This window comes from Noviherbaspirillum soli, from assembly GCF_015352955.1.
Lineage (GTDB): Bacteria > Pseudomonadota > Gammaproteobacteria > Burkholderiales > Burkholderiaceae_D > Noviherbaspirillum_A > Noviherbaspirillum_A soli.
Map to the genome: position 1 here is coordinate 1 of NZ_JACYOX010000031.1, position 57,671 is coordinate 57,671.

The window sequence follows — 57,671 nt, forward strand, 5'->3', positions numbered from 1 at the left end:
ATCGGCGGCGAGAAGACCCAGGCCACGCTGCCCAAGGAAAAGCCCATCAAGCTGACCTATGTGAACGGCGACATCATCGGCACCTGGGCCAACGGCACCACCATGTCCATCCCGATGCTGTGACGCGGCAATGCCGCGGCGTGAAGACGGATCGCTGCCAGGCGGAGATGGCGTAATGCCCTTCGGGTATTGCGCCCTGCGATCGGGGCGGCACTTCACCACCATGTCGCGCCGGTATTGAGCGATATCACGCGAGCCGCATGCGCAAGTCATAGACTTGCGGGAACCGGCCTGCGATGTTCGCCCCGATGCCGGCGCCAACCCGCATTTCGCCCTCAGGAGAGGATGCCATGGCGACGATCGTGCGTATCGACGACGAAATTATCAGCACCGAAGAATTCATCCGTACCTTGAAGCTCACAGGCCAGTTCGAAGGCCTGCTGGACCAGCTGGTCCGCGACAAGGTGGCCGCGCTGTCGGCCAGGCAGCAGGATGTCACGGTCACCCAGGAAGAAATCCAGGAGCGCGCGGACCAGTACCGGCGCGTGCGCGGCCTGCACCGCGCCGCCGACATGAACCGCTATCTGGATGCGATCAACGTCAGCCTCGATGAATTCGAGAAATTCATCACGGACAGTCTGTACCAGGACAAGGCGCTGGCCAGGGTGTGCAGCGAACGCGCGGTGGAAGACTATTTCAAGCTCAATTCGCCACGCTTCGATGCGATGGAGATCGGCCATATCGTGGTCGACAGCGAAGGCAAGGCGCGCGAGCTGATGGCCTACCTGGCCGACGACCCGGACAGCTTCGCCGAGATGGCGGCGGAACACTCGGTGGCCGACAGCCGGGAGCGTGGCGGCGTGATCGGCCGCGTGCTGCGCGGCTCGCTGCGCAGCGACATCGAAGCCAAGGTGTTCAATGCCGCGCCGGGCGATCTGCTGGGGCCGTTCCCTTCGGCCGACCGCGGCAGCCATGAAATCTTCAAGGTATGCGCCCGCCATCCGGCGCGGCTGGACGCGGACACCGCCACCGAGATCAGGCGGCTGCTGCGCGAGCAGTGGCTGCTGGCGCGGGCGCAGGAACACATGATCGAAGTGCAGTAACCCGGCGGCGGCGCGCCGGGAGGGTTCGGCCAGAAAATCTCGGAAAGGCAGGCGCGTATTGAACACCCCTTCCGTCCAGCAGTCCCTTGCAGGCGTTCTGGCGTCAGCCGAGATACTGACGCCGCTTGCGCCTGCCGAACTGGAAGCGCTGGCTGCGCAGGCGGAAATACGCACCTATGGCTTCGGCGACACGGTCTGCAGCGCCGGCGATGCCGCGCCCGGCCTGATGCTGGTGAAATCCGGCTCTGTGCGGGTGTTCACCGTCGAGGCCGGCAAGGAAATCAGCATGGGAGTGAAGAAGCAGGGCGACTTCTTTGCCGAGCTTGCCATGCTGAGGGAATACCGGCACGAGTCGTCGGTGCGCGCTTCGGGCAAGACCGAACTGCTGGTGATACCGCGCGCGGCAATCGCGCCCGTGATTGCCGGCAACCTGCCTGCGCGCGACTTCATCACCAGCTATGTCGCCATCAGCTCCGCCGGTGGCTTTGTCACGCGTCTGTTCGACCTGCGCGGCAAGGTCGGCAAGGAAGAAATGGAAGAACTGGTGCGCAGCGTCGGCGTCAAGCGCATTGCGGCCGGCCGCGAGATCCTGAAGCAGGACAGCCGCGAGGACCGCCGGCTGTATGTGATCCGCAGCGGCGAAGTGCGGCTGGTGCGCAGCGACGGCGGCAGCGAGTATCCGCTGGCGGTGCTGGGGCAGGGCGAGCTGTTCGGCGAGAAGGCCTGCCTGATGCGCCAGGAACAGATGGCCTCCGCCATCGCCGTGACGGATACGACCTTGCTGGTGATTCCGGAAAAGACCATCCACCAGGTGCTGGAACGCAACCCCAGGCTGCGCGAGGTGCTGGAAGAGCGCATGCGCCACATCGAGCGCGAACTGGAACGGCAGAAGCGCCTGGCCGAGCGCCGCAAGCGGCCGGTGGTGCTGGACCTGCAGTCGCGCGCTGGCCTGAATGAGCGGCTGATCCGGCGTTTCGCGCTGGTGGAACAGGCCGAGGAGATGGACTGCGGCGCCGCCTGCCTGGCCATGCTGTGCCGGCATTACGGTATTGCGATCACGCTCGGCAAGCTGCGCGAGCTGGCCAACGTCACCACCGAAGGCGCCACGCTGGACAGCCTGGCGCGGGTCGGCGAGACCCTGGGCTTCACCACCCGCGGCATGCAGTGCACCTACGATTCGCTGCTCGGCTTCGAGCTGCCCTTCATCGTGCACTGGGAGGGTTATCACTACGTGGTGGTGTACGGCATTTCCAGCGAGCGGGTGTGGGTGGCCGATCCGGCGCTGGGCTTTCGCAAGATGAGCGTCAGGGAGTTCGAGCGCGGCTGGAGCGGCACCTGCCTGGTCTTCACGCCGGGACAGGACCAGGCGCAACTGGCCGCCACCCGTTCCCCATGGATACGTTTCGTCGGCTACCTGAAGCCCTACAAGAAAATTTTGCTGCAGGTGTTCATCGCCACCTTCGTGATCCAGATGCTGGGCATCGTGCCTCCCCTGATCATCCAGAACATCCTTGATGGCGTGATCGTGCACCAGAACCTGAGCCTGCTGCACCTGCTGATCGTCGGCCTGATCATCTCCAACGTGTTTACCCAGATCATGGCGACGATCCGCGCCTACCTTGCCAACTTCATGGTGCGCAACATGGATTTCGCGATGATGTCGCAGTTCTTCAAGCACACGATGTCGCTGCCCTTTTCCTTCTTCGCCAAGCGCAAGACCGGCGACATCCTGGCGCGCTTCCAGGAGAACCATACGATACGGTCCTTCCTGACCGAGTCCACCGTCACCACGCTGCTGAACCTGCTGATGGTGTTCATCTACTTCAGCATCATGTTCGTCTACAACGTCAAGTTGACGCTGCTCTTGATCGGCTTCGTCATTCCCATCGTGGCCCTGACCGTGATCGCCACGCCGCGCATCAAGGCCTATGCGCGGGAGGTGTTTACCGCGTCGACCGATGCGCAGGCATTCCTGATGGAAGCGCTGGGCGGCGTGGAAACCATCAAGGGCATGGGCATGGAGCGGCCGGTGCGGCTGAAGTGGGAGAAGAAATATGTGAAGGCGCTCGAGACCCAGTACCGCGCGCAGGCCTTTCATATCTGGGTCGGGCTTGCCAGCCAGCTGCTCAATGCGGCAGTCACCATTTCCATCCTCTGGGTCGGCGCCAACCTGGTGCTGGCGCGCGAGCTGACGATCGGGCAGCTGATTGCGTTCAATGCGCTGATGGGCAGCGTGCTGGCGCCGCTGATGGGCCTGGTGGGCTTGTGGAACCTGCTCAACGATGCCGGCGTGGCGATGGAGCGGCTGGGCGACGTGCTGGACATGGAGCCGGAACAGAAAGCCGGGGATGTCGCCTCGCGGGTCGTGCTGCCCGACCTGAAAGGCCAGATACGGCTGGAAAACCTGTATTTCCGCTATGGCGGCAACGAGACCGCCTATGTGCTGGAAAACATCAGCCTGGACATCAACCCCGGCGAGCTGGTGGCCGTGGTCGGCCGCAGCGGTTCGGGCAAGACCACGCTGGCCAAGCTGCTGGTGGGCTTCTATCCGCCCAGCGAAGGCAAGCTGGTGGTGGACGGCTACGACATGAGCGTGATCGACAAGGACAGCTACCGCGCCCAGGTCGGCTATGTCATGCAGAGCAACCTGCTGTTTTCCGGCACCATCGCCGCCAATATCGCCAGCGGCGAGGAAAGCCCGGACCGCAGGCGCATCGAGGAAGTGGCGAAGATGGCCGACGCCCATCCCTTCATCGCCAAGCTGCCGCTGGGCTATGAGCAGGTGGTGGGCGAGCGCGGCATGGGCCTGTCGGGCGGGCAGGTGCAGCGGCTGTGCATTGCGCGCGCTCTGTACCACGACCCGCGCCTGCTGGTGTTCGACGAGGCGACGTCGGCGCTGGATACCCAGTCCGAAAGCAACATCATGAGCAACATGAACGAAATACTGAAAGGCCGCACGGCCGTCATCATCGCGCACCGGCTCAGCACCATCATGCGGGCCGACAAGATCCTGGTGCTGTATGAAGGCGCCGTGGTGGAGCAGGGCCGGCACGAGGAGCTGGTGGAGCGGCGCGGCATGTATTACCAGCTGGTGCAGAAGCAACTGGGAAGCCAATGACCCTACGCAACGACGACCTCCCCGGCGCCGCGGCGCTGTCCCACGCGGGCGTGATGGAAAAGATCGAGATCCTGCGCTCGGCGCTGCGCTGGGCGAGCCGTCTGGAGCGCGCCGACATCGAGAAGCTGCTGCGCCAGGTCACCGCGCTGCGCGACGAGGTGATGCAGCTGTCGACCACCGAGCGCTTCGTGACCGCAGCGGCCGGCGGCGCGCCGCGCAAGCAGGCCGCGGGCGAGCGCCGCCGCGCGCTGCTGGAGCGCAGCTTCGTGTTCGAGGGCACCTTTGGCGACAATCCGCAGCTGCTGGATGCGCTGGAGGTGGCGGAAAAGGCGGCCCCGACCGACTTGCCGGTATTGATCGACGGCGAAAGCGGCACCGGCAAGGAACTGATGGCCAAGGTGATCCATGCCAACGGCGCGCGCTCGGAGCGACCTTATATCTCGGTCAACTGCGGCGCCATCCCGGAGAACCTGCTGGAGTCGGAGCTGTTCGGCCACAAGAAGGGCGCCTTCACCGGCGCCGCCGGCGACCGCAAGGGCAAGTTCGAGAGCGCCCACCACGGCACCATCTTCCTCGACGAGATCGGCGAGCTGCCGCTGCCGGGGCAGGTCAAGCTGCTGCGGGTGCTGCAGTCCCACGAGATACAGCGGGTAGGGTCGGATGAAACCATCTCGGTCGATGCCCGCATCGTCGCCGCCACCAACAAGAACCTGCGGCAGCTGATCGAGCAGGGAACCTTCCGTGAAGACCTGTTCTACCGGCTCAGCGTGATCCATGTCACGCTGCCGCCGCTGCGCGATCGCAGGGACGAGATACCGCTGCTGCTGGCGTACTTCGGCGCCGAGGCGGCCGAGAACCTGAAGCGGCAGCCGCTGCGGATGACACCCCGCCTGCGCGACTTCCTGCATGCCTACCGCTACCCCGGCAACATTCGCGAGTTGCGCAACCTGGTCTACCGCCTGTCCTGCCTGGCGGGCGACACCGCCGACCTGATCCATTTGCCGCATGACCTGCGGCCGCCCCTGCCGAGCACGCCGGAAGTCCCGCGGGAAACCCGCATCAGCATGGCGCCCGGCGTGCTGGGCGACGTCAAGCGCGCCGCCAGCGACCAGGCGGAACGGCTGTTCCTCGAACAGGGACTGCGCGAGGTCGGCGGCACGGTCGCCGAGCTGGCGCGCCGCTGCGACATCAATCGTCCCTATCTGCAAATGCTGCTGAAAAAGCATGGCCTGCATTCGCGCGACTTCCGCATCGGAAGGGGTGGCGGAAACGGCGCCGTGCAGGAGCCCTGACCGGTCAGGCCAGCGCCGGATTCAGCGCGGTGGCGTCATCATGCTCGGGCGATATGGCCCGCACGGTCACCACCGAGATGTTGTCGCGGCCGCCGTGCGCAAGAGCGCACCGCACCAGCTGCTGCGTTGCGGCCCGCACGTCGTGGGCGGCCAGCAGCGCCGCGATGTCCTCGTCCGCGGCTTCATTGCTGAGGCCGTCGCTGCAGAGCAGGAAGATGTCGCCATGCATCACCCCCAGTTCGACCTCGTCCATGTCGAACTGGTCGGCCACGCCGACCGCGCGGGTGATCAGGTTGCGCGCCGGATGGCGCCTTGCCTCTTCGGGCGACAGCAGGCCGCGCGACACCAGTTCTTCCACATGGCTGTGGTCGCGGGTGAGCTGCTGCAGGCTGCCGTCGCGGTAGAGATAGATGCGGCTGTCGCCGGCCCACAGGCAGATGCAGCGCGCATCGCCAGCCAGCAGCACCGCCGCCGTGCTGCCTATGGTTTGCACCTCGCGCATGGCCGCCTCCGTCATCAGCCGGCGGTTCACGTCGGCAAGGCAGGCACGGACCTCGGCGGCGCGCGCAGCCAGGTCGCCGTCGCCGCTCATGCGCGCCAGCGCATCGACCACCATGCGGCTGGCGACGTCGCCCAGCGTATGGCCGCCCATGCCATCGGCCACGGCCCAGAGGCCGCGCTCGGGCTGCTCCAGGCAGGCGTCTTCATTGACGCTGCGCACCCGGCCCACATCGGAAAGGGAAGCGGATTGCCAACGAAACAGGGATGCTTGCGCCATGGCGGTCTCCGGGGCGGGCATGGCCAGGCCGGGCGTGCCATGCAGCGGTGCGGAAGCACAGTATAAGGTCGCGCCATGCCGCTTCCACCGCGGCGCTGGCGAGCATTTTCAACCTGGCTCAATGTTTCGGCGCAGCGTGCCCGCGGGCGGATTCATTTTTGCGTCAGGCCCACCATGGTCGGCACCACGTTCACCGTGGAAGCCGGCGCCGACGGTCCGACCTCGACGTTGAGCGCCTGTATCGTCATCTGCTCGGCGGTATAGATATTGTTGGTCTGGAAGAAGTTGACGATGGCGCCGGGCGCCCTGGCCACCGACTCGAGGAAAGGCCGGAAGGAAAATACCCATGGCGCGCCATCGCCGCCGCGCACGGCGCGCATCGATGCGCTGTCCAGCGTGGTAAGGGTGGCAAGGTCATGGATCATGATGGTGGCCATGTCGGTCTCCTTGATTCGAATTCGTTGCGTGCAACAGGAAGCCGGGCGGCGGAACTGCGGATGCGTTGCCGCCGCGCCGGGCTTGTATCACTGCATCAGAACCATTTGGGCATCATCTTGCCGTAGCTGGTCGCGTGGCTGCTGGCATCCACATTGATGTCCAGATTGGTCTGCGTGACCACCGGGGTGAACACGCCGACCTGGGTGTTGGGGCTGCCCTTGCCGCCCAGGATGCCGGACTGGTTGAAGTCGCCTATTTTTGACAGGTTGGCATTGAAGCCGCCGGAGATGCAGGACATTGCCTTCGCATCCAGGGTTTGGGAAACGGCGAGGTCTTTGATGATCAACATGATGATGCTCCTTGAATCGGTTGGGTTGGTTGGGTGAGCTTTTGTTTGGGCTCGTCATCCCTATTGCATCGACCGTGCCAGCCCGCACAGCCGCTTCAAAACCGGTAAAAAGCCCCGTATTGTTGATTGACCGGAAAGGAAATCGGGCCTGTCGGGCCTGATCGGCAGCCCGCGCTGTAAGATGAATACAGACAGCCGGGGACAGGGTGTCGGATGCGGGGCGACATTACCTGCTTCATGGCCGGCAACGCGGGCTCGGGAGCCGGTGCGCTTGCCTGGCATGTTCCATGCGTCAAGTATTGGAAGCCGGACGGGCAGAAATGCAGGAGGATGCATGGGTACCGTGATATCGATCGACTTCAGGCAGCGACGCCGCAAGCATGCAAGCCCTGACCAGGGTGTCATGCCCGGTATGCACGGCCAGGCTGTGGCGGTGGCTGTTTGCGTTGCATGCCTGGCCTGTCTGCATGCGCCGCTGCTGATGTTATGGACGCCTTGGCTGCCATCGGTGCATCCGCAGGCAAGGCGCTGCGGCGAGGCCGCTGAAGAAAGCTGAGCGCTGCCTGCGCCGTAACACACTGAAACAGTAAAGGCCTTTCCTTGCAGCGGCCAGGCACTATCTTATGGTCAGGTACAACGACAAACCGGCGTTCATGGCAGTCCCGGACAGTCCGGCTTGCGTGGTGCTGCACCGATGGAGGTGTGAAATGGTCAATACGTCAAAACCAAGCAAGGAACAGGTCAGGGAGTACATGGCGCGCCGGCAGGCGCAGCACCAGCCGCCGCCGAGCTGCCAGGAAATCCGCCGCCAGCTGGGCTGGGAACTGGTGGAGGCGGAACGGGAGGAAAGAAGCAGGCGGCGCTGACGCGCCTGATGGCCTGCACCGGAAATCCCGCCCGCTCCCGCTTTGCGCTGCGTACAAGGAAGAAGCTAGGCCCGCAGGATTTCCTTCGCAATCGTATTGCGCTGGATCTCGCTGGTGCCCGTGACGATGCGGTACAGCCGCAGCCGGCGGAAGATGAATTCCACCGGATGGTTTTTCGTCACCCCCACATTGCCGTGGATCTGCATCGCCCGGTCGGCGATCTCGAAGCAGCGCTCCGAGACAAACAGCTTGCACATCGAGGCTTCCTTGCGGATGTCCCGTCCCTGGTCGGCCAGCGCAGCCGCGGCCATCACCATGCTGTCGCAGGCGAACAGCGCGGTGGCCATGTCGGCCAGCATGTGCTGGATCGCCTGGAAGCGGCTGATCGGGCCGCCGAACTGCTGGCGGTGCTGCGCATACTCGACCGACAGCCGGTAAGCCTGGCGCGCCAGCCCGGTCATGGTGGGGCAGTGCAGCAGCCGGTTGACGCTGATGCGGTCCATCGCGATCCTGAAGCCCGCGCCTTCGCTGCCGATCAGGTTGGCCGCCGGCACCCGGACCTGCTGCATGTCGATGTCGGCATCCACATGCTGGCCCGTCATCGGCAGATAGTCATAAGAAAGGGTCACGCCAGGCCGGTCGAGGTCCACCAGGATGGCGGAGATGCCGTCGGCGCCCTTGTCGGGGTCGGTGACGCACATCACGATGGCGAAGTCGGCAAAGGCCGACGCAGTGATGTAGTGCTTGCGCCCGGTGATCAGGTAGTCGTCGCCGTCGCGCACCGCGCGGGTCTGGATGCTGGCCGCATCCGAGCCGGAGCCGGCTTCGGTCATGGCGAAGCAGGCGCCCTTTTCGCCGCGTATGCAGGGCAGGATATAGTTTTCCACCTGGTAGGGCGTGGCATGCCTGACCAGGTTGCCGATGCGGGCCGGCCCGCCCCAGTCGCCCAATACATGGGGGAACAGCACGGCGCCGGAAGCGGCGACATCATCCTTGAGCAGGCACAGCTGCGACACCGACAGGCCGGCCCCGCCGAGCGACCGCGGCAACTGGGGGCCATACAGGCCGAGTTCGCGCGAGCGCTGCCACAGGCCGCGCACGGTGTCCCTGGGCAGGCGGTCTTCGTAGCCGATGCCATGCCGCTGTTCAAACGGCAGCAGTTCGTCCTGCAGATACGCATGGAGCCGCTGGCGCAGTGCGGCGAAGTCGGGCTGGGCGGTATCGTTCATTCGAAGCTCGCATGTATGGTTGGGATGACCCATGTTGACACTGCCAAAGCCAGCGTGTGATGATGGCCCGCGGCATTTCGATAACGGGCGGGAATGAAGTGAGACTGGAAGACCTGGATTATTTTCTTGCCGTTGCCCACGCCGGCCACGTCGGCCGCGCCTCGGAGGCGGTGGGCGCCACCCAGCCGGCCCTGACCAAGGGCATCCAGCGGCTGGAACGCGAACTGCAGGTTCCCCTGTTCGAGCGCACTGCCAAGGGCATGGTATTGACTGTCGCCGGGCAGGCGTTCTACGAGCGCGTCAGGACAGCCCGCTCGGGGCTGGATGAAGCCGTCAAGGAAGCCAATGACCTGTACTTGGGCAAGGTGGGCCTGATCAGGGCCGGCATCTCGCCCAACTATGCCGAGCATTTCTTTGCCGAGGCCTGCGCGGCGCTACTGCGGCAGCGGCCGGCGGCACGCATGCAGGTGACGGTAGGCCTGAACGACAAGCTGTTCGCCGCACTGCGCCTGGGCGACCTGGATTTCTGCATCAGCGCGCTGATGCATGTCGAAGACGGCGACTTCGAGCAGCAGCCGCTGTTCACCGACGATCTGCAGGTCGTAGGGCGCGAGGGCCATCCGGTGTTTTCGGCGCCGCATCTGCGCTTCGACGATCTGGCCAGGCAGTCGTGGATACTGGCGGGCCCCAATGTGATGGCGCGGCGCGCGGTGGAAGCCCGCTTTGCCGAGCACGGCCTGCCGCCGCCGAACGTGGTGATCGAGTCGAATTCATCGATCGCTTCGCTGATGAGCGTGGTCAGGGCAACCGATTTGCTGAGCGTGACGGGGGAATCGACCCTGAAGCAGCACTTTGGCGAGGGCCTGGCGAGCCTGTCGCTGAGCGAGGCGCGCTGGCCGCGCGTGGTGGGCATCACCACGCGGCGCGGCGCTTACCTGTCGCCGCTGACGGTGCGCTTCATTGAATTGCTGCGCCAGCACTGCGCCGCTGACCAATTGCCGGCGCTCTAGCCGGCGACCTGGTACTTGATGTCCGTGATGCTGCCGCGCCAGTAAGGCAGCGCGCCATCGGCCGTGAGCCACGACACTTCGCCTTCCAGCGGCACCAGCATGCCGGATCGCCTCCGGTAGTTCCAGAAGTGTCCCTGCCACGGCGTGGGAATGATGCGCTTGCCCACCATGCGCCCGCGCGCTTCGGCCCGCACGGTGTCGATCAGCCCTGCGGCATTGAAGCGGAACTGCAGGGTCACGCTCACCGGGCCGTCGGTCAGCGTTGCGCGCGCCTGCTCGGCATCGACCGCTTCCCAGCGCACGCCCTGGCCGGGCAGCAGCGCCGTCGGATACCAGGCGGCCTCGGCCAGGAAGCGCATCAGTTCGCCCTGGGCGATGCCGGCGCCGCCGCGCATGTCGGCCAGCGAAACAAGGCCGAGCAGGGCGGCATGCAGCACGCCTTCGCCGGCGGCATAGGCATCATGGACATGGACAGGCAGCCCCGGCATCATCATGATCCGCGCATTCCAGTCGAAGCCGGGACGGCGGGTGACAACCAGTTGATCCGACCGGAACGGTTTCCAGCTCGTTGCCTGGCCACCCATGTTGAACCTGCCGCGATGCTGCATCCGCACGCCGGCCACCATCGGCATGCCCTGCTGCAGCACCGTGCGGAAATAGCGCTGCACCGGCGCGGGCAGCGCATCGAGCGCATCGAGATCGACGGTGCCCGGCACAACAGGCAGGCGCGACGCTTCGATGCGCTCGCGCAGCGCACTCGTTCCTTCCCGCCAGCGGCGCTTGCCCAGCGCGATGCCCGCTAGCGAAACCGTGGCAAGCATGCCTGCCGCAATCAGAAGCTTTTCGCGCATTGCCGCATCCTCCTGGCCAGGGCGCTGTCACTGCGCCATGATCTTGTTCTCGCGGACGACCTTGCCATAGGCTTCGACCTCGCTTCGCAGCTGCTTGTCGAATTCCGCCGGCGTGTACGGCGAGAGCCTGAATGCCATCTCTTCCAGCTTGCGGCTGCTGCCGGGATCGGCCAGGAAAGCATGCACGATGCCGTTCCAGCGCTGCACGATCTCGGGCGGCAGGTTCTTCGGTCCGGCCAGGCCCATCCAGCTGCCGGCATCCAGGGCCGGATAGCCCAGCTCCGACAGCGAGGGCACATCCGGCAATGCCGGCGAGCGTGCCTTGCTGGTTACTGCCAGCGGGCGGATGCGGCCGGTGCTGATGAATTCCTTGGCGGGCGCCAGCGCGACGATGCCGGTCTTGATCTGGCCGGCGGCAAGGTCGGCCAGCATGTTGGCGCCGCCCTTGTAAGGCACATGCAGGATGTCCAGCCCGTAGTTGGCCTTGATCATCTCGAAGGTCAGGTGCATGGAGGTGCCGATGCCGGGGCTGCCGTAGCTCAGCGTGCCCGGACTTCGCCTGGCGAGGCTGACCAGTTCCGGGAAAGTGTTGACGGGCAGCGTGGCATTGACCAGCACCACATGCGGCGCCACCGTGACCATCGAGATCGGCGTGAAATCCGTCTCGATGCGATAGCCCGGCTTGGCATACAGCGCCTGGGCAATGGTGTGGTTGCCGCCCAGCGTAAGCAGGGTATAGCCATCGGCCGGCGCCGCGGCGACCTTGGCGGCGCCGATGTTGCCGCCGCCGCCGGGCACGTTTTCCACAATGACTGCCTGCCCGAGTTCCTTCGATGCAAACTGGGCCAGCATGCGGGCGGCAATGTCGAACTGGCCGCCCGCGGAAAAGGGCACCACCAGCTTCACCGGCCTGTCCGGATATTTTCCGGCGGCGCCGGCAAGCGCGGCGCATGACAGCATGGCGCCGGCGGCGAGCATGCGGCTGAGTCGTTTGAATCCGATCATCTTCAGTCTCCTTTGGAATCGTTGTGCCGGGATCAGCGTGTATTTTCCGCCAGCGATGGCGAAGCATCATTCCGCCATGCCGCCCGGCGATGCCGCGGCGTTATTGCGCCTTGGCGGCGGGCCATTCCGCAGAGTTATGAAAGCCACGCAAGGCATTATCAGCCGGCCGGCATGCCGCTCCTATCATCGTTTCCATCGATGACCAACAGGAGACTTTCATGAATCAAGGGCGCTTCATCACACGCTGTGCGCAATACTGGCCGGATAGTCCCGCCATCATCTTCAATGATGCCGTCACCACCTTCCGGCAGCTCGATGAGCGTTCAAGCCGCCTGGCCAACGCCCTGCTGGCATTGGGCGCCAACAGGGGCGACCGCATTGCGGTGCAATCGTGGAACCGGCCGGAACTGATCGAGCTGGAATGCGCGCTGTACAAGGCCGGCCTGGTAAAGGTGGCGCTCAATGCGCGGCTGTCGCGCCCGGAAGTGCTCGATACCGCCGGCAATGCCGAGCCGGTGCTGATGCTGGCCGGGCCGGCGCATGCCGCCGCCATCGCCGAGCTGGCGCCGTCGCTGCCCAGCGTACGCAGTTTCATCGCCTTTGGCGCGGCCTGCGACGGCTTCCTGGACTACGAGGCGCTGCTGGCGCAGTCCGGCACGACCAGCCCGGATGTCGACATGGCGCCGGACGAGCTGGCCGTGCTGCATTACACCTCGGGTTCGACCGGCAAGCTCAAGGCGGCGATGCAAACCGTGGGCAACCGCATGGCCTCGCTGCGCAAGGTCGTGATGAACCGCCTGCGTGCCGAACCGGGCGACGTGCTGGCCCTGGCCGGGCCGATCACCCATGCCAGCGGCATGTTCATCCAGCCCTACCTGTTCCAGGGCGGCGCGATCCTGCTGCATGAACGCTTCGAGCCCGACACCTTCCTGGCGTCTATCCAGCGTTACCGGGTGAGCGCCTGTTTCCTGGTGCCGACCATGATCAACATGCTGGTGGCCCATCCGCGCGTGAAGGACTATGACCTCGGTTCCCTGAAACAGGTGACCTATGGCTCGGCGCCGATGGCACCGTCGCGTATCCGCGAGGCCTGGCAGGTGTTCGGGCCGGTGCTGTCGCAGGGATATGGCGCCGGCGAGACCACCGGCGGGCTAGTGGCGTTGAGCACGCAGGACCATCGCATCGCGCTGGAACAGGGACGCGAGGCGCTGCTGTCCTCCTGCGGCCGCATCTTCAGCGAATCGGAACTGCGGCTGGTCGATGATGACGGCAAGCCGGTTGCGCAAGGGGAGGTTGGCGAGATCGTGATCCGCGGCCCGGATGTGTTCGCCGGCTACTGGCGCGAACCGGAACTGTCCGCCGCTGCGCTGAAGGATGGCTGGCTGCATACCGGCGACCTGGCGCACATGGACGCCCATGGCTATCTGTACATCGTCGACCGCAAGAAGGAGATGATCATCTCCGGCGGCTTCAATGTGTATCCGTCGGAAATCGAGCAGGCGTTGTACCGCCATGCCGCTGTCTACGAGACCTGCGTGGTCGGTGTGCCCGACCCGGTGTGGGGCGAGGCGGTGAAGGCGGTGGTGGTGCTGCGGCCCGGCCACGAGGCAAGCCAGGCTGACCTGATGGCGCATTGCCGCGACCTGCTGGCCGACTTCAAGAAGCCACGCTCGATCGATTTCGTCAGCGAGCTGCCGAAGAATGCGAACGGCAAGCTGTCGCGCAAGGAGGTCAGGGAGCGCTATTGGGTCGGACAGGAACGGCGCGTCGCCTAGCGCTGTCCTGGCCCGCTCAGGCGGGTGGCAGCGGCAGGCCTTCTGTCCGCGCCAGCCTTTCCATCGCTTCTTCCAGAATCGTCCGCGCCTGGCCGGCAGCCAGCTGCAGCGCCTGGTGCAGTTGCGCATCGGCCTCGTTGCGCGATGCGCACTGCGCGCTGTAGCGCTCGAAGCTTGCCACCGTCATCACGATGTCGGCGAGATGGCGCGGACACTCGCAGTCCACGCTGTTGGCGGCACCGGCCATGGCCAGCAGCGCCTCGTCGCTGAACCGGCGCGGACGCGGCGCTGCGGCGACAGGGCCGCGCTCGCGCAGCGGCGGCCGGGCATTTGCCAGCGCCGCCCTGCACAGCAGCAATAGCTCGCCAAGTTCCGGTGGCACCCGCGCCACCAGGCAGCCCTGCGCGCGCAACTGGCGTATCGTGGCGCTGGCGCAGAACCGGTACAACACCACGACGGCCACGGCGCCGCAGGCACGCCGGGCGGCGATGATCCGCGGCACGGCACTGTCATCGAGTTCGGACAGCTCCACCAGCAACAGGTCGGCATCCGCATCCTGCAATACCGATTCCGCCTGCGCCAGCTGGGCGCAACTGGCGCGCACCACCAGTCCCAGGCTGTCGCGGCCGCCGGCGGCGAGCCGCCGGATCAGGCTCTCCCCAAGCAGGGCGACCCGCATCAGCTGGTTCGTCGCAGCCGCGGGCAGTGCCTGCGATACCGTCATTTCCTCCAGCTGCCGCATCGGCAGGCCGGCCAGCACGCCGATCGGGTGTCCCTGGTCCACCAGCTGCTTGAGCAGGCCAAGCCGGCGCACCTGTTCCGCCGAATAAAGCCGCTGGCCATGCGCGGAGCGGTCGGTATCGGACAAGGCATAGCGGCGCTCCCAGACCCGCAAGGTTTCCACCGGCAAGCCGGCCAGCCGCGCCGCCACGCCCGTGCGATGCATGCCCTTGCGCTCGGATGGGTCCCCGGAAACTTCCTTGATCTGAATCGAATCCGACATGTTTGAACCGTTATTGAACCGTTTATGACGCGATTATAATGGGACAAAAGCTGGACAGCCAGGACTTTTCCGCCTAACTTGCAGGCTCAGCGGTTCAGCATGGCCAGCACGGCAATGCAGCAGGTGCAAGGCCAGTCTGGCAGGCAACGCTAATCCGCCGGCCCGAACCGGCGGGCGCCGGCTGATCCGCATGGTTCCGTTTCCAGCGCGCTCTTTTGCGCTGTCTCGTCGTCCACATGAAGGAGTAGAGAATGAAGAAAATCATCATCGCAGCTGCACTGACTGTCGCAACCGGCCTGGCCCAGGCGGCCGACATCGTCGATACCGCCAAGTCGGCGGGCTCGTTCAACACCCTGGTGACGGCGGTGCAGGCAGCCGGCCTGGTCGATACGCTCAAGGGGCCGGGACCATTCACCGTGTTCGCGCCGACCGATGCGGCCTTTGCCAAGATACCCAAGGATAAGCTCGACGCGCTGTTGAAGGACAAGGCGGCGCTGACCAAGGTGCTGACCTACCACGTGGTGCCGGGCAAGGTGATGGCCAGCGATGTGAAGGCCGGCAAGGTCAAGACGGTTGAGGGCAGCCCGATCACGGTGAGCATGAATGGCGGCAAGGTGGGCATCGACAATGCCACCGTCGTCAAGGCGGACGTCGCCGCCGACAATGGCGTGATCCACGCGATCGACTCGGTGATCATGCCGCAGTAAGCCTGCAGCAAGCCAGCGCGGGTGGGCGTCCCGGCCTCAAGGCCTGCCCGCGCTGGTCCCTGTGGCGCTGTTGTCCTGACTGGCTTGGCGACGCCGGCCGGATTGACCCCGGCACTGCGTTGCGGCGCTTCGCCGAACCCGCAACGGCGATCGGCGCACTTGGTCCGGGGCCTATATGCCCGGCCTCGTTCAAGCCAGTCAGGCCAACAGCGTCTCAACGCCTGCGCCAGCTGGCGCGAAGCTGCGGATAGCGGATGCAGAACGTCACTGCCTGCACCGCCAGAGCGCACACCAGCGCCAGCATGAAGCCAGGCACGATGCCCAGCAGCGGCAACGCCATCCCCACGGTAAAGCAGAAAGCGCTGAAGGCATACAGCCCGCCCACCACGCCGCCGAGCAGGCGGACTGCATGCGTCGGGCCGGCATGCAGATGCGAGAAAACCGCCAGCACCAGGCTCATCACCGGATAGACCGTCAAAATGCCGCTGACATGCGGCCCCAGGCGCTGGGCCAGGAAGGTGACCAGAGCCACCATGGCCGCGCCGGCCAGCATGCGCGCCAGCAGTTCGCCGCGCGCTGGCGCTGGCAGCGGCGTGTCGAGCTGCACGCGCGGGAAGGCGCGTGGCGCAAGCCACAGGCCGGCCAGCGTCAGCGCCAGCGCCGGCCACGGCGGCAGCGGATGCCACGACAGCGCCAGCGCGCCGGCGGCAAAGCCGATGCTGCCCGCCACCAGGCACAGCCACCAGGGCAGGCGCCTCGCCGCCCATGAATAGGCGATGCCGAAACAGACATTGGCCAGCACCACGGAGAGCGACCAGAGCGCGGCATGCGACGCGAATGCCGGCCCCTGTTCAAGCGCTATCAGCAGCAGGATCGGGCCGGCGACGATCGGAAAGCCGGTCAGCCACCCGGCTACCGCCGGACCCCAGCGGCGGCCGGCCAGCGTCAGCAGCACCACCAGCACGGGCACCAGCAGCAGCCTGATCAGCAGCATGCGCTGGCCTTCAGCTCAGGCATGCGGCTTGCGCCGGCATCATCCGCCGGCCCGCATCGAGCGCGGCAGGCCCAGCACCAGGTCGGGAAATGCGTAGATCAGCACCAGTGCGGCGACGATCAGAAGGAACATGGGCACGGTCACCCTGGCGATCCAGGGAATCTGCTTGCTGGTCATGCCCTGCAGCACAAACAGGTTGAAACCCACCGGCGGCGTGATCTGCGCCATTTCCACCACCAGCACGATGAAAATGCCGAACCAGATCAGGTCGATGCCGGCCTTTTCCACCGTGGGCAGGATCACGCCCATGGTCAGCACCACCATCGATATGCCATCGAGGAAGCAGCCGAGCACGATGAAGAACACAGTGAGCATGGCGATCAGCATCGCGGTGGACAGGCCCAGCGAGGCGATCCACTCTGCCAGGTGGCGCGGCAGGCCGAGATAGCCCATCGCCAGCGTGAGGAACTGCGCGCCGGACAGGATCAGCGCGATCATGCAGAACAGGCGGGTGGCGCCCATCAGGCTGTCGATGAAGGTTTGCCGGTTCAGCGACCCTTGCGCGGCCGACAGGATCAGCGCGCCCAGCACGCCCACCGCGGCCGCCTCGGTCGGCGTGACCCAGGGCGAATAGACCGCGCCCAGCACCAGCACGATCAGCAGGCCGACCTGCGCCAGGTGGCGCGATGCATGCAGCTTCTGCATGAACGTCAGCTTCTCGGTGGCAGGGGGTATCGCGTCCGGATGGCCCAGCGCCCACACCACGATGTAGCCGGAGAACAGCGCTGCCAGCAGCAGCCCGGGCACGATGCCGGCAATGAACAGCTGCGCGATCGAGACGTTGGCCGAGACGCCGTAGACGATCATGATGATGGACGGCGGTATCAAGAGGCCCAGCGTGCCGGCGCCGGCCAGCGTGCCGATGATCTTGTCCTCGGGGTAGCCGCGCCGGGTGAGCTCGGGAATGGTCATCTTGCCGATGGTGGCGCAGGTGGCGGCCGACGAGCCCGAGACCGCGGCGAAGATGGCGCAGCCGATCACGTTGGTGTGCAGCAGCCGGCCCGGCACGTTCTCCAGCCACGGCGCCAGGCCCTTGAACATGTCTTCCGACAGCCGGGTGCGAAACAGGATCTCGCCCATCCACACGAACAGCGGCAGCGCGGTCAGGGTCCAGGAAGAGGATGCGCCCCAGATGGTGACGGCCATGGCGTCGCCGGCGGGGCGGGCAGAGAACAGCGCCATCGCGATCCAGGCAACGCCCGACAGGGCCAGCCCGATCCAGACGCCGGAAGCGAGTATTGCGAACAGCACCGCGATCAGCAACGCGGTAATCAGGAGATCCATGGATGCCTTCCCTTCTTGGTTGCCAGCGTTTATTCGTTGCGCAATTGCTCGGCGCTTGCCCGCAGCACCCGCTTGCCGCGCAATTCCAGCAGCAGCTCGTCGAGCAGGGCAATCAGCAGCACCACGGCGCCCACCGCCATGCTTACCTGTGGAATCCACAGCGGCGTCGCATCGTTGCCGGTGGAGACGTCATGGAATTCCCAGGACTGCCAGGTCAGCTTGATGGAGTAGAAGCTCAGGGCGGCAGCCAGCAGGCTGGCCGCAAACAGCGACCAGATCTCCATGGCCCGCTGCATCCGCGGCGACGTCGCCTGCAGCAGCAGCGACACCCGGATGTGCTCGCCGCGCTTGAAGGTATGCGCCAGCGCCAGAAAGCCGCAGGCCGCCATCGCATAGCCTGCGTACATGTCGGTGCCGCGCCAGCCCAGCGCCAGCGCGCGGTCGGCGATGCCGGCGACCACCATCAGCAGCGTGGCCACCATGAAAAAGGCCGCGGCATAACCGGCGGCCATATAGAGTCTGTCGAGTAGAGCGCGCATGGTGGTCCGTGATCAGGCCGGTTTCAGGAAGATAAAAAGCCAGCAGGCGCCATGCCATGCATGGTGCCTGCTGGCCATCGGGCGCCGCTCAGTTCTTGCGGTAGGCGTCCATCACGGCCTGGCCTTCCGGCCCGGCTTTCTTCAGCCAGTCCGCCTGCATCACCTGGCCAACCTGCTTCATGTCGGCCTGCAGCTTGGCCGACGGCTTGTGTATCGTCATGCCTTTTTCCTTCAGCGCATTCAGGTACCACTCGTTCTTCTCGGCCGATACCTTCCAGCCGCGCGCCTCGGCCGTTTCGGCCGCCTTCAGCAGGGCGTCGCGGGTCGGCTGGTCCAGCGCATCGAATGCCTTCTTGTTGACGACCACCGCGTTCTTCGGCAGCCATGCCTGGGTGTCGTAGAAGTTCTTGACCTGCTCGTAGACCTTGGAGTCATAGCCGGTGGAGCCGGAGGTCATGAAGGACTCGACCACGCCCGTGGCCAGCGCCTGCGACAGCTCCGACGCCTGCACCGTGACCGGCTGCGCCCCGACCAGCTCGGCGATCTTGCTGGTGGACGGACTGTAGGCGCGCCATTTCAGGCCGCGCATGTCGGCCGCCGACTCGATCGGCTTCTTCGAGTAGATGCCCTGCGGCGGCCAGGCCACCGCATACAGCATCATCATGCCCTGCTTGCCCAGCAAGTCGTTCTGCGCCTTCTTCGACGCCTTGTACAGCTTCATCGATTCCTCGTAGGAGGTGGCCAGGAAGGGAATGCCGTCGACGCCATAGAGCGGATTCTCGTTCTCGAAATTGGCCAGCAGGATCTCGCCGATCTGGGCCTGGCCGCCCTGCACCGCGCGCTTGATCTCGGGCGCCTTGAACAGCGAGGCATTCGCATGCACCGTGATCTTGAGCTTGCCGCCGGTGGCCTTGTCGACATCGGCGGCGAACTGCTGCACGTTCTCGGTATGGAAGTTATTGGCGGGATAGGCGGTTGGCATGTCCCACTTGGTCTGGGACTGGGCCGCGGCGGAAAGGCCGATGAAGGAAAGGGCGACTGCAAGCTTGTTCAAACGCATGGGTGATCCCCTGGTGACTGGCATGTTAAGGAAAGAATCGCGCGGCAAGAGTAGCGCTAACGGCTGCTTTTCTCAAGGGCAAGCGTGTTCATGGAGCTTGTGCCACCGCAAGCCGCTTTCCAGTTCCGTGCGGCTGCCGCTATCATGGCCGGTGCCGGGCAAAAGATGAGGGCCTGCCCGCCAACCAAACTGAAAGGGTGGTTTCGCATGCAACGCTGGCAATTCTGGGTAGACAGGGGCGGCACCTTCACCGACATCGTCGCGAAGCGGCCGGATGGCAGCCTGACGACGCACAAGCTCCTCTCCGACAATCCGGAACAGTACCGGGATGCGGCGGTGGCCGGCATACGGCACCTGCTGGGGCTGGCCGCCGGCGACACCATTCCCTCCGACCTGGTGGAAGCCGTGAAGATGGGCACCACGGTGGCCACCAACGCACTGTTGGAGCGCAAGGGCGAACGCACCGTGCTGGCCATTACCCGGGGCTTCCGGGATGCGCTGCGCATCGCCTACCAGAACCGGCCGCGCCTGTTCGACCGCCATATCGTGCTGCCGGAACTGCTTTACAGCAGGGTCATCGAGATTGATGAGCGCATCGGCGCCCATGGCGAGACAGTGCTGGCGCTGGACGAGGCGGGTGCGGCGTCCGCATTGCGCGCAGCCTATGACGAAGGCTACCGGGCGCTGGCCATCGTCTTCATGCATGGCTACCGCTATACCGCGCATGAGGCCGCAGTCGAGCGGATGGCGCGCGAGATCGGCTATACCCAGGTGTCCGCCTCGCACCAGACCAGCCCGATGATGAAGCTGGTCTCGCGCGGCGACACCACCGTGGTCGATGCCTACCTGTCGCCCATCCTGCGGCGCTATGTCGACCAGGTGGCGCATGAGATGCCGGGCGTGCATCTGCAGTTCATGCAGTCCAGCGGCGGCCTGACCAATGCCCATGCCTTCCAGGGCAAGGACTCGATCCTGTCGGGGCCGGCAGGCGGCATCGTCGGCATGGCGCGCACCAGCGAACTGGCCGGCTTCGACAAGGTGATCGGCTTCGACATGGGCGGCACCTCGACCGACGTCTCCCATTACGCCGGCGAGTTCGAGCGGGTATTCGAGACGCAGGTCGCCGGCGTGCGCATGCGCGCGCCGATGATGAGCATCCACACGGTGGCCGCCGGCGGCGGCTCCATCCTGCATTTCGACGGCGTGCGCTACCGGGTCGGGCCCGACAGCGCCGGCGCCAATCCCGGCCCGGCAAGCTACCGCCGCGGCGGGCCGCTGACGGTGACCGACTGCAACGTCCTGCTGGGCAAGATCCAGCCTGCGCATTTTCCGACCGTGTTCGGCCCCAGCGGCGACCAGCCGCTGGACCTGGAAGCGGCGCGCACCGGCTTTGCCCGCATGGCGGCCGAGATCGGCCAGGCCACCGGCAGGACGCCCTTGCCCGAGCAGGTCGCCGAGGGCTGCATTGCGATTGCGGTGGCCAACATGGCCAATGCGATCAAGCAGATCTCGGTGCAGCGCGGCCATGATGTAACGGAATATGTGCTCGCCACTTTCGGCGGCGCCGGCGGCCAGCATGCCTGCCTGGTGGCCGACGCGCTCGGCATGACGCGGGTGTTCTGCCACCCCTTGGGCGGCGTGCTGTCGGCCTATGGCATGGGTCTGGCCGATCAGACCGCAATGCGCGAGGCCGCGGTCGAGACCAGGCTTTCCGACGACGCGATGGCTGCGGTGGAAGAGCAGCTGGCGCAGCTGGCTGACGCGGCAAGGCAGGAGCTGACGGCGCAGGGCGTGCCGTTACAGCGCATCATCGAACTGCGCCGGGTCCATCTGCGCTATGAAGGCACCGATTCGGCGCTGGTGGTGCCGTTCGGCACGCTGGCAGAGATGCAGTCCGGCTTCGAAGCAGCCTATCGCAAGCGCTTCTCCTTCCTGATGCAGGGCAAGGCCCTGATCGTCGAGGCGGTGTCGGTAGAGGCGGTCGGGCCATCGGACGCGCCGCGCGAGCGGCCGGCATCGCGGCCGGTGCGCCAGGGGCCGCTGCATGCGGCGCACGCGCTGAGCTTCTACTCCGGCGGCGCCTGGCATGAGGCCGGCATGTTCCGGCGCGACGACACCCGTCCCGGCGACCTGATCCGCGGTCCGGCCATCATTGCCGAAGCCAATGCCACCACGGTGGTGGAGCCGGGCTGGCAGGCTGAAGTCACCGTGCTGGACCATCTGGTGCTGACCCGCATCGAGGCGCGTCCGGAGCGGCGCGCGCTGGGCACCAGCGCCGACCCGGTGATGCTGGAGATCTTCAACAACCTGTTCATGTCGATCGCGGAGCAGATGGGGCTGCGGCTGCAGAACACCGCCTACTCGGTCAACATCAAGGAAAGGCTGGACTTTTCCTGCGCCATCTTCGACGCCGGCGGCCACCTGATCGCCAATGCGCCGCACATGCCGGTACACCTGGGCTCGATGGGCGAGAGCATCAAGACGGTGATGCAGGAGAACCGCGGCGCGATGCGGCCGGGCGACGTGTTCATGCTCAACGATCCCTATCACGGCGGAACCCATCTGCCGGACGTGACCGTGATCACACCGGTATTCGACGAGGCCGGCAGGGACATCCTGTTCTACGTCGGTTCACGCGGCCACCATGCCGACATCGGCGGCACCACGCCGGGTTCGATGCCGCCGGATTCCACGGTGATCGAGGAAGAGGGCGTGCTGATCAATAACTTCAAGCTGGTGGAAGCCGGCCGCCTGCGCGAAGCCGAGACCCGCGCGCTGCTCTGCGGCGCCCGCCATCCGGCCCGCAATCCCGAACAGAACATGGGCGACCTGCGGGCCCAGATCGCCGCCAACCAGAAGGGCGTGGAAGAGCTGGGCAAGATGGTGGCCCACTTCGGGCTCGACGTGGTCCAGGCCTACATGGGCCATGTGCAGGACAATGCCGAGGAAGCGGTGCGGCGCGTGATCACGGCGCTGCATGACGGCGCCTACACCTATGCACTGGACAACGGCGCGGTGATCAAGGTCGCAATCAGGGCGGACCAGACTACGCGCAGCGCCGATATCGATTTCACCGGCACCTCGGCCCAGCTTGCCAACAACTTCAATGCGCCTTCGGCGGTCTGCATGGCGGCGGTGCTGTATGTGTTTCGCACTTTGGTCAATGACGACATACCGCTCAACGCCGGCTGCCTCAAGCCGCTGAACGTGATCATCCCGGAAGGCTCGATGCTCAACCCGCGCTACCCGGCGTCCGTCGTGTCGGGTAATGTGGAAACCTCGACCTGCATCACCAATGCGCTCTATGGCGCACTGGGCGTGATGGCCGCTTCCCAGGGCACGATGAACAACTTCACCTTCGGCAATGACCGCTATCAGTACTACGAAACCATCTCCGGCGGCTCCGGCGCGGGGGAGGGCTTCGATGGCACGGACGTGGTGCAGACCAACATGACCAACTCGCGCCTGACCGACCCGGAAATCCTGGAATTCCGTTTTCCGGTCAGGCTGGAAAGCTACGAGATCAACGCCGGCACCGGCGGCCACGGGAAATGGCATGGCGGCAACGGCGGCATCCGCAAGGTGCGCTTCCTCGAGCCGATGACGGCCTCTATCCTGTCCAACAACCGGCTGCATGCGCCGTTCGGCATGGCCGGCGGCGAGCCGGGCGCGAAGGGCCGCAACTGTGTGCTGCGTGCCGATGGCAGCAGGGAGGAACTGCGGCATGTGGACAAGACCGAGATGCAGGCGGGCGATGTGTTCGTGATCGAGACGCCGGGGGGCGGGGGCTATGGGAAATAGCTGTCCTGTGTTTTGGGGTTAAATGGGGGATTGGTTGGGGCGCGAAGGTGCGGCTATGGAAGTTGCAGTTGCAGTTGCTTTTGAAGTGGCCGTTGCCGTTGCCGTGAAATCCCGTTGAGCGCGCCGTGACGTCGACGCTTGAAGCGGGAAAAGGTGCGGCGTCTGTCTGAGCCAAGCGCAGCTTGGCGAGTTTAGCCGCGCCCCGCTTCAAGCGTCGACGTCACGGGGACCCCGCGTTAGCGGGGCGCGATCACCGGGTCGCCTTTTTTTGCCTACTTTTTTTGGCGACCGCAAAAAAAGTAGGTCGCCTGCCGGGGCGAACTCCCGGCTTGGTCATGATGCGAGGACATGCGTGTCGGGTTATCAGGTGTAAAGACGTCACTGCGAAGCAGCAGTTGCTTTTGAAGTTACGCAGTGAGATTGCCTTCACTGCTAAAGGCTTAAAGGCTATGACGCTGCCTGTCGTTGCCAGGTGACGCAACACGCATGCACTGCCGTGGAGACAAGCCGGGAGTCCGTCCCGGCGGCCGGGTCACTTTTTTTGCGTCGCCAAAAAAAGTAACCAAAAAAAGGCGACCCGGTGATCGCGCCCCGCTGACGCGGGGTTCCCGTGCCAACGGCACTCGGAGCGGGGCGCGGCTAAACTCGCTCCGCTGCGCTCCACTCAGACAGACGCCGCACCTTTTCCCGCTCCGGGCACCGCTGACACGGCGCGCTCAACGGGATTTCACTGCAACGGCCACTTCAAAAGCAACGGCAACGGCAACGGCAACGGCAACGGCAACGGCAACCGCCATCGCCATCGCCATCGCCATCGCCATCGCCATCCTCACCCGCGTATGAACATCCTCATCATGGACATTGCACCAGCCTTCAAGGCCGGCAAAACCTGCATCCCTGCATTCCCCGCTGCAGCACGAGCCGCTGCCCGCCCCGAACGCCTTTCTATTTCACACGCATAAGGTCAATAGAAACCGTCCCGGTGCCTCGATCCTGCTGGATCGAAGTCCTGCAACCGCATCAGGCAGCCTCGGGCGACGCCTTGGCTTCCTGTGCCTCGCGCCCGGCATCCGGCGCCGCCAGCCCCTTGATCACCGCGTCCCGCTTTTCCAGCAGGTGCTGGCGCAGCAGCTGGCCCAGCCGCGCGCCATCGCGGGCTTCCAGGGCCTTGATCATTTCCTCGTGTTCCTGGATCGCGTTGTCCCATTTTCCTGGCTGGAAATTGGACTTGAAGCGCAGCGCCAGCAGGCGACGATTCATCGACAGGTACATCTGGCGAAGCACGGAATTGCGGGCGGCTTCATTGATCTTGTTGTGTATGGTCTGGTTGCGGCTGTAATAGCCGGGCAGGTCGTTCTGGGCGCGGCAGGCCAGCATCGCGTAATGCAGCGCCTTGATCTCGGCAATTTCCACCGGGGTGATGCGCGCAGCAGCCAGTTCGCCTGACATCGCTTCCAGGCCGCTCATCACCTCGAAGGTTTCCCAGATCTCGTTCTCCGACATGCGCGAGACGAAGGCGCCACGGTTCGGGAAGGTGTCGATCAGGCCCTCGGCCGCCAGCACCTTCATCGCCTCGCGCAGCGGAGTGCGGGAAATGCCCAGGGTTTCGCAGAGTTCGCGTTCGTTGAGCTTCATGCCGGGAGCCAGCGCGCCCTCGATGATCAGGTTGCGCAGGTGGTTGACTACCGTGTCGTGCAGCCGCTGGCGTTCCACCTTGGTGACAAGGACACGGCCCGTTTCCATCCCACTGTTATCTGTATTTTGCATACTAAACCTCCGATTGGCGGTATTTTAACCGAAGTACCTGCAAGTCAACTGCGGGCCCCGGTTTCCTTTGCCTGCCAAGTGGAAACAACAAGCACAGAAAATGGCTTGAGCCATCCGGCCGGTCCATGCAGCACGACGCGCACAAATTAGTTTACGTCAGCCACTCTCGCTGTTAAAGTATTTTGTATTCAAAATCCAAAAGAAGAGACAAAGGACTCCGATGCTGACCCTCGACTTCCATCCCGCCGGCCGCCACTTCCTGCAGATCCCCGGCCCGAGCCCGGTGCCCGACCGCATTCTGCGTGCGATGAGCTATCCCACCATCGACCACCGCGGTCCGGAATTTGGCGCGCTCGGTCTGAAGGTACTGGAAGGCATCAAGAAGATATTCAAGACCGAGCAGCCGGTCATCATCTATCCGGCTTCCGGCACCGGCGCATGGGAGGCGGCGCTGTCGAATGTGCTGAGCCCCGGCGACCATGTGCTGATGTACGAGACCGGCCACTTCGCCACGCTCTGGAAGAAGATGGCCGAGGCGCTCGGCCTGAAGCCCGAGTTCCTCGGCCTGCCGGGCATCGAGGGCTGGCGCCGCGGCGTGCAGGCCGACCAGATCGAGGCGCGTTTGAAAGCCGATCCGGATCATCGGATCAAGGCAGTCTGCGTGGTGCATAACGAAACCTCGACCGGCGTCACGTCCGACATCGCCGCGGTGCGCCGCGCCATCGATGCCGCCGGCCATCCGGCGCTGCTGCTGGTCGACACGATTTCCGGCCTGGCCGCGGCGGATTACCGGCATGATGAATGGGGCGTCGACGTCACGGTGTCAGGCTCGCAGAAGGGCCTGATGCTCCCGCCCGGCATCAGCTTCAACGCGGTGTCGAAGAAGGCCATCGCGGCCAGCAGGAACGCCAGGCTGCCGCGCGCCTTCTGGGACTGGACCGACATCATCGAGATGAACAAGACCGGCTACTGGCCCTATACCCCCAACACCAATCTGCTGTACGGCCTGCATGAAGCGCTGGAAATGATCCTCGGCGAAGGCCTGGACAATGTGTTTGCCCGCCACCAGCGCCTGGCCGCCGCCGCCCGCGCCGCGGTGCGCGCATGGGGCCTGGAGATCCAGTGCGCCGACCCGAATGTGTATTCGCCTATCCTGACCGGCGTGGTGATGCCGGAAGGCGTCGATGCCGACCAGGTGCGCCGCATCATCTACGACAACTTCGACATGTCGCTCGGCACCGGCCTGGGCAAGCTGAAGGGCCGCATGTTCCGCATCGGCCACCTCGGCGAAGCCAATGACCTGACGCTGATGGCAACGCTGTCGGGCTGCGAGATGGGCCTGAGGCTGGCCGGCGTGCAGCTGGCCGGCAGCGGCGTGAATGCGGCGATGGAACAGCTGATGAGCGGCAAGGACCAGGCGCGCAGGCAGGCGGCCTGATAGGCAGCCTGAACCGCCGCCGCAATGCATAGACCAGGAAACGCAGACATGCATACCAAGCCACTCCATTTCATGCCGCCCGGCGCCGCTGCTGCGGCCAGCCCGCTGGAAAGGCAGTTGCGGCAGGAACTGCGCGGCGACGTGCTGTTCGGCCGCGCCGACCGCGGCCGCTATGCCACCGATGCCTCGATCTACCAGATCATGCCGCTGGGCGTGGCGGTGCCGCGCGACCAGCAGGACCTGCTGCGCTGCCTGGACGTGGCGCGGCATCACGGGGCGGCGGTGCTGGCCCGCGGCGCGGGCACCAGCCAGTGCGGCCAGACCGTGGGCGAGGCGCTGGTGATCGACAACAGCAAGTGGCTCAACCAGGTGGTCGCGTTCGACCGCGAGGCGCGCACCGTGACCGTGGAGCCGGGCATGGTGCTGGACCACCTGAATGCATGGCTCAAGCCGCATGGACTGTGGTTCCCGGTGGACGTGTCGACCGCCGCGCAATGCACCATCGGCGGCATGGCCGGCAACAATTCCTGCGGCTCGCGGTCGATCGAATACGGCAACATGGTGCATAACGTGCTGGCGGTGGATGCGGTGCTGGCCGATGGCAGCCAGGGCTGGTTCGGTCCGCAGGCCGGCATGGCCCGCGATGGCCGCATCGGCGCCATCATGGCCGGCATCGAGCAGATCGCGCGCCGCGAGCGCGATGAAATCATCGAGCGTGTGCCCAAGGTGCTGCGCCGGGTGGCGGGCTACAACATCGATCTGTTCGACTGCCAGAATCCGCGCGCCTACACCGACGACGGCAGCGCCAACCTGGCCCATATCCTGGTGGGCTCGGAAGGCACGCTGGCCTACAGCCGGCAAATCACGCTGAAGCTGGCGCCGCTGCCCGCGCACAAGGTGCTGGGCGTGGTCAACTTCCCGACCTTCTACCAGGCCATGGACATGACCCGGCACATCGTGAAGCTGGGTCCGACCGCGGTCGAGCTGGTGGACCGCACCATGATCGACCTGTCGCTGACCAATCCCGCATTCGAGCCGGTGATAAGGCGCGCACTGGTGGGCCAGCCGCAGGCCATCCTGCTGGTGGAATTCGCCGGCGACGACCTGGCCGCGCTGGCTGTGAAGCTGGCGCAGCTCGACGAACTGATGGGCGACCTGAAGCTGCCGGGCTCGGTGGTGCAGATGCCGGACGCGAACCAGCAGAAGGCGCTGTGGGAAGTGCGCAAGGCCGGCCTGAACATCATGATGAGCATGAAGGGCGACGGCAAGCCGGTGTCCTTCATCGAGGACTGCGCGGTGCCGCTGGAGCACCTGGCCGAGTACACCAGCCAGCTCACCGAGGTGTTCCACAGCTATGGCACCGAGGGCACCTGGTATGCCCATGCCAGCGTCGGCACCCTGCATGTGCGGCCCATCCTCGACATGCGGCGCAACGGCGCGAAGGACATGCGCGAGATCGCCGAAAAAGCGTCGGCGCTGGTGCGCAGGTACAAGGGCGCCTATTCCGGCGAGCATGGCGACGGCCTGTGCCGCGGGGAATGGGTGGCATGGCAGTACGGCCCGCGCATCAACCAGGCCTTTTCCGAGATCAAGGCGCTGTTCGACCCAGACAACCGCTTCAACCCGGACAAGATCGTGCGGCCGCCGAAGATGGACGACGCCGTCAATTTCCGCTTTGCGCCGGGCTACCAGGAACAGGCGCTGGAAACCCGGCTGGACTGGTCGGCATGGAATGTCAGGCGCGACCCGCTGACCGGCGAGGAAAGCGCGCCCGGCACCGGTGGCGACCGCACCGGCGGCCTGGCCAAGCTGGTGGAGATGTGCAACAACAATGGCCACTGCCGCAAGTTCGACGCCGGCACCATGTGCCCGAGCTACCGCGTCACCCGCGATGAAAAGCACCTCACGCGCGGCCGCGCCAACACGCTGCGGCTGGCCATCTCCGGCCAGCTCGGCACTGAAGGCCTGGCCAGCCCGGAAGTCAAGGAGGTGATGGACCTGTGCGTGTCATGCAAGGGCTGCAAGCGCGACTGCCCGACCGGGGTCGACATGGCCAAGGTCAAGATCGAGGCGCGCGCCGCCTGGGCAGCGAAACACGGCACGACGCTGCGCGACAGGATGGTGGCAACCATGCCGCGCTATGCGCCGCTGGCCAGCCGCTTCGGCCGCCTGCTCGCCGCGGCCGATGGCGTTCCGGTGCTGTCAGGCTGGGTGAAAGGCAGGCTGGGCCTGGCCAGGCAACGGGCCTTCCCGCGCTTTAAAAAGTCCTTCCTGTCCGGCGCAATGTCACGCCCGGCGCAGGCCGGCGGCAGGGAAGTGCTGCTGTTCGTCGATACCTTCAACAACTACATGGAGCCGGAAAACGCGGCCGCCGCGCGCGACGTGCTGGAAGCGGCCGGCTACGCGGTGCACTTCAATGCCCGCGCCGGCGAACGGCCGCTGTGCTGCGGCCGCACCTACCTGGCGGCCGGCATGGTCGATGAGGCCAGGGCGGAGGCGCGCCGCAGCCTGGATGTGCTGCTGCCTTATGTCGAACGTGGCGTGGCCGTAGTGGGCCTGGAGCCGTCCTGCCTGCTGTCGCTGCGCGATGAATTCCTGAACTATGGCTATGGCGAGGAAGCGGAAAAGCTGGCTGCGGCCTCCTTCCTGTTCGAGGAATTCCTGGTGCGCGAGAAGGCGGCCGGCCGGCTTGCGCTAAACCTGAAGCCATTGGCCACCGGCAGCGCGCTGGTGCATGGCCACTGCCACCAGAAGGCATTCGACGCGGTGCGGCCGGTGCAGAGCGTGCTGGGCTGGATACCGCAACTGCAGGTGTCCATGATCGAGTCGTCCTGCTGCGGCATGGCCGGCAGCTTCGGTTACGAGGCCGAGCACTACGAGGCCTCGCAGGCCATGGGCGAGCTGGCGCTGTTCCCGGCGGTGCGCAAGGCCGGCGCGGATACGCTGCTGGTAGCCGATGGCACCAGCTGCCGGCACCAGATCGAGGACGGCACCAGCAGAAAGGCGGTCCATGTCGCCCGGGTGCTGGCCTCGGCCCTCGATGCGCGCCGTTCGTAACCGCGAGTTAATGCGGTAACTGAAAGTCTCCCTGTCGCGGCGTGTCGTTGCGGCGGCAGGGCGGTTGACCCTTCACGGCATTCGCCTTTTCAAACTGTCCAGGCTGCATTTCGCTTACCATGCGGGATGTTTTCCGGTAACGACGATCCAGCACGAGGGCGCACACGGCGCTGCCTGGCACACCATCTCCAGCAGCCTGCCGACAACAAGCCCGACCCTTCGCTCCAGCCGGCACTGGGGGGCCGGGCTGCGCGCGCGGCAATGTGGCTGCTGCTGGTGCTGATCGCAGTGCTTGCCGGCCCGGCGCGCATTGCGATCGCACGCGATGTCAGGCTGGGCGTGTATGACAATCCGCCCAAGATCTTCATGCAGCCGGAGAACAGGCCCGGCGGAATATTCATTGACCTGGTGCGGCAAATCGCGGCCGAGAAAGGCTGGCAGCTGCAATTCGTCCCATGCCAGTGGCAGCAGTGCCTCGCTGCGCTGGAAAGCGGCGAACTCGACCTGCTGCCGGATGTCGCCTATTCCAGCGAAAGGGCAGAGATGCTGGATTTCCATGCGACCCCGGCGCTGTTCAGCTGGTCGCTGATTTACCGCCGCCGCGACGTGACGATCAACTCGCTGTTCGACTTGAACGGCAAGCGCGTTGCCCTGCTGCGCGGCAGCGTGCAGCAGGCGTATTTCAACGAACTGCTGCGGCATTCCAGCATTCAGGTGACCTTCGTGCCTGCCGAGAACCTGGCCCAGGTCTTCCGCATGGCCGGCAGCGGTGAAGCGGATGCTGCCATCGCCAACAAGTATTTCGGCGACTTCGCCGCGCACGACAGCGGCCTGCGCGACACGCCCATCGTGTTCCAGCCGGTGCGGCTGTTCTATGCGACGGGCAAGGGCCGCAACGCTGATCTTCTGGACGCGATCAACAGCCGCCTAATCGAATGGCAGGCCGATCCGCAGTCCTTCTACTTCGACACGCTGCGCTACTGGCAGCAGGGCGGCGAGGCGCGCATCCCGCCCGCGCTCTGGTGGGCCATGGGCGGCGCGATGCTGCTGCTGCTTTGCGCATTTGGCGCAGCCGCCTATCTGCGCCGCGAGGTGGCGGCACGCACGCTGGCGCTGCGCAGGAGCGAGCAGTCGCTGCGCATCGCCGCGGCTGTATTCCAGTCGCAGGAAGCCATGTTCGTCATTGGCCCGGACCGCAAGGTCATCGAGGTCAACCAGGCCTACACCGACATGACCGGCTATGTTCCGGACACCCTGCCGGAGCGCACGATTCCGTCCTTCACGCTGGAAGACAGCGTGCTGGATCAGCGCGCCGCGATGTGGGAGACGGTTCAACGAAGCGGCCGCTGGCAATCCGAGATCTGGTCCAGAAAGCAGGGAGGCGAACATTTCGCGGCCTGGCTGACGGTGACAGCGGTGCCGGCGCCCGACGGCGCCATCAGCCATTATGTCGGCACCCAGACCGACATCACCGAGCGCAAGCTGGTGCAGGACCAGGCAATGCGGCTGGCCTTCTACGATCCGCTCACCGGGCTGCCCAACCGCCGCCTGCTGCTGGACCGGATCCAGCATGCGCTGGCGATGAATGCGCGCCATGGCCGCGTCGGCGCGCTGCTGTTCATCGACCTGGACAACTTCAAGGATCTCAACGACACGCTCGGGCATGAGGTCGGCGACCAATTCCTGCAGCAGATTGCCCAGCGTCTCTCCCATAGCAGCCGGGAAGCCGACACCATCGCCCGCCTCGGGGGGGACGAATTCGTGATCCTGATGGAAGACATGGGCGCGAGCGAGGAGGCGGCAACGCAGCAGAGCCATGTGGCCGCGCGCAAGGTGCTCGCCGCGGTGACCCAGTCCTATGCCTTGTCCGGCGGCAGCCACCATACCACCTGCAGCATCGGCATCGCGCTGTTTTCCGGCGCCGGCCTGTCTGCGCAGGACCTGCTGCGACGCGGCGATCTCGCGATGTACCAGGCCAAGAAGGCAGGCCGCAATACCCTGTGCTTCTTCCAGCCGGAAATGGAACGCGCGCTGACCCTGCGCACCTCGCTGGAACTGGACCTGCGGGAAGCGGTCGCTGGCAACCAGCTGATGCTGCATTACCAGCCGCAATTCGACGGCGAGAACCGCATGACAGGAGCGGAGGCCCTGCTGCGCTGGCATCATCCGGGGCGCGGCGCAGTGCCGCCCGGCCTCTTCATCCCGGTGGCCGAATCGTCCGGCCTGATCCTGCAGATCGGCGCATGGGTGCTGCGCCAGGCATGCCTGCAACTGGCCGAGTGGAGCGGCGACCCTGTGCTTTCGCAACTGCAGATATCGGTCAATGTCAGCGCCCGCCAGTTCCGCGATGCCACGTTTCCCCGGCAGGTAACCGATCTGCTCGGGCAGACCGGCGTCCGGCCGTCCAGGCTCAAGATCGAGTTGACCGAGACCATGATGATCGAGGACATCGAGGACACCATCGCCAAGATGCGCCTGCTGCGCGACCTTGGCGTGTGCTTTGCGCTGGATGACTTCGGCACCGGCTACTCGTCGCTGTCCTACCTGAAGCGGCTGCCGCTTGACCAGCTCAAGATCGATCAATCCTTCGTCGCCGACATCCTGACCGATCCGAACGACGCCGTGATCGCCAGAAGCGTCGTCGCCCTGGGCACCGCGCTGGGACTGGGCGTCATCGCGGAAGGCGTCGAGACTGCCGAACAGCGCGACTTCCTGGCGAGCATCGGCTGCCACCACTACCAGGGTTACCTGTATGCCCGGCCCGGGCCGGCATCCATGGTGGGCGAACTGGTCCGCGCCGATCGTACGGTCGTTGCCATAAAGAATGCCTGAATGTTGCCGTTACAGGAAGGATCGCCGCTGTCCGGGGACAGCGCCTTTTCCTCACGCATCAGACTTACTACAACAGAGACATGGCCATTCACGATTTATCCGTCGCCAGGCGCCTGGCGCTGGTCGCCGGCACCGGCATCGCAGCAAGCATGATCATCGGCGTCTTCGCCATCAGGCAACTGGCCAGCATCAATGCCGCCGAAGTCCAGCTCGCGCAAGGCACGCTGCCGGGGATGCAGATCATCAACGAACTCAATGACGGCCTGAACAACCTGCGCGAGCGCGAGCTGAGCTATGTGATCGCCCAGACGCCGGAACAGCTTGCCGAAGAAGAGAAATCGGCCGTCAAATTGCGCGCCCAGGTCGAGCGCAGCATCGCGGCCTACGCGGCGCGCGCTAAGGGGGCTGAGGAAGGCAAGGCGCTCGATGGCCTGCTGCAGCAGATCAGGCGCTACCAGGCCGACCATGACAAGACGCTCAACGCCACCAAGGGCAATCTGGGCGGACGCGATATCGACCTCGCCAGGCAGGTGCGCGTGGTGTCGGGCAAATCCTTCGATGCCGTGGCGGCGCAGAGCAGTGCGCTGCTGCGCTTGAACAGCGAGGCCGTGGCGGCCAGCCACAAGGAAGCAGAGCGCGTCTATGGGCAGGCGCGCAACTGGATCATGCTGCTGATCGCGGCGGCGCTGGCCACGGCCGGCGGCCTGACGGTGTGGATCGCGCGCGGCCTGCTGCGGCAGTTGGGCGGCGAGCCGGCGCAGGCGGCCGCGGTGGCGGCCAGCATCGCCCGCGGCGACCTGAGCGCGAGCGTCGCGGTGAAGACCGGCGACCGTTCCAGCCTGATGTACTCGATCGGCGAAATGCGCGACAGCCTGGTGCGCATCGTTGCCGAGGTGCGCGGCGGCACCGATGCCATCGCCGCCGAATCCGGCCAGATCTCGGTGGCCAGCAGCGACCTGTCCGCCCGCACCGAGCAGCAGGCCGGCTCGCTGGAGGAAACCGCTTCATCGATGGAAGAGCTGACTTCCACCGTCAGGCAAAACGCCGACAATGCGCGCCAGGCCAGCCAGTTCGCGGTGACGGCATCGGACGTGGCCGCCAGGGGCGGCGCGGTGGTGGCCGACGTGGTCGACACCATGGGCGCGATCGACCGGTCGGCCCGCAGGATCGTCGACATCATCTCGGTCATCGATGGCATTGCCTTCCAGACCAACATCCTGGCGCTGAACGCGGCGGTGGAAGCGGCGCGCGCCGGCGAGCAGGGCCGCGGCTTCGCCGTGGTGGCGACCGAGGTGCGCGGCCTGGCGCAGAAGAGCGCCGCCGCCGCCAGGGAGATCAAGGAACTGATCGGCGATTCGGTGGAAAAGGTCGACGCCGGCAGCAAGCTGGTGGCGCAGGCCGGCAGCACGATGCAGGAAGTGGTCGGCAGCGTCAGGAGGGTGACCGACATCATGGCCGAGATCAGCGCCGCCAGCAGCGAGCAGAGCGCCGGCATCGAGCAGGTCAACCACGCGATCAGCCAGATGGACCAGGTCACGCAGCAGAACGCAGCCCTGGTGGAGGAGACCGCCGCGGCGGCCGAGTCGCTGAAGATGCAGTCGGCCCGGCTGGCCGAGACGGTCAGCGTGTTCCGGTTGGACGGCAATGCAGCTGCGGTCGCGTTACCGGCGACTGCGGCGCCGCTGCGGCTGCAGTAATGGAGGCGCGCCTGGCATGGGCTGCCGTGCAATAACGTGCGGGAATATTGCGGCAAGGCCGATGAATGAAGTCGACCGGCAACGCCATTCCGGTTTGTGACCCACGGCGCAATGCCCTTCGGGTATTGCGCCCTACGCAGGCTACGCAAGCGGCAGTTGCAGCAGCATCCAACGTTGAGCATGCCGGCACTGCCGCGCCTGCGTGCCCCGATCGCCGTGGCTTCTCCGCCGCCAGTCAACCCACCGGCTGGCCGGCGTGGTATGTTCGCAGCACCTTGTCAATAAAGAACGATCCATGGCGCCCGAAAACATGCTCTGGCTGATTTCATCCATCTTCCTGGCCGTGATCTCGTTCCTGCGGGCGATCCAGGGGCCGCAGCGAATAGGCGCCTTCGTGGTCGGCGCCGCCATGTCGGCCCAGGCGCTGGCCATCGTCACCGGGCACGACAGCCTGGCGATGTGGTTCGGCGCGCTTGGCGTCGGCGTCGTGCTGCTGCTGTTCGTCGGCGAGCTGCTGTGGAGGAAGCGCCACGGCAAGGACCTGGAGTGATCCGGGTCGCTTAGCCTGCTATGTGCTGTCCCGCTGCACCAGCTCGAAACCCACGTCCACGCTTGTCTGCGTCACCGTCCGTCCTTCGATGCGGTCCACCAGCATGCGCGCTGCCAGCTTGCCGATCTGGGTGCCATCGATGCGCATGGTCGACAGCGGCGGGTCGGTGTGGCGGGCGAAGTTCTGGTCGCCATAGCCCAGCACCTTCAACTGGCCGGGCACGGCCAGGCCCCTGGCGCGCGCCTCGATCAGCGCGCCCAGCGCCAGGCTGTCGGCGCCGCAGAACACCGCATCCGTCTCCGGATGTTCCCGCAGCAGCAGCGCCAGCGCCTCGCGGCCATTGCCGAGGTGGGTCGGGGAGGGCATGGGATAGACCGGCACCGGCCGGCCGCACAGCGCCTGCATGGCCTTGCAGAAGGCGGCGCTGCGCACCAGCGCGCGGGCGTCGCCGGGTGTGATCACCGCCGCATGCCGGGCGCCGCGCGCATGCAGGTGGCGCGCCGCTTCCTGTCCGACCGCGGCATGGGAAAAGCCAACCAGCATGTCGACCGGCGTGTCGGTCAGGTCCCAGGTCTCGACCACCGGCACGCCGGCGCCGCGCAGCCGCTCGCGCGATATCGGCGAATGCATCACGCCGGTCAGCACGATGCCGGCCGGACGGCGTCCGATCACGGCGTCGATCAGGGCATCCTCACGCGCCTTGTCATAGCCGCCCTGGCCGATCAGGAGCTGGTAGCCGGCATCGGCCAGCGCGGTGGTCATGGCCTCGGTGGTTTCCTGGAATACCGAGCCGGCCAGCGAAGGCACCAGCGCCATCACCAGCCGGCTGCGGTTCGACGCCAGCGAGCCGGCCACCAGGTTGGGCACGTAACCGGTCTGCCTCACCGCTTCCTGGATTTTCTGCAGGGTCTCGGGCGACACCCGCTCGGGCGTGTTCAGCGCACGGGAAATCGTGACCTTGGTCACGCCCACCATCTGCGCCAGTTCACGCAGCGTGATGCCGCCCGAGCCGCGGCGCGCCCGCTTTGCCGGCACGGACTCGGCTGCCTGCGCTCTACCAGTCGGATTGTTATTCAAGGGAAATTCCAGAATTATTTTGGCTCCGATTGTAGCAATGTAAAAAGTTTTGGATTACGATGCGATGCGTATGTTACCGGTAACATCAGCTTTGCCGAAAAAACCATAGCCAGCGCCCCGAGCGCAACAGGAGACCATCATGGATACACCCCGCATCGATATCAAACGCCGGCAGCTGCTGCTGGGCGCGGCTTCCGGCCTGGCCGGCGCCGCGCTCCCGCTCGGCCCGGCGCTGGCGCAGTCGGATTACCCGAACCGCCCGATCACCTTCCTGTGCCCGTGGCCGGCAGGCGGCACCGCCGACGTGACCATGCGCGCGCTGGCCAAGGTGCTGTCGGACCACCTGGGCCAGCCGGTGGTGTTTGAGAACCGCGCCGGCGCCTCGGGCATGATAGGCGCGCGGGCGCTGGCGGTGGCCAAGCCGGACGGCTACACCATCGGCCAGATCCCGATCTCGGTGACCCGCTTTGCGCAGCTCGGCACGGTGACCTTCGATCCGCTGAAGGACTTCACCTACCTGGCCCGCACTTCCGGCCAGACCTTCGGCATCGTGGTGCGCGCCGACTCGCCCTACAAGACCCTGGCCGAGCTGGTGGCCGCCGCCAAGGCCAACCCCGGCAAGCTGACCTTCGCCAGCGCCGGCGTGGCCGGCGCCACCCACGTGGGCATGGAGGAATTCCTGCTGGCCGCGGGTGTGAGGATGAACCACGTTCCCTACAAGGGCGGCGCGCCGGCCCTGACCGACCTGATGGGCGGCCAGGTCGATGCGCTGGCCGACTCCAGTTCCTGGGCGCCGTATGTGGAGCAGGGCAAGCTGCGCCTGCTGGCCACATGGGGCGAGCAGCGTCCGCCGCGATTCGACAAGGCGCCGACGCTGAAGGAAGCCGGCTACAACCTGGTGGTGGATGCGCCCAATGGCATCGGCGCGCCGGCCGGACTGGAGCCGCAGGTGGCCGAGAAGCTGCGCTCGGCGCTGAAGAAGGCGATCCTGAGCCCGGAATTCAAGCAGGCCTGCGACCGCATCGACGCGCCCGTGATGTACCAGGACGCCGAGGACTACCGCAAGTACGTGCTCTCGCAATATGTGAACGAGAAGCGCCTGATCGAGAAGCTCAACCTGAAGGAACAGATCAAGAACGGTTGAGCACCGCTGCGCGATCCGCACCCTTGACCGCATTCCATGAATGGCCAGATGAATACCGTCACCGACAACCACTACACCCGCAGCCTGATCCGGCTGCACGATACCGACAACGTGCTGATCGCCAAGGCCCAGCTGTCGCTGGGCCAGCAGATAGCCATCGACGGCGCCGCCGTGCGGCTGCGGGCGCAGGTGCCGGCCGGGCACAAGGTGGCTGCGCATGCGATCGCCAAGGGCGCCGCGATCCGCAAGTACGACACCATCATCGGCTTCGCCGCGCGCGACATCGAGGCCGGCGAGCATGTGCACTCGCACAACATCGAGCTGCGCGAATATGAGCGCGACCCCGGCTTCGGCCTGGATGTGCGGCCGGTCGACTATGTGCCGGAAAACCAGCGCGCCACCTTCATGGGCATCGTGCGGCCGGACGGGCAGGTCGGCACCCGCAACTTCATCGGCATCTTCTCGTCGGTGAACTGCTCGGCCACCGCGATCAAGAAGATCGCCGAATGGTTCACGCCGGAGCGCCTGGCCGACTATCCCAACGTGGACGGCGTGGTCGCCTTCGCCCAGACCAGCGGCTGCGGCATGTCATCGCCCAGCTACCATTTCGACGTGCTGCGCCGGACCATCGCCGGCTATGTGCGCCATCCCAACCTGGCCGGCGCGCTGATCGTGGGCCTGGGCTGCGAGCGCAACCAGGTGGCTGACCTGGTCGCGTCGCAGGGCCTGAAGGAAGACGGCCTGCTGCGCACGATGGTGATGCAGGAAGTCGGCGGCACCCGCCAGACCATCGAGGCCGGCATTGCGATGATCAGGGAGATGCTGCCGGCCGCCAATGCGGTGCAGCGCCAGAAGGTGCCGGCCAGCCACATCAAGGTCGGCCTGGAATGCGGCGGCTCGGACGGCTTTTCCGGCATCACCGCCAATCCGGCGCTGGGCGCGGCGATGGACATCCTGGTGCGCCATGGCGGCACCGCCATCCTGTCCGAGACGCCGGAAATCCATGGCGTGGAAAACATGCTGACCCGGCGCGCGGTATCGCCGGAAGTGGGCCAGAAGCTGCTGGACCGGCTGGAATGGTGGAAGGAATACACCCGCGGCCAGAACGCCCAGTTCAACGGCGTGGTAGGCCATGGCAATCAGCAGGGCGGCCTGGCCAACATCTTCGAGAAGTCGCTCGGCTCGGCCATGAAGGGCGGCACCACCCCGCTGCAGGGCGTCTATGAATATGCCGAGCCGATCGACCGCGCCGGCTTCGTGTTCATGGACTCGCCCGGCTACGACCCGGTGGCCGCCACCGGCCAGATCGCCAGCGGCGCCAACCTGATCTGCTTCACCACCGGCCGCGGCTCGATGTTCGGCTCCAAGCCCGCGCCGACCATCAAGCTGGCCAGCAATACCGCGATGTACGAGCGGCTGAAGGAAGACATGGACATCAACTGCGGCCTGGTGATCGATGGCGAGGCAACCATGCAGCAGATGGGCCAGATCATCTTCGACGAGATCCTGCGCGCTGCCTCCGGCGGGCCGACCAAGAGCGAGCTGCTGGGCCTGGGCGACCATGAATTCATCCCCTGGCATCTGGGCGTGGTCAGCTAATTGTTTGTGCCGGCATTGCCCCACGGTCGCCGATCGCTTAGGATCGACGCCGTCCCATTCCTTTTCCTTTTCGATACGCCATGACCCTGAACATTGACAACCCCGAGCTGCTGTGCAGCCAGAGCCTGATCAACGGCGAGTGGCGCCATGCCGCCGACGGCCGCCGCCTCGCGGTGACCAATCCCGCCAGCGGCGAGCTGATCGCCGAGGTGCCCGACTGCACGCCTGAAGACGCGCAAGCCGCGGTGGATGCGGCGCAGCATGCCTTTGCCGCGTTCCGCCATGTGGTCGCGAAGGACCGTGCCGCGCTGCTCCGGCGCTGGCATGGGCTGGTGATGGCCAACCAGGAAGACCTGGCGCGGCTGATGTCGCTGGAGCAGGGCAAGCCGCTGGCGGAAAGCCGCACCGAGGTGGCGTACGGCGCGTCCTATATCGAATGGTTCGCCGAGGAAGCCAAGCGCGTCGACGGCGACATCATTCCGCAGCAGAGCCAGAACCACAGGCTGCTGGTGATCAAACAGCCGGTCGGCGTGGTGGCTGCCATCACGCCCTGGAACTTCCCGATGGCCATGCTGGCGCGCAAGATCGCGCCGGCCATTGCCGCCGGTTGCGCCGTGGTCTGCAAGCCCGCCGAAGACACCCCGCTGACCGCGCTGGCAATGGCGCGCCTGCTGCAGCAGGCGGGCGCGCCCGCCGGCCTCGTCAATGTGCTGACCACCTCGCGCGAGCGCGCCGGTCCGCTGGCCGACGTCTGGCTGGCCGATGCCCGGGTGCGCAAGATTTCCTTCACCGGCTCCACCGCAGTCGGCAAGCATCTGGCGCGCGAGAGCGCCGGCACGCTGAAGCGGCTGTCGCTGGAACTGGGCGGCAATGCGCCCTTCATCGTGTTCGACGATGCCGATATCGATGCCGCGGTGGCCGGCCTGATGGTGGCCAAGTTCCGCAATGCCGGCCAGACCTGCATTTGCCCCAACCGCGTCTATGTGCAGCAGGGCGTGTATGAGCGTTTCATCGGCAAGCTGGCCGAGAAGGTCGGCAGCCTGAGCATAGGCCCGGCATCTGGCGGCAAGGCCGAGATCGGCCCGCTGATCAATGCCCGCGCGGTGGAAAAGGTGGAGCAGCATGTGAAGGATGCGCTGGCGCAGGGCGCGCGGCTGGTGGTGGGCGGCCAGCGCCATGCCTGTGCCGAAGCGCCCAACGGCCATTTCTTCACGCCCACGGTGCTCGCCGATGTCACCGCCGCGATGCGCATGTCGTGCGAGGAAACCTTCGGCCCGGTGGTGCCGGTCACGCCCTTCGCCACCGAGGCGGAAGTGGTGGACATGGCCAATGCCACGCCGTTCGGCCTGGCCGCCTATTTCTACTCGCGCGACATCGACCGCATCTGGGAAGTGGCCGAGGCGATCGAGGCCGGCATGGTGGCGGTCAACGACGGCGCATTGTCGACCGAGATCGCGCCGTTCGGCGGCGTCAAGGATTCCGGTTATGGCCGCGAAGGATCGCGCTATGGCCTGGACGAGTACATGAACATCAAGTACATCCGCCACGGCAGCCTGTCGCGCCGCCTGCCCGGCTGAACAACATCAAGAAACCGGAGACAACATGAGCTACGACAACCGCTTCAAGGCCGCGCTGGCCGCCAAAAACCCGCAGATCGGCCTCTGGCTATCGCTGGCCAATTCCTACACCGCCGAGCTGTGCGCCAGCACCGGCTTCGACTGGCTGCTGCTCGACAGCGAGCATGCGCCCAATGATGTGCGCGCCATCCTGCAGCAGCTGCAGGCGGTGGCGCCGTATCCCTCGCATCCGATCGTGCGCCCTGTCACTGGCGACGTGGCATTGATCAAGCAGCTGCTCGACATCGGCGCCCAGACCCTGCTGATCCCGATGGTGGACACGGCAGAGCAGGCCGCCCACATGGTGTCGGCGGTGCGCTATCCGCCAGAGGGCATACGCGGCGTCGGCGCCGCCGCCGCGCGCGCCTCGCGCTGGGGCCTGCGCACCGACTACCTGGCCCGCGCCAACGACGAGGTGTGCCTGCTGGTGCAGGCCGAGACCCGCACTGCGCTGGACAACATCGAAGCCATCTGCGCGGTCGATGGCATCGATGGCGTCTTCATCGGCCCGGCCGACCTGTCGGCCTCGCTCGGCCATCGCGGCAATCCGGGCCATCCGGAAGTGCAGGCGGCGATCGAGGACGCCATGCGCCGCATCATCGCCACCGGCAAGGCGGCTGGCACCCTGGTGTCGGACAATGCGCTGGCGCGGCGCTACCTCGACCTTGGCTGCACTTTTGTTGCGGTGGGACTGGAAGCTCGCCTGCTGGCAGTGGCCGCGCGCGAATTGCGCGCCGAGTTTGGCGGTGCCGCGCCGGCGGCCGCGGCGGATGGGGTGCCGGCGATTTATTAGGGCGACGCTGGAGAATTAACGCATCTCTTCAATCAGGCGGGCGGCGAGCTGGCATAGTTCGTCGGCGTTTAGGACGGAGAAGCCGAGTGCAGAAGTCATGAGTGGCACTGTGCTAGGACAATTGCCGCGTATGCACAGAACCTTTATCCGTACTGGCGTTAAATCACCGCAATGGCATGATCAGCCGCCAGCGTCCTCGCTGATGGCACGGTGACCAGTGCCTGCAACTGCCCGGTATCGAGCGCTAGGGTCACAGCTGATCCCGTTTAGTCCAGACGATGCGGCCGTCATTGAGGCGGCGAGTTAGCCCGCAATACACGGCACGGATGTCCGCATGTGATCTTTAGGCCGATCACTGCGAAGTGGATGACCGTATCGATTTCGATATGAGGCCATAGTCGAGCAGCTTTTCTAGTGCGATGTTGATATCCGACCAACCCATATCAGCTTCTGCTAAGCCTAATAGGTCGTCTGTAGATACGCTCCGGTCATGATAAAGATTGCTAAACACTCTAAACTCGCACCGGTTTAGAGTATGTTTTTTTCCTAGCGCAAGGATCACGTGTTCTTTTGATGAGTCGTCGATCAATGTCACTTCCCTTGCTGTGAATGGAACTCGTCTGAAAAAATCGCCAACCTGAGGTCGATTCAGATGCGGAAATGAAGGTTGAACTCGAAATGCCGCGTATTGCGCGTAGTACGAATCCAAGAAAGTCGCTATCGATTCCGTGTTAATTGCGGCCGCAAAGAATCCAGCAGATTTTTTGGCTAGAGAGTCGAGAACATCATTACTTAGTTTTATATCCTGGTATGGTAGTTCGTATTTGTGTTGAGCCAGCAACCACTGCACATAGTCGGCCACTGTCGGATAAACAACGCTAATTGTCAAATGGAGGCTAGGCTCGTTAATTGCCACCACATCATGCCAAGTCCCTTTTGGTATAAATAGGACATCTCCTTCGTTTAGAATAAGTATTTCAGAGACGTTTTCCTCGATCGGTTGCTTGATATCGTCAACTGTTGCCATAGTTGACTTCTCTTTTGTTCCAAAAAAGCGCCAGCTCTTTCGCCCCTCAATCTGCATGACGATGACGTCGTGGTCGTCGTTATGAGGGCCAAATCCAGAGCTCAACCCAAATGAGAAATAGGCATTCGCTGTGGAGCGTGCATAGTATCGAGCACCAATCACTTCAGTAAAAGCGCCGATGTCTGGAAATAGTTCATTGGCGGCTTCGAGAACACCTGTAACTCCTTGCGCCAGCAAGCGGTGAAGCTCATTAATTGAGAGAGAGTCAGTAGGGCGCCCGAATGCATCGCGAACCTTGCGGAATGCCTGATTGTTAGGCTGTTCGTAATCATTTTCTATTGACAAGCGTAGGCGATCATTCGTTATTCTATTTGTCGCCAATGCATGATTTAGGTGTTGCCACGAGAACAGATTGAGCATTTGCGCTCTAGAAATTTTGCTTTTCCAAAACTGTGAATTACTATAGGCATTAGTAAAGTCGCTATTTGCTAAAAGTTCAGCTGCTAAAGATTCGCCATGCATAGAAGTCTCTTTTAATGTCTGATCTCGATGACGAGGAGCTTTGAGGCAATTTCGTCCAAAAGTTGATTGACTGTTTCCCTATTGCAGTGGTCAAGATTAGCGTCCCATTCATCAAATAAAACGACTCTGACATCATTCCCGCTCACTATCTCGCGTATTTGTTGCAAGGTTCTTTGTCCCGTTGAATGATTGGGGTTGCCGTCTCTCCATATAAGTCGCCCGTGATGTGCGGGCAGCATAATTGCCGACTCGCCGAAAAATTTCTTTAAAACCAGAAGTAGTGTGCTTTTCCCAGAGCCATTTCCGCCGCGAATCGTAAACCGACCCTTCTGGACGGGTTTAAGCGCTTCCACCACGGATTCATAGTCATTGATCCGTTGCCCATTAAGAGTGATTTTTGATAGCGGTTTCGCAGGCAAGTCATCTTCTGACAACAAAAGATTTTCTGCCCTGAACATGACTTCGAGACGCGCATTCATAGACGGCCATTCCAATAGTTGACTCACCAAAGAACTAAGGGAATTTAGAATATGGAACACACGGGTAAGGTTGACAATAATTGCCGCAACCAATGCGGGCTGGGCTGCATTGTTTTCCACAGCGCTTAATACTAAATAAATGGTAGGGCCTAATGCTGCTGCCGCCAGAATGAGATTTCCGCATTGTTTTAGCGACTGGAGATCATTGGATCCCTTGTAATAATTTTCTCCTAGGTCCTGGCTTTGAAATGCCCAATTATTATAATTAAGTTTGTTGCCAAGGGTAGTATTGTCCCAAATCGACGACAAGCTGTCGCTGTAGCTGATAAAGCGCCTCTCATTCTCTGCTGAGTAGGTGCTGATCGCCTTGTTGACCAAAAGAATGAATGCGGCGCAAAGAATCACACTGAGGAAATAGCCGCCGAATAGATTGCCAGGAAGGAGCAATCCAAGTACGAGCATACTCAGTGCGCTATTCAAGACAAAGCCTAAAAATCCATGAACAAATGACAAATATTCTTTGATAGTAATGAACGAGTTCCGGGAAACTATCGATTCAACCTGTTCCCGAACGATCGAATTACGAAATTTCTCTGTCCGTCCATAGGCAGTCTGCGCAATCCCATAGATAAGGCTTTTATGTGCCTGATTAATCCAGCGTTGCAGAGATATAAAGGAAAGACACCCAGGAAGATAGGGAATTAACATCGCGGCGAGATATAAATACAGGTAATGACTGTACTCATCGCCTTGCTGAAACGATTCAATCAGCCTTGTCAGAAAATAGGATGACGAAGCGATTATCGACTGATGGATAGTTATAAGGGCTATAGTCAATAATGCAGATGGATGCCTGAATACTGTAAGCCATCTTTGCCAATTCAGGCTCATAGTTGTTCTTTATTCATAATGATAGGCGCTGATAGCCTGTACGCGATTAACATTCAGGCTGATAAAGCTTTGACCTGCCGTTGTACGTTATGGAAAATTTCGTTCGCGCGTTCTGTAAATATTTTCCCGGCTCCTTTGTATTGCAAAAGCACCTTTTCAGTGGCAGCAATCGCGTCCTTCAGTTGAGTCAGCATGATATTGGTAGGCGGGTGGACTTTGGTCAGCACAGGATGGCCTATGTAATTTGCTCGCATAAGTAGTATTTCTGTTGCAACAACTGCGCTGTGCAAAACTTTATCGAGTGGCCGTGGTACGTTGAGAATCGCCGATAGTGCCCATGTAGATTTATCCATTACATCGCTATAGCAATAATGGACGTAACGCAATTCATCGATGAACATCGCATGATGGGTCATTTCATGCACCAGAATCTCTATCATGTCATGCAGGGAGTACGTCGTTTTGGGATTGGCCCAAATTACGCCAATCGCTTGGGAAGTCGAGCCGGCTTTAGCCCGGGAGGATGGTAATATAAAAATATCGGTAATTAAAGTCTCAAGCAGCGCCTTGTGTACCTCGGAGTAAAGTCCCAACTCATGGATGGCGCGAAGGATAAGAGCCTTTTTATCAGTTGCTTCGTCATCTTTCGTTTCGGTGATGACATCCGCCTGCATTTTATCGTCTAGTAAAGAATCATTAACGAACAGCGGTCGAAGTGTTTTTGCCTTCTCAAAATCGGTAATAACGTTCACCGTGCCTGGCGCGCCGCCGGGAGTTCTCATTTGCATTTTTTGGATTAGTGAATGGTATTCAGTTTGGACTTCTTTCAAAGTAGTAATTTTCTTAGCCCTGTTGAAATCAATCGTTCCAATTAAATTTAACACATTATCGATTTGTGATTCAAATCCGAATTGCAGAATCATAGATATCCTCCTAAGTTATTTCCTTGATCGGTCTTTTTTTACACGTTCCCTTTGATAGGGAACGTGTAAACATCATTTACTTCTGATCTTCGTAGGCGATCATGTTCAGTGGCTGGTTCATGTTCCAAGCACGTCCTTCGATTTGACTAGCGACTTCTTGACTAGCAATAGCGACGTCTTTTTCGTTCACATTCGAAGCGGCAGATTTTACGACCGAATCAAAATTGATCTTGTTCATGCAATGGTCCTTTAAGTTAAATGCCATCAATTCGATGGCGACACTATTATTACAATCCGCAGCGGCACTTTTAACTATTATTAAAGCTTGCTTCACTTGTTTGGGCAGGAACTGCCATGGCTTCAAAAGGTTTTTAAAAGAACTAAAGGGTGTCTCTAACTTCTTGACCGATTTAGTTCCTCTGTCCAGCCAAGAAATTCAGGATGCAGGAATGGGAAGGCTATCGTTGATAACGAATTATGGGGACTGATTGGTAATGTCCGCTGCCTCCGAAGCCGAGGCGGTTCAGCTATCCCGGGCGTATCCCCCTATCGCGCCATACCGCGCTGACGGCCAGCTGACATGCTCGGGAGCGGCCTGGGTTGGACCGAGCCAACAGGTGTAATGGCTTATGGTTCAGATCTGGGCTGCTAGCGTCGGCTAAGCAAGTGACAGCAAGCCGGCGTAACGGAGCGGTGGCAATGCGTATTGCCGTCCAGGCTGCGCGCTCCTAATCGCCTCGATATTTTCCGCGTTATCGTCGATGCTGATTTTTCACTTCGTGCTGTTGGGGCGGGGATCAAAAGCAGTTCTGAATCCCGCTGATCGTGCGCCGCCAGAGTTCAGGCAGCCTCTTGCCACCGCCGCAAATAGCACACAGCTCGTCGCGATCCAGGCTGGCGCCAATCGTAATAACGTCACCCGGCTTGCGCCGCCGGAGGCTGCAATCTCGCCCATTGTGTACGGTTGCGGCTTTGCGCTCCAGAGTTACCGGTCTAGGAAAATTGGCCACAGCGGTATCGCTGCAGCCGCATGCGGGTATGAAGAATTAATGGGCATGCGGTGCACGAGACTTTGGTGACCGATGTGGTCAGTGCCTAGCACCCGCCGCGCCGCTTCGTCCGCGCCTCGGTCACGAAGTACACCACGCAGGCCAGCAGCAGCGGCGCCAGGTAATACAGGAAGCGATACAAAATCAGCGCGGCCAGCAACTCATTGCGGCCCAATTGCTGCGACAGCAGCGCAATGAACACCGCTTCCAGCACGCCCAGGCCGGCCGGCACATGGGTGATCACGCCGGCGATGGCGGCGGTGAGCAGCACCGCCACCACGGTGGGAAAGTCGATCTTCCGCTGCAGCAGCAGATACACCAGTCCCGACATCAGCAGCCAGTTGGCGCTGGAAACCAGCAACTGCACCACCGCCAGCCTCCATGGCGGCAGCGTGATGCCGTGGCCGCGCAGCGTCCAGTCGCGCTGTTTCGCGAAGGCGCACAGCAGCACATAGGCCAGCGCCGCGGCCACCATCGCCATGCCCACCAGGCGCAGTCCGCCGCTGTCGAGCTTCCACTCGTCCGGCAGCGGCAGGGGCCGCCACCAGAACGCCAGCCCGGCCAGCAGCAGGTAGCCGCTCCAGTTGGTCAGCATGCTGTTGGCGGCAATGCGGGTAATGACCGTGCTGTCGAGGCCAAAACGCGAATACAGCCGGTAGCGCATGGCGACGCCGCCGATTACGCTGCCCAGGTTCAGGTTGAACGCATAGCAGACGAAGGTGATGCCCATGACTGTCTTGGCCGGCAGCCTGTGTCCCGTGAGATGCTTGCCCATCAGGTCAAAGCAGGCATAGAGCAGGTGGCTGGCAGCCGCTAGGCCGGCCGCTGCCAGCAGCGCGGGCACGCTGCGCTGGTAGATCGCCGCCGCGACCTTGTCCCATTCGATCGACCTGGCCTGCCTGAACAGCAGGTAAGCAACCAGGGCAAGGAAGCAGATCTTGAGCAGGCGCTTGGTCCAGTGCCACCAGGGCTTTGTCTGCCGCGCTGATTGTTCCCCCGCCGGCCGCCGTTCCCGCAGGCTCGCGGTGTCGCCGCTGGCGCTCATTGCATCGCCGACTGGTTCAGGTCGCCGGCACCATCAGGATTGTCCGGCGCGCGCAGCGAGGCCAGGCGCGGCGTGTGCGCCGGCAGGAAGCCGGCCCAGGAGGGATAGCGGCGCAGCAGATGAAACAGGAAGAAGGTGCGTATCGGCCGCCAGGTATCGGATTCCTGCAGATCCTTGATGTCGATCCGGGTGCAGCTGTGCTGCATCAGGTTTTCCAGGCTTGCGCTCAGCTGCGCATTGAAGGCGGGGTCGTGGATCATTACATTGGCTTCGAGGTTCAGCGACAGGCTGAGCGGGTCGAGATTGCTGGAACCGACCGTGGCCCAGGTGTCGTCCACCAGCGCGACCTTGCCATGCAGCGGACGCTTGCAGTACTCGTGGATTTCGACGCCCGAACCGAGCAGGTGGTGATACAGCATGGAAGCCGCGGTCTTGACAATGGCCATGTCCGGCGTGCCCTGCAGGATTAGCGCCACTTTCACGCCGCGCCGCGCCGCCTTGCGCAGTTCGCGCAGGAAGCGATAGCCGGGGAAGAAATAGGCGTTGGCCACGATGATGCGTTCCCGCGCAAGCCGGAACGCCAGGCGGTACTGGCGCTCGATGTCATTCTTGTGTTCCTGGTTGTCACGCCAGACAAACAGCGCGCGGGCATCGCCAGCCGAAGGCAGGGAAGCCGGCTGCGGCCATTTCGGACGGCGATGAAACCAGCGGCGCTTCGGGGTTTCGCCAGCCACGGCAGCCAGCGCGAAGCTGTGGATATGGGCCACGATCGGACCTTCGACTTCGACTGCATAATCCTGCTTGGCCTCGGGGCCGAAATCCGCCAGGTGGTCCGCCGAGTAATTGATGCCGCCGATGAAGGCGCGTTTGCCGTCCACCACCACCAGCTTGCGGTGCATGCGGCGAAACACATGGAATCGGCGAAACAGCTTGGGCGCAGGCTGGAACACATGGAAGATCACGCCGGCCTCGATCAGGGAGCCGATGAAGCTGTCCGACAGGTCGGGAGAGCCCCAGCCGTCAATCGTCAGCTCGATGCGCACCCCGCGCCGGGCGGCAGCCAGCAGGGTTGCATGCAGTTCGCGCCCCACCTTGTCCTCGAACAGGATGAAGGTCTCGATCAGCACTTCCCGTTCCGCTGCCGCGATCACTTCGAAGACACGCGGAAAGAAAGCCTCGCCGTTCTCCAGCAGCGTGAATCGGTTTCCGCTTATCCAGTTTTCTTTCACGGGCAGTGCTTTCGTTGGGGTTGTTGTCGATGATGCCGCTGCGACGGGCAGCATGGACGCAATGCAGGCTGTACGGGCATGAACTGCAATGTGCCTCAAAAGGCCCGAAAGCGTCGTGCATTTGATCAACGAAAAGGCAAATGCTCCTCGTGACCCGACCGATGTCGTTCAATGCCGAATGGAAAGCCGGCAACCTTGGCGCATGCATGAAATAAACCACCTGCACGGCGCTGAAGGTTGAAGGCGCGGGGCTTAGGCAGTAGACTCTGGCCGGGACTTGCCGGACGCCGCTTCGCAGCGCGCTGCCACATCTTCCTGCCTATAAATATCAATAAGGAGCAACACATGCAGACCCCCCGCCTCATCGCCGTTATCGCCGCCGCCCTGATCGCCACTGGATGCGCCGGAATGAAGGACACGGCTGACACCAGCAAGGCTTCCCAGCAGGGCGCCGGCCAGGCGATGGACGACAGCGCCATCACCGCGCGCGCCAAGGGCGCCTTGCAGGCAGACCCGGAACTGAATGCATTCAAGATCGACGTCAGCACCAGCGCCGGCGTGGTCAAGCTCAAGGGCGACATCAAGTCGCTGGCGCTGCGCCGCAAGGCCGAGGCGCTGGTCAAGGCAGTGCCGGGCGTGAAGTCGATCGACAACCAGATGATCATCACCGGCTAATTGCCCATGGGCCGCCGCCGGCGGCCCGCTTCCTGTCTCTTTATCGCGATGTCATCCGCCGCCAGCGACATTCCGGGCCGGCTTGACCGTTTGCCATGGTCCGGCTGGCACTGGCGCGTGGTCATGGCGCTGGGCATTGCCTGGGTGCTCGACGGCCTGGAAGTCACGCTGATCGGGTCCATCGGCAGCGTGCTGGAGCGGCCTGATACGCTGGCCTTGAGCGCCGCGCAGGTCGGCTGGACCGGATCGATCTATATTGCCGGCGCCGTGCTGGGCGCGCTAATCTTTGGCCGCCTGACCGACAGGCTGGGCCGCAAGAAGCTGTTCATGATCACGCTGGCGGTCTACATGCTGGCCACCCTGGCCACCGCGTTTTCCACCAGCTTCCTGTTTCTTTCCATCTGCCGCTTCATCACCGGCCTGGGCATAGGCGGCGAGTATGCCGCCATCAATTCCGCGATCGACGAACTGATCCCGGCGCGGGTGCGCGGCCGGGTGGCGCTGTTCATCAACGGCAGCTTCTGGGTCGGCGCCGCACTGGGCGCGGCACTGAGCCTGGTCATGCTGGATGCGCGGGTATTGGGGCCGGCGCTGGGCTGGCGCGCCTGCTTCGTGCTGGGCGCGGTGCTGGCGGTGGCGATCGTGCTGATCCGTCGCCATGTCCCTGAAAGTCCGCGCTGGCTGCTGATGCATGGCCGGGAGGAGGAAGCGCGGCGCATCATCGAAGACATCGAGGCGCAGGTCGAACGCCAGCACGGCGCGTTGGCGCCAGCGGCCCCTGGCCTGCATGCCAGCGGCCGCGGCACGCCGCCATTGCGCGAAGTGTTTTCGCTGCTGCTGCTGGACTACCGCATGCGCAGCCTGGTGGTGCTATCGATGATGGTGGCGCAGGCCTTTGTCTACAACGCCATCTTCTTTACCTACGCCCTGGTGCTCACCCGATTCTTCCAGGTGCCGGACAACCGGGTGGCGCTCTACATCTTTCCCTTCGCGCTGGGCAATGTGCTTGGCCCCTTTTTCCTTGGCCCCCTGTTCGACAGCCTGGGCCGGCGCCGCATGATTTCGCTGACCTATATCGCCAGCGGCATAGGCCTGGCGTTGATAGGCTGGGCCTTCCTCGCGGATTGGCTGAGCGCGACTGGCCTGGCGATCTGCTGGAGCGCGGTATTCTTCATCGCTTCCGCTGCCGCCAGCTCCGCCTATCTCACCGCCAGCGAGGTCTTTCCGCTGGAAATGCGGGCGCTGGCGATCTCGATCTTCTATGCGATCGGCACCGGCACCGGCGGCTTCATTGCGCCGGTGCTGTTCGGCTGGCTGATCGACAGCGGCGACCGTGCCTCGGTGGCCGCCGGTTATGGGCTGGGCGGGGCGCTGGCCATACTCGCCGGCCTGCTGGCGATGCGGCATGCGGTGCATGCGGAACGCAAGTCGCTGGAGGAAGTGGCGAGGCTTGGGTAGTACGGCAAACAACGCGCCTTGTCGATCGGGCGTTTCGCTCGGCAACACATTATTTTCCTACGCCCAACGCGCCCGCCGCTTGCTCGCTTAGCTCCCCCGCCAGCAGCCGCACCGGCAATGGCAGCGCCTCGATATCGCGCAAGCCCATCAGCAGGGTGCGCTGAGCCCAGGCGTCTGTCAGGCGGATCATCTTCAATCCCATCGACCTCACATGCGGCTGCGCAGCCAGTTGCGGCAGCACGCCGATGCCCAGGCCGGTGCGGATCATGCCGCACACGGCGTCGAAGCTGCGCACGTGGATGCGCAGCCGCAGCGGCTTTTCCAGCCGGCTGCTTTCCGCATGCAGGCGCTCGGCCAGCGAGGTGGCATCGGCCAGGCTGACGAAGTCATAGTCGAGTGCATCGGCCAGCGACAGGCTCTTGCGCTGCGCCAGCGGGTGATCCCTGGGCGTGACCAGCACCAGCTGGTCGCGGCGGTATTCAAAGACTGCCACGCCTTCGGTCTGGGTGCGTTCGGCGAAGATGCCGATATCGGCGCGGTTCTCGCGCAGCGCCGCCACCACTTCAATGCTGTTGCGCTCTTCCAGCGTGATGCGGATGCCGGGATGGGCGCGCATGAAGGCGCTCAGGTCGTCCGGTAGGAACTGGGTGATGGCGGAGGTGTTGGCCCAGATGCGGATCTGCCCGCGCAAGCCGGCCGCATAGTCCGACATCGCGCCGGACAGGCGCTCCACGCTCTCCAGCACGTCCAGCGCATGCTGGAAGCAGACATGGCCGGCTTCGGTCAGCTTCACGCCGTTGGCATGGCGGTAGAGCAGCGACACGCCGAGATGCTTTTCTAGGTCCGATATGCGCTTGCTGGCCGCGGCCACTGCCAGATGGCACTGGCTGGCGCCGCGGGTAATGCTGCCGCTGCGGGCAACGGCAACGAAAAGCTGGAGGCTGACGAGATCGAAGCGGGCGAGATTCAAGGCGGGTTCCTGGCGACTGGCTGCCGGTTGCGCGGGCAGCGGCGGCGCCGCCGGATGGCGGGCGCCGCGTCGCATTCTGCCACAACAGGCACGTGGCCTGCACACCGCTGTTCCAGCATGCCGACCCCGGTTGGCACGCCGGCTCAGACCGCCCAGGGCTCCTGCTGCCTCCGCATTGCCTCGTAGGCCCGCACCTTGTCCGCATGCTGCAGCGTCAGGCCGATGTCGTCCAGGCCATTGATCAGGCGGTACTTGCGGAACGGGTCGACCTCGAAGCCTATCGTCGCGCCATCGGGAAGACGGATCACCTGGTCCTGCAGGCTCACCGCCATGCGAAAGCCTGGCGTGGCCGTCACCGCTTGGAACAGCGCATCGACTTCCTGCTCCGGCAGCACGATGGGCAGAAGGCCGTTCTTGAAGCAGTTGTTGAAGAAGATTTCCGCGAAGGAGGGCGCAATGACCACGCGAAAGCCATAGTCCGCCAGCGCCCACGGCGCATGCTCGCGCGACGAGCCGCAGCCAAAGTTCTCGCGCGCCAGCAGGATGGATGCGCCCTGGTAGCGCGGTTCATTCAGCACGAATTCCGGGTTGACGGGCCGGCCGCTGTTGTCCTGGTCGGGCTCGCCGATGTCGAGATAGCGCCAGGCGTCGAACAGGTTGGGGCCGAAGCCGCTGCGCCGTATCGACTTCAGGAACTGCTTCGGGATGATCGCGTCGGTATCGACATTGGCCCGGTCCAGCGGCGCCGCCAGGCCTTCATGGGCGATGAATTTTTCCATTACTGCCACTCCCTCACATCGACGAAATGCCCCATGATCGCGGCGGCGGCCGCCATCTGCGGGCTGACCAGGTGGGTGCGGCCGCCTGCGCCCTGCCGGCCCTCGAAGTTGCGGTTCGAGGTCGACGCGCAGCGCTGCCCCGGCCGCAGTTGGTCGGCATTCATGCCCAGGCACATCGAGCAGCCGGGTTCGCGCCATTCGAAGCCGGCGTCGATGAAGATGCGGTCCAGGCCTTCTTCCTCGGCCTGGCGCTTGACCATGCCGGAACCGGGCACCACCAGCGCCTGCTGCACGTTCGGCGCCACCTTGCGGCCGCGCACGATCTGCGCCGCGGCGCGCATGTCCTCGATGCGGGAGTTGGTGCAGGAGCCAATGAAGACCACGTCCAGATGAATGTCGGTGATGGGCGTCGATGGCGACAGTCCCATGTAGGCCAGCGCCCGCGCCATGCCCTCGCGCCTGACCGGGTCGGCTTCCTGTGCCGGGTCAGGCACGCAGCCATCGACCGTGGTCACCATCTCGGGCGAGGTGCCCCAGGTTACCGCGGGGCTGATGCGGCTGACGTCGATCACCACCTGGCGGTCGAATGCGGCGCCGTCATCGCCTTTCAGGGTGTGCCAGTAGGCCACTGCCGCATCCCATGCTTCGCCCTGCGGCGCGCCGGGCCTGCCGCGCAGGTAGGCGATGGTCTTGTCGTCCACAGCCACCATGCCGCAGCGGGCACCGCCTTCCACCGTCAGGTTGCACAGCGTCATGCGGCCTTCCATCGACAGTGCTTCCACCGCGTCGCCGGCATATTCAATCGCATAGCCGGTGGCGCCGGCGGTGCCGATCCGGCCGATCAGGGCCAGCGCCATGTCCTTGGCGGTCACGCCGGCCGGCAGCGTGCCATCGAAGCGCACCAACATGTTCTTCGACTTCTTGCCCAGCAGGCACTGGGTGGCCAGCACATGCTCGACTTCCGAGGTGCCGATGCCGAAGGCCAGGCAGGCGAAGGCGCCATGGGTGCTGGTATGGCTGTCGCCGCATACCACAGTCAGGCCCGGCAATGTAATTCCCTGCTCGGGGCCGATCACGTGCACGATGCCCTGGCGCGCGTCGCGCATGCCGATCTCGGTGACGCCGAACTCGCCGCAGTTTTTTGTCAGCGTCTCGACCTGCAGCTTCGATACCGGGTCGGCGATCTCCACCGAGCGGTCCGTGGTCGGGATGTTGTGGTCGGCCACGGCCAGGTTGGAACGGATGTTCCACACCTTGCGGCCCGCCATGCGCAGGCCTTCGAAGGCTTGCGGGCTCATCACTTCATTGAGCAGGTGGCGGTCGATGTAGAGCAGGGTGGTGCCGTCTTCCTCGACATGCACCGCGTGCCGTTCCCACAATTTGTCGTAGAGCGTTCTGTTCATGTCTCCTCCTTCTCGGTCAGTCTCAGGCCTGCGGGAATTTCTCTGCGAGCCAGACCGGGGGCGCATAGCGGCGCAGGCGGGTGCCGGCCTGTGCCAGCTGGCTCGTCACCGTGCGGCCCACCAGGCCGGACAGCGTGCCCACCACTTCCAGCAGCTGGTCGACATCGACGCCGGTTTCATAGCCCATGGCGTTGAACATGTGGACCAGTTCCTCGGTGCTGACATTGCCGCTGGCGCCGGGTGCGTAAGGGCAGCCGCCCAGGCCGCCGGATGCGGCGTCGAAGCGCCGGATGCCCGCGCCGTAAGCCGCCAGCGCATTGGCCAGACCCATGCCGCGGGTGTTGTGGAGGTGGATCGTCACCGGGGTCTGCAATTGCTGCAGCAGCACGGTGCTGAGCTGGCGCACCTGCTCCGGGTGGGCCATGCCAGTGGTGTCGCAGGCGGTAATGCCCGCCGCGCCGGAATCAGCCAGCGCCTGCGCCAGGCGCAGCACTTCAGCCTGCTCGATCTCGCCCTCGAAAGGGCAGCCGAAGGCGGTGGACAGCGATACATTGCATGGCAGGCCGAGCTTTCCGGCTTCGCGCAGCACGTCCTGCAGGCCGGCCAGCGACTGCTCGCGCGTCATGCGCAGGTTGGCGCGGTTGTGGGTTTCGCTGACCGACATCACCAGGTTGATCTCGTCCGGCTTGCCTGCAACTGCGCGCTCCATGCCGCGCAGGTTGGGCACCAGCGCTGTGTAGCGCACGCCGGGCACGCGGCGGATGCCGGCCATTACAGCGTCGGCATCGGCCAGCGTCGGGATCGCCTTGGGCGAGGTATAGGAGGTGACTTCGATGCGTGCAAAACCGCAGGCCGACAGCGCGTCGATATAGGCGATCTTGTTCTCGGTGGGCACGAATGCCTTTTCCATCTGCAGGCCGTCGCGCGGCGATACCTCGTTGATCTCGATGCGTTCGCTCATGACACGATTCCCTTTGCTTTCAATGCATTGATGTCTTCGGCGGTGAGGCCGGCCTGGCCGAGTACGGCGTCGGTGTGTTCGCCCAGGGTCGGGCCGCGCGCATGGATTGCGCCCGGATTGCCCGACAGCCTGGGGATGATGCCCGGCACGTCCACTTCCAGGCCATCGGCGGAGCGCACCTTCTCGATCACGCCCCGCGCCCGGTAGTGCGGGTCCTCGGCGATGTCTTTGGCGGAATAGATGCGGCCGGACGGCACCGAGGCGGCTGTCAGCCGTTCCAGCGCCGCATCGAGACCGAGCGTGCTGGTCCAGGCTTCGATGGCGGCGTCGATCTCCTCCACGCGCGCGGCGCGGCCGTCGTTGCGCGCCAGCGCCGGGTCGTCTGCCAGGTCCTGGCGGCCGATCAGGGCCATCAGGCGCTTGAAGATGGAGTCGCCATTGCCGGCGATGAGCACATATTCGCCATCGGCGCAGCGGTAGGCATTCGAGGGCGCGATGCCGGGCAGGGCGCCGCCGGCCGGCTTGCGGATGGCGCCGAAGGCCGAGTATTCCGGCAGCAGGCTCTCGCTCAGGTTGAAGATGGATTCGTACAGCGCCACGTCGATCATCTGGCCCACGCCGCCGCGGGCATCGCGCTGGTACAGGGCCAGCAGCACGCCCAGCGCGCCATGCAGGCCGGCGACGGTATCGCCCAGCGACACGCCGGCGCGCACCGGCACCCGGCCCGGCTCACCGGTGATGTAGCGGATGCCGCCCATGGCCTCGGCAACGGCGGCAAAGCCCGGCTCGTCGCGCTTGGGTCCGTCCTGGCCGTAGCCCGAGATGCGCAGCATGATGAGCTTCGGGTTCAGCTTATGCAGTTCTTCCCAGCCCATGCCCCATTTCTCCATGGTGCCGGGGCGGAAGTTCTCGATCAGGATGTCGGCGGATTCCGCCAGGCGGCGCACCAGCGCCTGGCCTTCCTGCTGGCGCAGGTCGATGCAGACCGACTGCTTGTTGCGCGACTGCGCCTGCCACCAGACCGAGGTGCCGTTGTGCAGCATGCGCCATTTGCGCAGCGGGTCGCCGTCGCCCGGCGTTTCCACCTTGATGATCTCCGCGCCAAAGTCGGCCAGCGTCTTGGCCGCGAAGGGGCCGGCAATCAGCTGGCCCAGCTCCAGTACCCTGATGCCGGAAAGAATCTGCTTGTCCATGTCCATTCCCGATGCTGAAAGAATGGCATGGAGTGTGCAGCGCGGCATGGCGCCGTCCAAAGTCGTATTTCGCTAAGCCGGCTTTCGCCAATGACGAAGGCCGGGCATGCGCCGGCATGGCAAAACGATTATATGATCCGGCCTGCCAGCCAATCCCCGCGTGATGACGCCGCGATCTGCGTAGACCGGGGCCAGCGGTGCCAGAACTTCCCTGTGACCTAAGAATGTTGGAGACAAACCATGTTACGCAAACTCGCCTGCACCGCGCTGCTGGCCGCATCCGCCGCAACCGCCTACGCCCAGGACTTCCCGAGCAAGTCCATCACCATCGTGGTCCCCAATCCGCCCGGCGGTCTGGTTGACACCTCGGCCCGCCTGGTCGGCGATCCGCTGGCGAAGGTGATCAAGCAATCGGTGGTCATCGACAACCGTCCGGGCGGCAGCGGCAACATTGCCTACCAGGCAGTGGGCCGCGCCAAACCGGACGGCTACACCCTGCTGGCTTCCTATTCCGCCTACCACACCGGCAATCCCTGGCTGATGAAGGACCTGCCCTGGGCGCCCAAGGACTTCGCGCCGGTGGCGCTGGTGGCGGTGGCAACCAATGTGATCACCGTGCATCCCTCGCTGCCGGTTAACACCCTGAAGGAATTGATCGACTACCTGAAGAAGAACCCGGGCAAGGTCAACTATGCATCGCAGGGCAATGGCTCGCTGTCGCATCTGGGCACCGAGCTGTTCAAGCAGCAGACCGGCACTTCCATCACCCATGTGCCCTACAAGGGCTCGGGCCAGGCCATCCAGGACGTGCTGGCCGGCCAGGTGCAGATGTTCATCACCACGCCGCCCTCGGTGATCCAGCATATCCAGTCGGGCAAGCTGAAGGCGCTGGCGGTGGCCGGCAAGTCGCGCCATCCGAACCTGCCGAATGTGCCCACCACGGCCGAAGCCGGCGTGCCGGGCTTCGAGCTGGAAGCCTGGGTCGCCCTGTTCGCGCCAGCCGCCACGCCGCAGCCCGTGATCGCCAAGCTGACCCACGACATCAAGCTGGCGCTGGAGCAGCCTGAAACCATGACCCGCGCCGCCACGCAGGGCGTTGAAGTGCGTTACCTGCCGCCGGAAGCGCTGGGCAGCCTGGTGAAGAAGGAACTGGATTACTGGGGGGATGTGATCAAGAAGGCGCACATCACGCTGGATTGAGTAGTGCGATGCGACCCTTGATTGAAGGGTAAGCGTGGGTAAGAAGCATAGCCCGGGTGGAGCGTAGCGAAACCCGGGACCAGCCGGTCTTATTTTTTGGCCCCAACTGCAAATGCCCCGGCATCCGGGTTGAAGCGGCAGCCCTGACGCTGAACCTAACCGCTTGCGCCGGGCAGGAGGTTCCTTCGAATGCCGGCTGCGCTCTTGTGAGGATTTTGGCGACTGGTTATCGGGTTATCCCGGGTTTCGCCTTGCTTCACCCAGGCTACGCTGGTTGGCGACGGAAGAGTGGCCAATGCTGCTTGTAGGTTGGCGTTGATAATGCGCTTCTGGTAACTGGGCTGGATATGGCGGCCTTTACTTATCAAGCCAGGATAGCGCAGTACCTTTTCATGCGATGTCCCAATTACAACGCCTTTGCTTTGGTTCGATGAGGTCGTCATTCTTCCTTTAGAAAAAGCATTTTTGAGAGGCGAGTACAAACGTGAAGTGGAGAACGATTGTGAGAAGCTATACAGGAGTATGGAATTGGTCTACGTAAAGCATTGTTCACGCATTAATTCCATCAACGCCAATCGCTGCAAGGTAAATACAGTAAAAATATTAAAAAAACTAGTTGTATCAGGCGATCAACTTGAGTACGATATTGCATTTGCGCAATAAATTAATGATTTCAAGATGGATTCTGCATTCGCATACAACCTCGTTTAAAACATAAGGGAAACCAGGGCCGTTTCCTCATTTTTAAAAATTAAAAAGCTGTAATCCGATAGTCGAAATTTATTGCCATGCTTAAACAGATAGATACAGCTGAGTTACAGCTAGGCATGTATGTAGCCAAGATCAGCGAAAGCTGGTTTGAGTCACCATTCTGGCGCTCAGCATTTTTGCTATCTAATGAACAGGATATTCACACCCTGTTGGAGCACGGTTTTACCAGCGTATGGATCGATACGAGCAAGGGAATCGATCTCGAATCCATCCCCGCGCAGTTCTCGACTGATAGTGAAGCGAAGCCTGAAAATGATGTTTCGA

General features: G+C 63.8%; 45 protein-coding genes (1 of these 45 running past the window's edge). 21 read left to right on the forward strand and 24 right to left on the reverse strand.

Annotated features, from left to right (window positions below; translation table 11 throughout):
- Positions 1 to 350 precede the first annotated feature (350 nt).
- Genes IGW04_RS18980 through IGW04_RS18990 form a run of 3 tightly spaced genes read left to right on the forward strand, consistent with a single transcriptional unit; the run spans position 351 to position 5,513 of the window.
- Positions 351 to 1,103, forward strand: a complete 753-nt coding sequence (locus tag IGW04_RS18980) for a peptidylprolyl isomerase (RefSeq protein ID WP_194714664.1) — start codon at positions 351 to 353, stop codon at positions 1,101 to 1,103.
- A 58-nt stretch (positions 1,104 to 1,161) separates the two neighbouring features.
- Positions 1,162 to 4,221 (forward strand): ABC transporter transmembrane domain-containing protein, encoded by a 3,060-nt coding sequence (locus tag IGW04_RS18985; protein WP_194714665.1) that lies wholly within the window; start codon positions 1,162 to 1,164, stop codon positions 4,219 to 4,221.
- Positions 4,218 to 5,513 carry a sigma-54 interaction domain-containing protein gene (locus IGW04_RS18990; protein WP_194714666.1) on the forward strand — a complete coding sequence of 432 codons (1,296 nt, stop codon included), beginning with the start codon at positions 4,218 to 4,220 and terminating at the stop codon, positions 5,511 to 5,513. Before IGW04_RS18985 ends, IGW04_RS18990 begins: the two co-directional genes overlap by 4 nt.
- Positions 5,514 to 5,517: 4 nt before the next feature.
- On the opposite strand, the gene IGW04_RS18995 is transcribed toward IGW04_RS18990, so the two are convergent.
- The 3 genes from IGW04_RS18995 to IGW04_RS19005 all read right to left on the reverse strand — a co-directional run bounded on the left by IGW04_RS18995 (position 5,518) and on the right by IGW04_RS19005 (position 7,078).
- Entirely contained in the window at positions 5,518 to 6,291 is a 774-nt protein-coding gene (locus IGW04_RS18995; RefSeq protein ID WP_194714667.1) for a PP2C family protein-serine/threonine phosphatase, read from the reverse strand.
- A gap of 152 nt (positions 6,292 to 6,443) precedes the next feature.
- On the reverse strand, positions 6,444 to 6,728 hold the full coding sequence (locus tag IGW04_RS19000; protein ID WP_194714668.1) for a hypothetical protein: 285 nt from the start codon (positions 6,726 to 6,728) through the stop codon (positions 6,444 to 6,446).
- Positions 6,729 to 6,823: 95 nt separating this feature from the next.
- Complete coding sequence (locus tag IGW04_RS19005) at positions 6,824 to 7,078, reverse strand: hypothetical protein (RefSeq protein ID WP_194714669.1); 255 nt, start codon at positions 7,076 to 7,078, stop codon at positions 6,824 to 6,826.
- 707 nt (positions 7,079 to 7,785) lie between these two features.
- Between IGW04_RS19005 and IGW04_RS19010 the strand changes: the two genes are divergently transcribed.
- Positions 7,786 to 7,944, forward strand: a complete 159-nt coding sequence (locus IGW04_RS19010) for a hypothetical protein (protein ID WP_194714670.1) — start codon at positions 7,786 to 7,788, stop codon at positions 7,942 to 7,944.
- 65 nt (positions 7,945 to 8,009) lie between these two features.
- On the opposite strand, the gene IGW04_RS19015 is transcribed toward IGW04_RS19010, so the two are convergent.
- Positions 8,010 to 9,173 carry an acyl-CoA dehydrogenase family protein gene (locus IGW04_RS19015; protein ID WP_194714671.1) on the reverse strand — a complete coding sequence of 388 codons (1,164 nt, stop codon included), beginning with the start codon at positions 9,171 to 9,173 and terminating at the stop codon, positions 8,010 to 8,012.
- Positions 9,174 to 9,271: 98 nt separating this feature from the next.
- On the opposite strand from IGW04_RS19015, the gene IGW04_RS19020 reads away from it, so the two are divergent.
- A complete protein-coding gene (locus IGW04_RS19020) occupies positions 9,272 to 10,183 on the forward strand; it encodes a LysR family transcriptional regulator (RefSeq protein ID WP_194714672.1) in 912 nt (303 codons plus the stop codon).
- Here IGW04_RS19020 and IGW04_RS19025 read toward each other — a convergent pair.
- Positions 10,180 to 11,034: a DUF6920 family protein gene (locus IGW04_RS19025; RefSeq protein WP_194714673.1), complete on the reverse strand. Its 855-nt coding sequence runs from the start codon at positions 11,032 to 11,034 to the stop codon at positions 10,180 to 10,182. The two genes, IGW04_RS19020 and IGW04_RS19025, sit on opposite strands and share 4 nt — an antisense overlap.
- Before the next feature lie 27 nt (positions 11,035 to 11,061).
- Positions 11,062 to 12,039 (reverse strand): Bug family tripartite tricarboxylate transporter substrate binding protein, encoded by a 978-nt coding sequence (locus tag IGW04_RS19030; RefSeq protein ID WP_194714674.1) that lies wholly within the window; start codon positions 12,037 to 12,039, stop codon positions 11,062 to 11,064.
- A 218-nt stretch (positions 12,040 to 12,257) separates the two neighbouring features.
- Between IGW04_RS19030 and IGW04_RS19035 the strand changes: the two genes are divergently transcribed.
- Complete coding sequence (locus IGW04_RS19035) at positions 12,258 to 13,814, forward strand: AMP-binding protein (RefSeq protein ID WP_194714675.1); 1,557 nt, start codon at positions 12,258 to 12,260, stop codon at positions 13,812 to 13,814.
- A 16-nt stretch (positions 13,815 to 13,830) separates the two neighbouring features.
- Here the strand turns inward: IGW04_RS19035 and IGW04_RS19040 are convergent, their stop codons facing one another.
- Positions 13,831 to 14,817 (reverse strand): MerR family transcriptional regulator, encoded by a 987-nt coding sequence (locus IGW04_RS19040; RefSeq protein ID WP_194714676.1) that lies wholly within the window; start codon positions 14,815 to 14,817, stop codon positions 13,831 to 13,833.
- A gap of 251 nt (positions 14,818 to 15,068) precedes the next feature.
- Between IGW04_RS19040 and IGW04_RS19045 the strand changes: the two genes are divergently transcribed.
- Positions 15,069 to 15,524 carry a fasciclin domain-containing protein gene (locus IGW04_RS19045; RefSeq protein WP_194714677.1) on the forward strand — a complete coding sequence of 152 codons (456 nt, stop codon included), beginning with the start codon at positions 15,069 to 15,071 and terminating at the stop codon, positions 15,522 to 15,524.
- A gap of 214 nt (positions 15,525 to 15,738) precedes the next feature.
- Here IGW04_RS19045 and IGW04_RS19050 read toward each other — a convergent pair whose 3' ends face one another.
- From IGW04_RS19050 to IGW04_RS19065, 4 genes are all read right to left on the reverse strand, one after another.
- On the reverse strand, positions 15,739 to 16,518 hold the full coding sequence (locus tag IGW04_RS19050; RefSeq protein ID WP_194714678.1) for a hypothetical protein: 780 nt from the start codon (positions 16,516 to 16,518) through the stop codon (positions 15,739 to 15,741).
- A gap of 39 nt (positions 16,519 to 16,557) precedes the next feature.
- Entirely contained in the window at positions 16,558 to 17,862 is a 1,305-nt protein-coding gene (locus IGW04_RS19055; RefSeq protein ID WP_194714679.1) for a TRAP transporter large permease, read from the reverse strand.
- A gap of 29 nt (positions 17,863 to 17,891) precedes the next feature.
- Positions 17,892 to 18,401: a TRAP transporter small permease gene (locus IGW04_RS19060; protein ID WP_194714680.1), complete on the reverse strand. Its 510-nt coding sequence runs from the start codon at positions 18,399 to 18,401 to the stop codon at positions 17,892 to 17,894.
- 88 nt (positions 18,402 to 18,489) lie between these two features.
- Entirely contained in the window at positions 18,490 to 19,461 is a 972-nt protein-coding gene (locus tag IGW04_RS19065) for a TRAP transporter substrate-binding protein (protein ID WP_194714681.1), read from the reverse strand.
- Between the two features lie 207 nt (positions 19,462 to 19,668).
- Here IGW04_RS19065 and IGW04_RS19070 point away from each other — a divergent pair, with 207 nt between their 5' ends.
- Positions 19,669 to 23,262: a hydantoinase B/oxoprolinase family protein gene (locus tag IGW04_RS19070; protein ID WP_194714682.1), complete on the forward strand. Its 3,594-nt coding sequence runs from the start codon at positions 19,669 to 19,671 to the stop codon at positions 23,260 to 23,262.
- Positions 23,263 to 24,282: 1,020 nt separating this feature from the next.
- Here the strand turns inward: IGW04_RS19070 and IGW04_RS19075 are convergent.
- On the reverse strand, positions 24,283 to 25,029 hold the full coding sequence (locus tag IGW04_RS19075; RefSeq protein WP_194714683.1) for a GntR family transcriptional regulator: 747 nt from the start codon (positions 25,027 to 25,029) through the stop codon (positions 24,283 to 24,285).
- 220 nt (positions 25,030 to 25,249) lie between these two features.
- Between IGW04_RS19075 and IGW04_RS19080 the strand changes: the two genes are divergently transcribed.
- From IGW04_RS19080 to IGW04_RS19100, 5 genes are all read left to right on the forward strand, one after another.
- The gene (locus tag IGW04_RS19080; protein ID WP_194714684.1) at positions 25,250 to 26,467 is read left to right on the forward strand and encodes a pyridoxal-phosphate-dependent aminotransferase family protein; all 1,218 of its coding nucleotides are present in this window, start codon (positions 25,250 to 25,252) and stop codon (positions 26,465 to 26,467) included.
- A gap of 48 nt (positions 26,468 to 26,515) precedes the next feature.
- Positions 26,516 to 29,524, forward strand: coding sequence for an FAD-binding and (Fe-S)-binding domain-containing protein (locus IGW04_RS19085; RefSeq protein WP_194714685.1), 3,009 nt, complete (start codon positions 26,516 to 26,518; stop codon positions 29,522 to 29,524).
- Positions 29,525 to 29,650: 126 nt separating this feature from the next.
- Entirely contained in the window at positions 29,651 to 32,356 is a 2,706-nt protein-coding gene (locus IGW04_RS19090; protein ID WP_228527207.1) for an EAL domain-containing protein, read from the forward strand.
- Positions 32,357 to 32,436: 80 nt separating this feature from the next.
- On the forward strand, positions 32,437 to 34,053 hold the full coding sequence (locus tag IGW04_RS26165) for a methyl-accepting chemotaxis protein (RefSeq protein WP_194714686.1): 1,617 nt from the start codon (positions 32,437 to 32,439) through the stop codon (positions 34,051 to 34,053).
- A gap of 295 nt (positions 34,054 to 34,348) precedes the next feature.
- Positions 34,349 to 34,603 (forward strand): hypothetical protein, encoded by a 255-nt coding sequence (locus tag IGW04_RS19100; protein ID WP_194714687.1) that lies wholly within the window; start codon positions 34,349 to 34,351, stop codon positions 34,601 to 34,603.
- Positions 34,604 to 34,621: 18 nt separating this feature from the next.
- On the opposite strand, the gene IGW04_RS19105 is transcribed toward IGW04_RS19100, so the two are convergent.
- The gene (locus tag IGW04_RS19105) at positions 34,622 to 35,680 is read right to left on the reverse strand and encodes a LacI family DNA-binding transcriptional regulator (RefSeq protein WP_228527208.1); all 1,059 of its coding nucleotides are present in this window, start codon (positions 35,678 to 35,680) and stop codon (positions 34,622 to 34,624) included.
- 139 nt (positions 35,681 to 35,819) lie between these two features.
- On the opposite strand from IGW04_RS19105, the gene IGW04_RS19110 reads away from it, so the two are divergent.
- From IGW04_RS19110 to hpaI, 4 genes are all read left to right on the forward strand, one after another.
- Positions 35,820 to 36,824, forward strand: coding sequence for a tripartite tricarboxylate transporter substrate binding protein (locus IGW04_RS19110; protein ID WP_194714688.1), 1,005 nt, complete (start codon positions 35,820 to 35,822; stop codon positions 36,822 to 36,824).
- A gap of 48 nt (positions 36,825 to 36,872) precedes the next feature.
- A complete protein-coding gene (locus tag IGW04_RS19115) occupies positions 36,873 to 38,423 on the forward strand; it encodes a UxaA family hydrolase (protein ID WP_228527209.1) in 1,551 nt (516 codons plus the stop codon).
- Between the two features lie 80 nt (positions 38,424 to 38,503).
- The gene (locus IGW04_RS19120; protein ID WP_194714690.1) at positions 38,504 to 40,000 is read left to right on the forward strand and encodes an NAD-dependent succinate-semialdehyde dehydrogenase; all 1,497 of its coding nucleotides are present in this window, start codon (positions 38,504 to 38,506) and stop codon (positions 39,998 to 40,000) included.
- A 25-nt stretch (positions 40,001 to 40,025) separates the two neighbouring features.
- On the forward strand, positions 40,026 to 40,832 hold the full coding sequence (gene hpaI / locus IGW04_RS19125) for a 4-hydroxy-2-oxoheptanedioate aldolase (protein ID WP_194714691.1): 807 nt from the start codon (positions 40,026 to 40,028) through the stop codon (positions 40,830 to 40,832).
- Positions 40,833 to 41,184: 352 nt separating this feature from the next.
- On the opposite strand, the gene IGW04_RS19130 is transcribed toward hpaI, so the two are convergent.
- The 6 genes from IGW04_RS19130 to clsB form a co-directional block, all read right to left on the reverse strand.
- The gene (locus tag IGW04_RS19130) at positions 41,185 to 42,381 is read right to left on the reverse strand and encodes a JmjC domain-containing protein (RefSeq protein ID WP_194714692.1); all 1,197 of its coding nucleotides are present in this window, start codon (positions 42,379 to 42,381) and stop codon (positions 41,185 to 41,187) included.
- An 11-nt stretch (positions 42,382 to 42,392) separates the two neighbouring features.
- Positions 42,393 to 43,751 (reverse strand): P-loop NTPase family protein, encoded by a 1,359-nt coding sequence (locus tag IGW04_RS19135; RefSeq protein ID WP_194714693.1) that lies wholly within the window; start codon positions 43,749 to 43,751, stop codon positions 42,393 to 42,395.
- A 53-nt stretch (positions 43,752 to 43,804) separates the two neighbouring features.
- The gene (locus tag IGW04_RS19140) at positions 43,805 to 44,674 is read right to left on the reverse strand and encodes an aKG-HExxH-type peptide beta-hydroxylase (RefSeq protein ID WP_194714694.1); all 870 of its coding nucleotides are present in this window, start codon (positions 44,672 to 44,674) and stop codon (positions 43,805 to 43,807) included.
- 76 nt (positions 44,675 to 44,750) lie between these two features.
- On the reverse strand, positions 44,751 to 44,912 hold the full coding sequence (locus IGW04_RS19145) for a hypothetical protein (protein ID WP_194714695.1): 162 nt from the start codon (positions 44,910 to 44,912) through the stop codon (positions 44,751 to 44,753).
- Positions 44,913 to 45,769: 857 nt separating this feature from the next.
- The gene (locus tag IGW04_RS19150) at positions 45,770 to 46,768 is read right to left on the reverse strand and encodes a lysylphosphatidylglycerol synthase domain-containing protein (protein WP_194714696.1); all 999 of its coding nucleotides are present in this window, start codon (positions 46,766 to 46,768) and stop codon (positions 45,770 to 45,772) included.
- Entirely contained in the window at positions 46,765 to 47,997 is a 1,233-nt protein-coding gene (gene clsB / locus IGW04_RS19155) for a cardiolipin synthase ClsB (RefSeq protein WP_323744884.1), read from the reverse strand. The genes IGW04_RS19150 and clsB overlap by 4 nt, the downstream gene beginning before the upstream one ends.
- Before the next feature lie 345 nt (positions 47,998 to 48,342).
- Here clsB and IGW04_RS19160 point away from each other — a divergent pair, with 345 nt between their 5' ends.
- Together IGW04_RS19160 and IGW04_RS19165 are read left to right on the forward strand one after the other, a co-directional pair.
- The gene (locus tag IGW04_RS19160) at positions 48,343 to 48,672 is read left to right on the forward strand and encodes a BON domain-containing protein (RefSeq protein ID WP_194714698.1); all 330 of its coding nucleotides are present in this window, start codon (positions 48,343 to 48,345) and stop codon (positions 48,670 to 48,672) included.
- 48 nt (positions 48,673 to 48,720) lie between these two features.
- Complete coding sequence (locus tag IGW04_RS19165) at positions 48,721 to 50,130, forward strand: MFS transporter (RefSeq protein ID WP_194714719.1); 1,410 nt, start codon at positions 48,721 to 48,723, stop codon at positions 50,128 to 50,130.
- Between the two features lie 49 nt (positions 50,131 to 50,179).
- Here the strand turns inward: IGW04_RS19165 and IGW04_RS19170 are convergent, their stop codons facing one another.
- The 5 genes from IGW04_RS19170 to IGW04_RS19190 all read right to left on the reverse strand — a co-directional run bounded on the left by IGW04_RS19170 (position 50,180) and on the right by IGW04_RS19190 (position 55,436).
- Positions 50,180 to 51,100, reverse strand: coding sequence for a LysR family transcriptional regulator (locus tag IGW04_RS19170; protein WP_194714699.1), 921 nt, complete (start codon positions 51,098 to 51,100; stop codon positions 50,180 to 50,182).
- A gap of 143 nt (positions 51,101 to 51,243) precedes the next feature.
- Positions 51,244 to 51,879, reverse strand: a complete 636-nt coding sequence (gene leuD / locus IGW04_RS19175) for a 3-isopropylmalate dehydratase small subunit (protein ID WP_194714700.1) — start codon at positions 51,877 to 51,879, stop codon at positions 51,244 to 51,246.
- Entirely contained in the window at positions 51,879 to 53,282 is a 1,404-nt protein-coding gene (gene leuC / locus IGW04_RS19180; RefSeq protein WP_194714701.1) for a 3-isopropylmalate dehydratase large subunit, read from the reverse strand. Before leuC ends, leuD begins: the two co-directional genes overlap by 1 nt.
- Before the next feature lie 22 nt (positions 53,283 to 53,304).
- Entirely contained in the window at positions 53,305 to 54,243 is a 939-nt protein-coding gene (locus IGW04_RS19185; RefSeq protein ID WP_194714702.1) for a hydroxymethylglutaryl-CoA lyase, read from the reverse strand.
- Positions 54,240 to 55,436, reverse strand: a complete 1,197-nt coding sequence (locus IGW04_RS19190; RefSeq protein WP_194714703.1) for a CaiB/BaiF CoA transferase family protein — start codon at positions 55,434 to 55,436, stop codon at positions 54,240 to 54,242. Before IGW04_RS19190 ends, IGW04_RS19185 begins: the two co-directional genes overlap by 4 nt.
- Before the next feature lie 240 nt (positions 55,437 to 55,676).
- On the opposite strand from IGW04_RS19190, the gene IGW04_RS19195 reads away from it, so the two are divergent.
- Complete coding sequence (locus IGW04_RS19195; RefSeq protein WP_194714704.1) at positions 55,677 to 56,636, forward strand: Bug family tripartite tricarboxylate transporter substrate binding protein; 960 nt, start codon at positions 55,677 to 55,679, stop codon at positions 56,634 to 56,636.
- A 788-nt stretch (positions 56,637 to 57,424) separates the two neighbouring features.
- Positions 57,425 to 57,671, forward strand: the start of a protein-coding gene (locus IGW04_RS19200; RefSeq protein ID WP_194714705.1) for an HD-GYP domain-containing protein. It continues 1,064 nt past the right edge of the window; the window shows 247 of its 1,311 coding nt (coding positions 1-247); the start codon lies at positions 57,425 to 57,427; its stop codon lies off the right edge, out of view.

What these genes read in the sequence shown, in the direction of transcription:
- IGW04_RS18980 (WP_194714664.1), top strand. Translation starts at nt 351, where the DNA reads ATGGCGACGATCGTGCGTATCGACGACGAAATTATCAGCACCGAAGAA.
- IGW04_RS18990 (WP_194714666.1), top strand. Translation starts at nt 4,218, where the DNA reads ATGACCCTACGCAACGACGACCTCCCCGGCGCCGCGGCGCTGTCCCAC.
- IGW04_RS18995 (WP_194714667.1), bottom strand. Translation starts at nt 6,291, where the DNA reads ATGGCGCAAGCATCCCTGTTTCGTTGGCAATCCGCTTCCCTTTCCGAT.
- IGW04_RS19000 (WP_194714668.1), bottom strand. Translation starts at nt 6,728, where the DNA reads ATGGCCACCATCATGATCCATGACCTTGCCACCCTTACCACGCTGGAC.
- IGW04_RS19005 (WP_194714669.1), bottom strand. Translation starts at nt 7,078, where the DNA reads ATGTTGATCATCAAAGACCTCGCCGTTTCCCAAACCCTGGATGCGAAG.
- IGW04_RS19010 (WP_194714670.1), top strand. Translation starts at nt 7,786, where the DNA reads ATGGTCAATACGTCAAAACCAAGCAAGGAACAGGTCAGGGAGTACATG.
- IGW04_RS19015 (WP_194714671.1), bottom strand. Translation starts at nt 9,173, where the DNA reads ATGAACGATACCGCCCAGCCCGACTTCGCCGCACTGCGCCAGCGGCTC.
- IGW04_RS19025 (WP_194714673.1), bottom strand. Translation starts at nt 11,034, where the DNA reads ATGCGCGAAAAGCTTCTGATTGCGGCAGGCATGCTTGCCACGGTTTCG.
- IGW04_RS19030 (WP_194714674.1), bottom strand. Translation starts at nt 12,039, where the DNA reads ATGATCGGATTCAAACGACTCAGCCGCATGCTCGCCGCCGGCGCCATG.
- IGW04_RS19035 (WP_194714675.1), top strand. Translation starts at nt 12,258, where the DNA reads ATGAATCAAGGGCGCTTCATCACACGCTGTGCGCAATACTGGCCGGAT.
- IGW04_RS19040 (WP_194714676.1), bottom strand. Translation starts at nt 14,817, where the DNA reads ATGTCGGATTCGATTCAGATCAAGGAAGTTTCCGGGGACCCATCCGAG.
- IGW04_RS19045 (WP_194714677.1), top strand. Translation starts at nt 15,069, where the DNA reads ATGAAGAAAATCATCATCGCAGCTGCACTGACTGTCGCAACCGGCCTG.
- IGW04_RS19050 (WP_194714678.1), bottom strand. Translation starts at nt 16,518, where the DNA reads ATGCTGCTGATCAGGCTGCTGCTGGTGCCCGTGCTGGTGGTGCTGCTG.
- IGW04_RS19055 (WP_194714679.1), bottom strand. Translation starts at nt 17,862, where the DNA reads ATGGATCTCCTGATTACCGCGTTGCTGATCGCGGTGCTGTTCGCAATA.
- IGW04_RS19060 (WP_194714680.1), bottom strand. Translation starts at nt 18,401, where the DNA reads ATGCGCGCTCTACTCGACAGACTCTATATGGCCGCCGGTTATGCCGCG.
- IGW04_RS19065 (WP_194714681.1), bottom strand. Translation starts at nt 19,461, where the DNA reads ATGCGTTTGAACAAGCTTGCAGTCGCCCTTTCCTTCATCGGCCTTTCC.
- IGW04_RS19070 (WP_194714682.1), top strand. Translation starts at nt 19,669, where the DNA reads ATGCAACGCTGGCAATTCTGGGTAGACAGGGGCGGCACCTTCACCGAC.
- IGW04_RS19075 (WP_194714683.1), bottom strand. Translation starts at nt 25,029, where the DNA reads ATGCAAAATACAGATAACAGTGGGATGGAAACGGGCCGTGTCCTTGTC.
- IGW04_RS19080 (WP_194714684.1), top strand. Translation starts at nt 25,250, where the DNA reads ATGCTGACCCTCGACTTCCATCCCGCCGGCCGCCACTTCCTGCAGATC.
- IGW04_RS19085 (WP_194714685.1), top strand. Translation starts at nt 26,516, where the DNA reads ATGCATACCAAGCCACTCCATTTCATGCCGCCCGGCGCCGCTGCTGCG.
- IGW04_RS19090 (WP_228527207.1), top strand. Translation starts at nt 29,651, where the DNA reads ATGTTTTCCGGTAACGACGATCCAGCACGAGGGCGCACACGGCGCTGC.
- IGW04_RS26165 (WP_194714686.1), top strand. Translation starts at nt 32,437, where the DNA reads ATGGCCATTCACGATTTATCCGTCGCCAGGCGCCTGGCGCTGGTCGCC.
- IGW04_RS19100 (WP_194714687.1), top strand. Translation starts at nt 34,349, where the DNA reads ATGGCGCCCGAAAACATGCTCTGGCTGATTTCATCCATCTTCCTGGCC.
- IGW04_RS19110 (WP_194714688.1), top strand. Translation starts at nt 35,820, where the DNA reads ATGGATACACCCCGCATCGATATCAAACGCCGGCAGCTGCTGCTGGGC.
- IGW04_RS19115 (WP_228527209.1), top strand. Translation starts at nt 36,873, where the DNA reads ATGAATACCGTCACCGACAACCACTACACCCGCAGCCTGATCCGGCTG.
- IGW04_RS19120 (WP_194714690.1), top strand. Translation starts at nt 38,504, where the DNA reads ATGACCCTGAACATTGACAACCCCGAGCTGCTGTGCAGCCAGAGCCTG.
- hpaI (WP_194714691.1), top strand. Translation starts at nt 40,026, where the DNA reads ATGAGCTACGACAACCGCTTCAAGGCCGCGCTGGCCGCCAAAAACCCG.
- IGW04_RS19130 (WP_194714692.1), bottom strand. Translation starts at nt 42,381, where the DNA reads ATGCATGGCGAATCTTTAGCAGCTGAACTTTTAGCAAATAGCGACTTT.
- IGW04_RS19135 (WP_194714693.1), bottom strand. Translation starts at nt 43,751, where the DNA reads ATGAGCCTGAATTGGCAAAGATGGCTTACAGTATTCAGGCATCCATCT.
- IGW04_RS19140 (WP_194714694.1), bottom strand. Translation starts at nt 44,674, where the DNA reads ATGATTCTGCAATTCGGATTTGAATCACAAATCGATAATGTGTTAAAT.
- IGW04_RS19145 (WP_194714695.1), bottom strand. Translation starts at nt 44,912, where the DNA reads ATGAACAAGATCAATTTTGATTCGGTCGTAAAATCTGCCGCTTCGAAT.
- IGW04_RS19150 (WP_194714696.1), bottom strand. Translation starts at nt 46,768, where the DNA reads ATGAGCGCCAGCGGCGACACCGCGAGCCTGCGGGAACGGCGGCCGGCG.
- IGW04_RS19160 (WP_194714698.1), top strand. Translation starts at nt 48,343, where the DNA reads ATGCAGACCCCCCGCCTCATCGCCGTTATCGCCGCCGCCCTGATCGCC.
- IGW04_RS19165 (WP_194714719.1), top strand. Translation starts at nt 48,721, where the DNA reads ATGTCATCCGCCGCCAGCGACATTCCGGGCCGGCTTGACCGTTTGCCA.
- leuD (WP_194714700.1), bottom strand. Translation starts at nt 51,879, where the DNA reads ATGGAAAAATTCATCGCCCATGAAGGCCTGGCGGCGCCGCTGGACCGG.
- leuC (WP_194714701.1), bottom strand. Translation starts at nt 53,282, where the DNA reads ATGAACAGAACGCTCTACGACAAATTGTGGGAACGGCACGCGGTGCAT.
- IGW04_RS19185 (WP_194714702.1), bottom strand. Translation starts at nt 54,243, where the DNA reads ATGAGCGAACGCATCGAGATCAACGAGGTATCGCCGCGCGACGGCCTG.
- IGW04_RS19190 (WP_194714703.1), bottom strand. Translation starts at nt 55,436, where the DNA reads ATGGACAAGCAGATTCTTTCCGGCATCAGGGTACTGGAGCTGGGCCAG.
- IGW04_RS19195 (WP_194714704.1), top strand. Translation starts at nt 55,677, where the DNA reads ATGTTACGCAAACTCGCCTGCACCGCGCTGCTGGCCGCATCCGCCGCA.